43 protein-coding genes, 4 tRNA genes and 3 rRNA genes (2 of these 50 running past the window's edge) are annotated in these 57,671 nt (G+C 44.9%); 16 read left to right on the forward strand and 34 right to left on the reverse strand.

Annotation, left to right across the window (positions count from 1 at the left end; translation table 11 throughout):
- Together AC5JPO_RS05170 and ybeY are read left to right on the forward strand one after the other, a co-directional pair.
- Positions 1-876, forward strand: partial view of a PhoH family protein gene (locus AC5JPO_RS05170; RefSeq protein ID WP_443524845.1) — the 3' portion only. 213 nt of this gene lie to the left of the window's left edge; only the last 876 of its 1,089 coding nucleotides appear in the window; its start codon lies beyond the left edge, outside the window; the stop codon is at positions 874-876.
- A 350-nt stretch (positions 877-1,226) separates the two neighbouring features.
- A complete protein-coding gene (gene ybeY, locus AC5JPO_RS05175; RefSeq protein ID WP_493853454.1) occupies positions 1,227-1,871 on the forward strand; it encodes an rRNA maturation RNase YbeY in 645 nt (214 codons plus the stop codon).
- A 34-nt stretch (positions 1,872-1,905) separates the two neighbouring features.
- Here the strand turns inward: ybeY and AC5JPO_RS05180 are convergent, their stop codons facing one another.
- The 3 genes from AC5JPO_RS05180 to AC5JPO_RS05190 all read right to left on the reverse strand — a co-directional run bounded on the left by AC5JPO_RS05180 (position 1,906) and on the right by AC5JPO_RS05190 (position 5,345).
- Positions 1,906-2,781, reverse strand: coding sequence for a mechanosensitive ion channel family protein (locus AC5JPO_RS05180; RefSeq protein ID WP_493853455.1), 876 nt, complete (start codon positions 2,779-2,781; stop codon positions 1,906-1,908).
- Positions 2,782-2,979: 198 nt separating this feature from the next.
- Positions 2,980-3,807: an energy transducer TonB gene (locus tag AC5JPO_RS05185; RefSeq protein ID WP_493853456.1), complete on the reverse strand. Its 828-nt coding sequence runs from the start codon at positions 3,805-3,807 to the stop codon at positions 2,980-2,982.
- Positions 3,808-4,037: 230 nt separating this feature from the next.
- Positions 4,038-5,345, reverse strand: coding sequence for an RNA-guided endonuclease InsQ/TnpB family protein (locus AC5JPO_RS05190; protein ID WP_493853457.1), 1,308 nt, complete (start codon positions 5,343-5,345; stop codon positions 4,038-4,040).
- Positions 5,346-5,880: 535 nt separating this feature from the next.
- On the opposite strand from AC5JPO_RS05190, the gene AC5JPO_RS05195 reads away from it, so the two are divergent.
- Complete coding sequence (locus tag AC5JPO_RS05195) at positions 5,881-6,660, forward strand: hypothetical protein (RefSeq protein ID WP_493853458.1); 780 nt, start codon at positions 5,881-5,883, stop codon at positions 6,658-6,660.
- A 90-nt stretch (positions 6,661-6,750) separates the two neighbouring features.
- On the opposite strand, the gene AC5JPO_RS05200 is transcribed toward AC5JPO_RS05195, so the two are convergent.
- The 14 genes from AC5JPO_RS05200 to ndhC form a co-directional block, all read right to left on the reverse strand.
- Entirely contained in the window at positions 6,751-7,578 is an 828-nt protein-coding gene (locus AC5JPO_RS05200) for a ferredoxin--NADP reductase (RefSeq protein ID WP_493853459.1), read from the reverse strand.
- Between the two features lie 176 nt (positions 7,579-7,754).
- Positions 7,755-9,233, reverse strand: a complete 1,479-nt coding sequence (locus AC5JPO_RS05205; RefSeq protein WP_493843582.1) for an NADH-quinone oxidoreductase subunit N — start codon at positions 9,231-9,233, stop codon at positions 7,755-7,757.
- A 3-nt stretch (positions 9,234-9,236) separates the two neighbouring features.
- Positions 9,237-10,862 carry an NADH-quinone oxidoreductase subunit M gene (nuoM, locus tag AC5JPO_RS05210; protein ID WP_319049918.1) on the reverse strand — a complete coding sequence of 542 codons (1,626 nt, stop codon included), beginning with the start codon at positions 10,860-10,862 and terminating at the stop codon, positions 9,237-9,239.
- A gap of 3 nt (positions 10,863-10,865) precedes the next feature.
- Positions 10,866-12,740, reverse strand: a complete 1,875-nt coding sequence (gene nuoL / locus AC5JPO_RS05215) for an NADH-quinone oxidoreductase subunit L (protein ID WP_493853460.1) — start codon at positions 12,738-12,740, stop codon at positions 10,866-10,868.
- Between the two features lie 4 nt (positions 12,741-12,744).
- Positions 12,745-13,053: an NADH-quinone oxidoreductase subunit NuoK gene (gene nuoK, locus AC5JPO_RS05220; RefSeq protein WP_025653102.1), complete on the reverse strand. Its 309-nt coding sequence runs from the start codon at positions 13,051-13,053 to the stop codon at positions 12,745-12,747.
- 98 nt (positions 13,054-13,151) lie between these two features.
- Positions 13,152-13,907, reverse strand: a complete 756-nt coding sequence (gene nuoJ / locus AC5JPO_RS05225) for an NADH-quinone oxidoreductase subunit J (RefSeq protein ID WP_493853461.1) — start codon at positions 13,905-13,907, stop codon at positions 13,152-13,154.
- On the reverse strand, positions 13,904-14,452 hold the full coding sequence (gene nuoI, locus AC5JPO_RS05230) for an NADH-quinone oxidoreductase subunit NuoI (RefSeq protein ID WP_021813437.1): 549 nt from the start codon (positions 14,450-14,452) through the stop codon (positions 13,904-13,906). The genes nuoJ and nuoI overlap by 4 nt, the downstream gene beginning before the upstream one ends.
- A gap of 58 nt (positions 14,453-14,510) precedes the next feature.
- On the reverse strand, positions 14,511-15,554 hold the full coding sequence (nuoH, locus tag AC5JPO_RS05235; protein ID WP_493853462.1) for an NADH-quinone oxidoreductase subunit NuoH: 1,044 nt from the start codon (positions 15,552-15,554) through the stop codon (positions 14,511-14,513).
- A 1-nt stretch (position 15,555) separates the two neighbouring features.
- Positions 15,556-18,612, reverse strand: coding sequence for an NADH-quinone oxidoreductase subunit NuoG (nuoG, locus tag AC5JPO_RS05240; protein WP_493853463.1), 3,057 nt, complete (start codon positions 18,610-18,612; stop codon positions 15,556-15,558).
- 10 nt (positions 18,613-18,622) lie between these two features.
- Positions 18,623-20,047, reverse strand: coding sequence for an NADH-quinone oxidoreductase subunit NuoF (gene nuoF / locus AC5JPO_RS05245; RefSeq protein WP_493853464.1), 1,425 nt, complete (start codon positions 20,045-20,047; stop codon positions 18,623-18,625).
- Positions 20,044-20,553 (reverse strand): NADH-quinone oxidoreductase subunit NuoE, encoded by a 510-nt coding sequence (gene nuoE, locus AC5JPO_RS05250; protein ID WP_201555956.1) that lies wholly within the window; start codon positions 20,551-20,553, stop codon positions 20,044-20,046. Before nuoE ends, nuoF begins: the two co-directional genes overlap by 4 nt.
- Positions 20,554-20,705: 152 nt before the next feature.
- Positions 20,706-22,481 carry an NADH-quinone oxidoreductase subunit C/D gene (gene nuoC, locus AC5JPO_RS05255; protein ID WP_493853465.1) on the reverse strand — a complete coding sequence of 592 codons (1,776 nt, stop codon included), beginning with the start codon at positions 22,479-22,481 and terminating at the stop codon, positions 20,706-20,708.
- Between the two features lie 132 nt (positions 22,482-22,613).
- Positions 22,614-23,282, reverse strand: coding sequence for a NuoB/complex I 20 kDa subunit family protein (locus AC5JPO_RS05260; protein WP_443524778.1), 669 nt, complete (start codon positions 23,280-23,282; stop codon positions 22,614-22,616).
- A gap of 186 nt (positions 23,283-23,468) precedes the next feature.
- Positions 23,469-24,092 (reverse strand): NADH-quinone oxidoreductase subunit A, encoded by a 624-nt coding sequence (ndhC, locus tag AC5JPO_RS05265; protein WP_493853466.1) that lies wholly within the window; start codon positions 24,090-24,092, stop codon positions 23,469-23,471.
- 830 nt (positions 24,093-24,922) lie between these two features.
- Here ndhC and AC5JPO_RS05270 point away from each other — a divergent pair.
- The 5 genes from AC5JPO_RS05270 (at position 24,923) to argB (ending at position 32,224) form a co-directional block, all read left to right on the forward strand.
- Complete coding sequence (locus tag AC5JPO_RS05270) at positions 24,923-26,956, forward strand: UvrD-helicase domain-containing protein (RefSeq protein ID WP_493852479.1); 2,034 nt, start codon at positions 24,923-24,925, stop codon at positions 26,954-26,956.
- A gap of 126 nt (positions 26,957-27,082) precedes the next feature.
- The gene (mgtE, locus tag AC5JPO_RS05275; protein ID WP_493853467.1) at positions 27,083-28,486 is read left to right on the forward strand and encodes a magnesium transporter; all 1,404 of its coding nucleotides are present in this window, start codon (positions 27,083-27,085) and stop codon (positions 28,484-28,486) included.
- A 189-nt stretch (positions 28,487-28,675) separates the two neighbouring features.
- Positions 28,676-29,140 (forward strand): dUTP diphosphatase, encoded by a 465-nt coding sequence (dut, locus tag AC5JPO_RS05280; RefSeq protein WP_493853468.1) that lies wholly within the window; start codon positions 28,676-28,678, stop codon positions 29,138-29,140.
- Positions 29,141-29,266: 126 nt separating this feature from the next.
- Complete coding sequence (locus AC5JPO_RS05285; protein WP_493853469.1) at positions 29,267-31,237, forward strand: phosphohexomutase domain-containing protein; 1,971 nt, start codon at positions 29,267-29,269, stop codon at positions 31,235-31,237.
- Positions 31,238-31,321: 84 nt separating this feature from the next.
- Positions 31,322-32,224: an acetylglutamate kinase gene (argB, locus tag AC5JPO_RS05290; protein ID WP_493853470.1), complete on the forward strand. Its 903-nt coding sequence runs from the start codon at positions 31,322-31,324 to the stop codon at positions 32,222-32,224.
- 154 nt (positions 32,225-32,378) lie between these two features.
- Here the strand turns inward: argB and AC5JPO_RS05295 are convergent, their stop codons facing one another.
- Positions 32,379-32,750, reverse strand: a complete 372-nt coding sequence (locus AC5JPO_RS05295) for an arsenate reductase (RefSeq protein ID WP_443524788.1) — start codon at positions 32,748-32,750, stop codon at positions 32,379-32,381.
- Between the two features lie 222 nt (positions 32,751-32,972).
- Between AC5JPO_RS05295 and leuS the strand changes: the two genes are divergently transcribed.
- The 7 genes from leuS to AC5JPO_RS05330 all read left to right on the forward strand — a co-directional run bounded on the left by leuS (position 32,973) and on the right by AC5JPO_RS05330 (position 42,175).
- Positions 32,973-35,672, forward strand: coding sequence for a leucine--tRNA ligase (gene leuS, locus AC5JPO_RS05300; RefSeq protein ID WP_493853471.1), 2,700 nt, complete (start codon positions 32,973-32,975; stop codon positions 35,670-35,672).
- A gap of 50 nt (positions 35,673-35,722) precedes the next feature.
- Positions 35,723-36,433 (forward strand): LPS-assembly lipoprotein LptE, encoded by a 711-nt coding sequence (locus AC5JPO_RS05305; protein ID WP_493853472.1) that lies wholly within the window; start codon positions 35,723-35,725, stop codon positions 36,431-36,433.
- A 186-nt stretch (positions 36,434-36,619) separates the two neighbouring features.
- Positions 36,620-37,693 carry a DNA polymerase III subunit delta gene (locus AC5JPO_RS05310; RefSeq protein WP_493853473.1) on the forward strand — a complete coding sequence of 358 codons (1,074 nt, stop codon included), beginning with the start codon at positions 36,620-36,622 and terminating at the stop codon, positions 37,691-37,693.
- A 378-nt stretch (positions 37,694-38,071) separates the two neighbouring features.
- A complete protein-coding gene (locus AC5JPO_RS05315) occupies positions 38,072-39,394 on the forward strand; it encodes an efflux RND transporter periplasmic adaptor subunit (protein WP_493853474.1) in 1,323 nt (440 codons plus the stop codon).
- A gap of 287 nt (positions 39,395-39,681) precedes the next feature.
- Positions 39,682-41,631 (forward strand): MacB family efflux pump subunit, encoded by a 1,950-nt coding sequence (locus AC5JPO_RS05320; protein ID WP_493854011.1) that lies wholly within the window; start codon positions 39,682-39,684, stop codon positions 41,629-41,631.
- Between the two features lie 195 nt (positions 41,632-41,826).
- Positions 41,827-41,902, forward strand: a tRNA-Lys gene (locus AC5JPO_RS05325).
- Positions 41,903-42,099: 197 nt separating this feature from the next.
- A tRNA-Lys gene (locus AC5JPO_RS05330) sits at positions 42,100-42,175 on the forward strand.
- 69 nt (positions 42,176-42,244) lie between these two features.
- Here the strand turns inward: AC5JPO_RS05330 and AC5JPO_RS05335 are convergent.
- Positions 42,245-43,033: an MBL fold metallo-hydrolase gene (locus tag AC5JPO_RS05335; protein WP_319049899.1), complete on the reverse strand. Its 789-nt coding sequence runs from the start codon at positions 43,031-43,033 to the stop codon at positions 42,245-42,247.
- 302 nt (positions 43,034-43,335) lie between these two features.
- Positions 43,336-45,423: a catalase gene (locus tag AC5JPO_RS05340; RefSeq protein ID WP_493853475.1), complete on the reverse strand. Its 2,088-nt coding sequence runs from the start codon at positions 45,421-45,423 to the stop codon at positions 43,336-43,338.
- 425 nt (positions 45,424-45,848) lie between these two features.
- Here AC5JPO_RS05340 and AC5JPO_RS05345 point away from each other — a divergent pair, with 425 nt between their 5' ends.
- Complete coding sequence (locus AC5JPO_RS05345) at positions 45,849-46,640, forward strand: dienelactone hydrolase family protein (RefSeq protein WP_493853476.1); 792 nt, start codon at positions 45,849-45,851, stop codon at positions 46,638-46,640.
- Between the two features lie 95 nt (positions 46,641-46,735).
- Here the strand turns inward: AC5JPO_RS05345 and AC5JPO_RS05350 are convergent, their stop codons facing one another.
- The 14 genes from AC5JPO_RS05350 to pssA all read right to left on the reverse strand — a co-directional run.
- Complete coding sequence (locus AC5JPO_RS05350) at positions 46,736-47,395, reverse strand: DUF938 domain-containing protein (protein ID WP_493853477.1); 660 nt, start codon at positions 47,393-47,395, stop codon at positions 46,736-46,738.
- 110 nt (positions 47,396-47,505) lie between these two features.
- The gene (locus AC5JPO_RS05355) at positions 47,506-47,970 is read right to left on the reverse strand and encodes a flavodoxin family protein (RefSeq protein WP_493853478.1); all 465 of its coding nucleotides are present in this window, start codon (positions 47,968-47,970) and stop codon (positions 47,506-47,508) included.
- A gap of 1 nt (position 47,971) precedes the next feature.
- Entirely contained in the window at positions 47,972-48,385 is a 414-nt protein-coding gene (locus AC5JPO_RS05360; RefSeq protein WP_493853479.1) for an OsmC family protein, read from the reverse strand.
- A 97-nt stretch (positions 48,386-48,482) separates the two neighbouring features.
- Complete coding sequence (locus AC5JPO_RS05365) at positions 48,483-49,322, reverse strand: HEPN domain-containing protein (RefSeq protein ID WP_493853480.1); 840 nt, start codon at positions 49,320-49,322, stop codon at positions 48,483-48,485.
- Between the two features lie 51 nt (positions 49,323-49,373).
- Positions 49,374-49,763 (reverse strand): hypothetical protein, encoded by a 390-nt coding sequence (locus AC5JPO_RS05370; RefSeq protein WP_493853481.1) that lies wholly within the window; start codon positions 49,761-49,763, stop codon positions 49,374-49,376.
- A 95-nt stretch (positions 49,764-49,858) separates the two neighbouring features.
- Positions 49,859-50,338 (reverse strand): hypothetical protein, encoded by a 480-nt coding sequence (locus AC5JPO_RS05375; RefSeq protein WP_493853482.1) that lies wholly within the window; start codon positions 50,336-50,338, stop codon positions 49,859-49,861.
- 125 nt (positions 50,339-50,463) lie between these two features.
- Entirely contained in the window at positions 50,464-50,844 is a 381-nt protein-coding gene (locus AC5JPO_RS05380; protein WP_493853483.1) for a DoxX-like family protein, read from the reverse strand.
- Positions 50,831-51,271: a thiol-disulfide oxidoreductase DCC family protein gene (locus AC5JPO_RS05385; protein WP_493853484.1), complete on the reverse strand. Its 441-nt coding sequence runs from the start codon at positions 51,269-51,271 to the stop codon at positions 50,831-50,833. The genes AC5JPO_RS05380 and AC5JPO_RS05385 overlap by 14 nt, the downstream gene beginning before the upstream one ends.
- Positions 51,272-51,560: 289 nt before the next feature.
- Positions 51,561-51,674 (reverse strand): 5S ribosomal RNA (gene rrf / locus AC5JPO_RS05390).
- Between the two features lie 163 nt (positions 51,675-51,837).
- Positions 51,838-54,693 (reverse strand): 23S ribosomal RNA (locus AC5JPO_RS05395).
- A 351-nt stretch (positions 54,694-55,044) separates the two neighbouring features.
- A tRNA-Ala gene (locus tag AC5JPO_RS05400) sits at positions 55,045-55,120 on the reverse strand.
- 10 nt (positions 55,121-55,130) lie between these two features.
- Positions 55,131-55,207: transfer RNA gene (locus AC5JPO_RS05405), tRNA-Ile, on the reverse strand.
- A gap of 73 nt (positions 55,208-55,280) precedes the next feature.
- Positions 55,281-56,819: ribosomal RNA gene (locus AC5JPO_RS05410) — 16S ribosomal RNA — on the reverse strand.
- Together the 16S, 23S and 5S rRNA genes with 2 tRNA genes alongside form the textbook arrangement of a ribosomal RNA operon.
- 784 nt (positions 56,820-57,603) lie before the next feature.
- Positions 57,604-57,671: the final stretch of a CDP-diacylglycerol--serine O-phosphatidyltransferase gene (gene pssA / locus AC5JPO_RS05415; RefSeq protein ID WP_493853485.1), read on the reverse strand. The gene runs 835 nt beyond the window's last position; the window shows 68 of its 903 coding nt (coding positions 836-903); its start codon lies off the right edge, out of view; the stop codon is at positions 57,604-57,606.

Here is a 57,671-nt window from a genome sequence, read left to right on the forward strand (position 1 = left end):
GATATCAGCGCAGAAGAGCTGCACCTGATGATCCAATCGAGCATCTCACGCGATGAAGATATGGATAATGAGGACGATGATAATGATATCGAAGATGGAGACGATTTAGATGAGGCAAGCGAGTTTACGCCCATCAGCTTACGCACACGTAAAGGCCGTATCATTCCGCGCGGTGGCAACCAGCAGCGCTATGTAAAAAACGTCTTGAGCTCTGATGTGTCGTTCGGTATCGGGCCTGCTGGTACTGGTAAGACCTATCTTGCGGTCGCTTGTGCGGTGGATATGATTGAGCGCAACGAGATCGAGCGTATCTTGCTCGTACGCCCAGCCGTAGAAGCCGGTGAAAAATTGGGTTTCTTGCCAGGTGATTTGACGCAAAAGATTGATCCGTATTTGCGCCCGTTATATGACGCGCTTTATGAGATGATAGGTTTTGAGAAAGTCGGTAAAATGATCGAGCGTCAAATTATCGAGATCGCGCCGCTCGCCTATATGCGTGGTCGTACGCTCAATAACTCATTTGTCATTTTGGATGAAGCACAGAACACAACGCCTGAACAGATGAAAATGTTTTTGACGCGTCTCGGCTTTGGCTCACGTGCGGTGATTACTGGTGACATCACTCAGGTCGATTTGCCACGCGGTCATAAATCAGGTTTGGCACAAGCGATGGATATCTTAAAAGACATCGAAGAGATTCATATCACCAAGTTTGACTCAAAAGATGTAGTACGCCATCAGTTGGTACAACAGATCGTTGAAGCTTATGACGTGTTCGATGAAGAGCAAATGGCTCTAGAAGAAAAGCGTAAGTTTGAACGTATCAAGGAGCAAGAGCGTAGACAAGCTGTGGCTAACGTGGCTGCCAAACTATAAAGATATTTTTCAAAAGCTTGTTTTGAACAAAGACCGGATTACTCAGGGTAGTCCGGTTTTTTCTTACCATGCATTACTTAATTTTGTATAGGTTTAGCCTGCTCTAAATGTAGTCTCACTTTTTAACCATTGCCTGCTCACAACTTAGCGGTAGTCGCCTTCATGGTGTGGTCAATAATAAGCCAATTAGATGAGTAAAGCACTAACTAACGCGTCTCTCTAGCAATATTGCTATTTCAGATGCCACTATCTTGAATAGCACTATCTTGAATAGCACTATATTTAAAATATCGTCTAAAATATAGTGCAGCTGTTTACATGCGACCATATACAATAAAAAGGATAATGATATGAGCCAATCTGACAATACTAATATTGATGGTGCCAATGTTGATAACATCTATATCGATGATACTGATATTGCTAGTAATGCTATGAGTCATGATGCGGAACTCGCAGCACTTGATATCAATGCAGCCGATAGCATCAGTGATGAGGTATTGGATACGTTTTATGATCGTACTCATTTACTGTCTGTGATGAAAGCAGCTTTGGATTATATCGATGAGCGTGTCGGTAAAGGTCTGACGTTACCTTATTTTTCGGATATAGATACCGAGCTGTGGCAAGAAAAATCTAAAGCATTGGACTTATATATTACTGATGATATTGAGGGACGCGCTCTAAATTTAGAAGCACGTGGTAAAGACTACGCGACCAATATTTTGTCTTATCCAAGTGAGTTGCCTGCTGCTATTATACAATTAATGCCAACGTTGCCTCTTGGTGAGCTTATTATCTGTCATGAAGTAATGGTGCGTGAGGCGCAAGAGCAAGACAAAACCCTAGCACAGCATATTAGCCATTTATTGGTGCACGGTATACTGCATTTGCTAGGGTTTGATCATGAGCTTGGACAGGCTGAGCAAGATGAGATGGAATACTTTGAAATTGAGATTTTGGCAGGTCTAAACCTACCAAATCCGTATATCTAACACAGCTGTTTTTATCAATTAGTCTTTAGCCCAGTTAGTCTTTAGATAGTGGTAGCTTTTGTGCTTGACCCATTTGATTGATCATATGGTCCAAACCTTTGACATGGACGCTACGCTGCGGGAATGGAATTTCAATCTTTTCATCATCTAGTGCGTGCTTGAATTGTTCAAGCAATTGGCACTGCATCGACCACCAGTCATCGTTGGTGGTCCAGACGTTCAGTGTCAAATCAACTGAGTTGTCACCCAAGTTGGTCACTCGTACAATGGGCTCAGGGTCGGTAAAAGACAGCGGGTTGTTTCTGGCTAGGCTTAGCATCAGATCTTTGGCTGTTTTGATATCAGCATCATAGCCAATACCAACTGTGATATCGACACGGCGATTGGGCAATGCAGTATAGTTCACTACTGGTGATGTTGTGATGTCACTATTTGGGATAATGATATCGTGATTATTGATCGTCGTTAGATGAGTATTGACCAAGCTAATCTCTGTCACTGTACCCGTATAGCTACTGATCTGCACATAATCACCGCGCACAAACGGTCGAAACGTCACAATCATAATCCCAGCAGCGAAGTTTGACAGCTGATCCTTTAATGACAGACCAACGGCAACCGCAGCACCACCCAAAATAGCAACGACCGATGTGGTTTGCACGCCAACTTTGCTGAGGGCAGCTAAGACCACCACGACTAGTAGCAAACCGTATAGAAGACGACTCAAAAAGCTGGCGACCGTCGCGTCCAGATGGCTGCGCGCCATTAGACGATCAGAAAACGCGACTGCCTTTTTGGCAAGCCAACGTCCCACAATGAATATAATTATTGCTAAAGCAACCTTAATGACAATTTCTAAGGCATGGCTGGTGAGTTCGGCAATATCTATGGTAAAACCTAAAAATTCCATACTGACTCTTTATTTTATAGCGGTGTGTTATAAATTTGGGTATTTGTTACTGGCAATAATCTTATTTGCAATGATCATCGTTAAACGGCGATTTTGGTCAAACAATGATTTTCGCCAAGCAGTGATTTCTACCAAAATAGTATGACGCATTCATTGCTACTCTATGTTCGCTTAACGTTTTACTTACTTTCTCTAGCGTTAGTACGTGACGTCCACTGTGTCACTATAGCGATAAGTACGTATCAGACGCAGCTCAACGATATCACGCATATCTTTGGTAAATGGTCCAAAGGGTGCTGCCTGCCTGACTGATTGCTTGGCTGCTTCATCTAGTATCGTCGAGTTTGAGCTTTCAAGCAGGCGAATAGCCTTAATATTGCCATTACTACTGATGATAACCATCAGCCGTACTTCACCTGTGATACCTTGCGCCCGCGCTTGCACAGGATAGTGCAAGTTACCGACGCGCTCGACGTGTTCACGAAAAGTATTGATATAATCTGCTGCCGCTCCGCGCTTGGTCGAGTTACTATCCATCGTTACCACTTTGGACTTGGTCGCATAAACTTGCTGACGCTGAGACAACTGTGCCTCCAAGGTAGCAATTTGTTTACGCAGACGCTCCTCTTGTGCTATTAGGTCGTCTTGTGCTTGTTTACTGTCATTATCCGACTCTACACTCGCTTGCCGCCAACTCAACGTGGTGCGCAGATAGCTCTCTTGATAGCGCTGCTGTCGTACTTGACGCTGTAAATTGATGACGTCTTTCGTCTCGCTCATTTGCGCAGCAGACAGTGGACTTATTTGGTCATTCTCTTGTCTGAGCTGCTCCTCTACGGTGCCGCCCCCTACTTGTGAGGCATTGGCAATAAATTGAGCATCCTCATTTGGTTGCATATTATCGGTCAAGGCCTTTGCGACATCTTGCATCATCGCTGCAGGGTCTTTACCCATTGAAAAGCTGATACCAAAAATAATCAATACGTGTATAGCGACCGCAATAACGACTGCAATAGGTAAGCTCATATCACGCTTTAGAGGTTGCGCTGAAAAATGGTAGCTTTGTGAGTCTTTGATGTAGGCCACAGTAGGTCTCAGCTTATGGACGCCGTGTATCAGCAACCGCACTTCGCAATGAGTACGATACGAGCACTATAACGACAGGCACGATATATGTTGGCGCTATCATAACATGACTTGACATACTCCCACCACTTTCGCGAAGCTCAAGTGGGGGATTCTAAAAGCAAACGCTCTTAGGCGACCTTCTCACGACCGTCACTTGTTTTCTGTTTCAACGGGCGACCTTTACTGCATCCTCCCTCCGCAGACAAAACGGCATGTCCTGCCGATAAAATATTTTTAGCTGCATTAATATCAGCGTTGGCTTTATGATCACATTTGACGCACTCGAATTTGGACTGAGTTTGTCTGTTTTCCTTAGCGATATGCTTGCATTCAAAGCAGGTCTGACTGGTATATCGTGGATTTACTTTAATCAGTAACCCACCGCGCCATTGCTGCTTGTACTCAAGCATATTGACCATCATGCCCCAGCCTTGATCTAGAATTGATTTATTCAATCCTGACTTGGCTTTAACCTGACGACCTTTATTCTCCACCGTACCGCTGGCTGATTTCGACATATTGGCTACTTTTAAATCTTCACAAGCAATCATGGCGTGGCTTTTGCTGATGCGGGTGGTGATTTTATGCAAGTAGTCGTGTCTGATACTAGCAATGTGGCTGTGGAGCTTTTGAATCTTGTGGTTTTGCTTTTTCCAGTTTTGGCTAAACAGAACCTTTCTGCTTAATTGACGCTGTAATTTGGCCAGTTTGAGTTGATTGGCTTTAAAGCTGTTTTTCGGTTTGATGACATCACCGTTTGAGGTGGTCAGTAGTTTGCTGATACCCATATCCAAGCCAATGGCGCTTTTAGAGGGGTGACGAGGGTTCTCAGTCAGTTCGCGCTCTGTGCCAAACGACACGTACCAATGCCCTGACTTCTTGCTGATGGTGACATTTTTAATCTTGCCAATAATGTCTTGCGATTTCCTAAACGTCACTAGGCCCACACCATTAGGCAGTTTTACTCGATTGCCCTTAATACGGCAGTATTTATCAAACTGAACCAAGCGAATTGAGTCGCAGCCAGCGGATTTGCGCTTAAATTGTGGCATCGATGGTCGTCGTTGAATCTCTGTGCCATCCGCCAGTTTAAAAAACTTGGGTTTTCTTGGTTTCTTTTTATTTTCTTTCAATCTGGCATGTGCTTTAGGATCAAAGAAACGCGACCAAGCCGATGCCAGATCACGTACTTTTTGTTGTAAAGAGACGGCATTAGAATGGGTTTTTAAGAACTCGTAATCAGGGTTATTCTTTAGATCTATAATTTTATTAACAAGGTTGGTGGCATTGATAAACTCATCTTTAGCAAACATCTCAAATGAGATCGCTAGCATTTGATTCCAAACAAAACGTGCAGAGCCGACAAGATTATTTAAAATAATCTCCTGCTCTGCATTAGGCTCAAGCCTAAATTTATACGCTTTGTTGATTTTCATAATACCAATTCATTTTATTTATTTTAATGTCAGTTGTGCAATTTATTATAGCTTATTTCAGTATATAATTTTTATGCATATATAATAAACACTAAGCGAAACTCACCTACACCCTAATGTCGGGTGGAGTCCTTTTTCGCTTTTTTTATAGAATTATGTCGCTAGCTTAACCATCACTGGTATTACTTTGACCTTATCATTTGATACTGTTGTCACTGAATACTGTTCTCAATGAACACTGTCAGTTCAAGCAATAAACCATATTAATTTCAATAATAATCACATTCTCAAAATCATGACAAAACAGATATAAGGCTTGTGATATCAAATGAATTGTCATAAAACGCATGTGTCCATTTTGAAGCCACTGTATTTGTTATATACTGTTTTAGCACTGTGACACTAAGCACCCTATTATTCGGTGCAAAATCACTGTCTACTGTTATCTGATACAAGGTTTTCGTTTATACCTGATACCAGTACGCTGTGTACCACCTATCGAATGATAAGCCCTATAATTGTAAGGATAATAAGTTTGAGTGACTTTGATAACGTAAACAATTCAGACAATTTTGACGAGTTCTTTGAGAATATCGGCTATCGTTTTGACGAGTCACTCGGCAACGGTTGGGATCGCATTGCCCAATCGGTTAGAGACATCTATAACCGAACCACAGAAAAGCTTGAAGACGAGATATCCTTACCCATCGCACAAACCTACGTCAATGATGCGCTACAAAATTTTGTGACGGACAATGTAAAAGCAATACTAGAGCTACGTGTTGAGCTGCACGATGACTGGTTTCGTCTTTACTGTACGGTTGATGCTGGCGGCATATATGCTGAGATCGCCAGTAATTTTAGCTTGATCCATGTACAGCTTGATCGCAACGTCCAGCGCTTTGTGTTTGGTCAACAAACCTATACCGACATACTAAACCTACGCTGTGAGTCTTTTATCAAACGCCAAGGCGTTAAGCTTGCTATCTGGTTTTATCATAGTGTCCTCAAAAAAGACCCGCTGGGCTTTATCCTCTCTTATGTCAATATCGCGCGGCCAAAAGACGAGGTCATTTACCTCGATATCAATCGCTGGCTAAAAAACAACAAAAAGATCATGGGTGCTTTGTACAAGGTGCAAGTAAATTACGGTAAGCTAGAAGAAGATCAGATGGTTTTAAAAGCTCAAGTCAATTATCGTGACCTACTAGCCTCAACAAACAACGAAGATATTATCGGTGATGATGACGAGCCTCAAATCATGCAAGGCCCGATCAATCCTATCGACGATGCGACGGAACCTAGCCAAGAATAGTAGGCTAAAGATAAAATCTAAATTCATAAAAAAAACGCTGTATCTAAGGGCTAACAACCTTGAAGATACAGCGTTTTTTTGTGGGAAGGACTACCAGTAGTTTTCGACAGCGATATTGCCTTCTCCGCGCCGATTCATCACCAGCCCTAATGTCTTTAATGCCTCTTTGGTATCTTCTACCATATCTGGGTTGCCGCATAGCATGACATGAGTCGTATCAATATCTAAAGCGATCCCTGCGCGCTCTTGCAGCCTACCCTCTAACAACAGCTTAGGCAAACGCTCTGACAGTGCGCCTTCGACAGGCTCTCTTGTGACAATGGGAATAAAAATCAGTTTTGCTGGATTATCAACTAGCGTGCCAAAGTCTTCTTGCAAGCGCTCGATCTGCTCAACGTAAGCAAGCTCTTCTATCGAACGTGCGCTATAAGCCAGTACGATATGCTCGTAGTCTTCCCATGTCTTTAGATCTTGTAACATCGATAAAAATGGTGCAAGACCCGTACCTGTCGCAAGCAACCACAAATCCTTTGGTAATGGTTTTTGATAACGTGCTAATGTCAAAAATCCAAATGGCATGGTGTTGAGCAGTAACTCATCGCCCACTTGCAAATGCTGCAACTGCGACGTAAAGGCACCATCAGGTATCACAATAGAGAAAAACTCTAGTACCTCATCAAACGGAGAAGACACAATCGAATATGCACGAAAAATATCTTCATTCAATGCTGCATCGGTAGCGGCATCATTTACGTCATTCTGCTGGTAATATTTTAGCTGACTAGGATTGACCCCTAAACGTACAAACTGCCCTGCTGTGAACTTAAAACTCTCAGGACGGCTGACGGTAAAACTAAATAGATTGGGTGTCCAAGTGGTTTTGCTCAGTACCGTTACCGTTTGAATATTATCACTCATAGTTATTCGTCACTCATACTTTGTTAAGCTGTATTTTTATAAGAGACCCTCGCGAGGTAAGTAACAGCAAGCGAAGGCAGGCAAAAAAAGATGCGCCAAGCTTATCATAAAGCGGGCGCATCTTGGTTTTTTAACCGTAACAGTAGATAAGGCTTATCTACTGTTCAATCTTGATACTACCAAATACGAGCCAAGCTTGCCCACTCAATCATACTATTTGGCAAGATACCAAAGAACAGAATAATCGCTGTGACCGCAATGACCATGATACCACCGGTACGAATACCCCATTGTCCAGAGACATCAAACTCAATGAACTGCTTAGGACGTTTGAATAGCGTAAGTAAAACGCGCAAGTAGTAGAATAGACCAATCGCACTACCCAAAATAATCATCGCAGCCAAGAACCAATTGGTTCCTTGTACAGCAGCCAAGATAGCAAATAGCTTTGTGATAAAGCCTGCCGTCAGTGGAATACCAGCCAGTGACAACATCATGATAGTCATCACAGCGGTCAGTACTGGACGACGCCAGAATAACCCCTGATAGTGAGTCAGCTCGTCAGCTTCACCAGATAAGCGGTATGGACTCGACATCAACGTCACAACACCAAAGGCACCAATAGAGGTAAAGGCATAAACTGCCATATACATACTAGAGATACTATCAGCAGCTGAGCCAATACTGACGATAACGATCATCACGTAACCCATATGGGCAATAGAAGAGTAACCGAGTAGACGCTTGAGACTGGTCTGACGTACTGCCAGTAGGTTACCCACTAAAATAGACAAGGTTGCCATTACCATTAGTAGCATCTGTACTGATGGTAGTGCTAATAACGCCGTATCGATCAAGAAGCGAACCGCTAGCGCCATCATCGCAACTTTTGATACAGAGGCTAAGAAAGTAGCGATAGGTGCTGGTGCCCCTTCATAGACATCGGGTGTCCACATGTGAAAGGGAGCTGCAGAGAGCTTGAACGCGATACCAAACATCATCATCGCCGCGCCCAATATCAATAGTGGCGATTCAAACAAATTACCCAGTACCATGTTGATTGGCTTAAATGCCAGCGAGCCTACTTCTGCATAGATAAAAGCCATACCCATCAGCAGCGTCGCTGATGCGGTCGCCGATAGTACCAAATATTTCAGTCCTGACTCAAGCGACTGGTTACGCATATACGTGTAAGCTAGCATCCCATACAGCGGTACTGATAGCATCTCTAGACTCATAAAGAACGATGCCATGTGCTGCGCGCTTACCATTAGTAGTGCACCAGTGGTCGCTAGCAACATGAGCAAGTACAGCTCTTCTTTATTGTCTTTGAGGTTGGCGAGGTATGCATACGATAACGTACAGCAAGCCAAGGCACAGACAAAAATTACTACCATATTAAACTGAGCAAAGTTATCAATGACAAATAACTGCTCAGCATTTGGCGCAATAGCACCGCTCTCGATCAGACCAGCCATTTGCCCTAATAAGGTAAATAGACCGATGTTTAAACCGACCACCGTAATCGTACCAGTGACCATATGAGAGCGTTTAACAGTGAGGGCAATCATCACCACGAGTACCGTAATGACCACGGCAATGATCGGCGCATAAGGCAACAATCCTATCAAATCATTCATCTTAATCTCATTCATGACTTAACGTGCCTCCATTACATCAAGCAGTTGCGATGCATCTACCTGCGTCACTTGACTGTATATATATGCGTTGTTGATCCACTGCATCGCATGACTTGACGTATCAAGGAATGGCTGTGGATATAGTCCAAGCCATACCAGACCGGCCGCCAGCATTAGTAGTAGTGACAACTCACGTTTGCCAAGATCTTTTAGTTTACGAACAGGTAGACCATGTGACTTGGTTTCTCGCTCTGCCAATGCGGCGATGTTGTTTTCACCAAATAAAGCGCGATGAATCAAAATAAGTGAGTACAGACCCGCTAATACCAAGCTGAATGTTGCAAACACCACAAACACAGGGTACTGAGCAAATGAGCCAAATAAAATCATGAACTCGCCAATGAAATTACCTGTCCCTGGAATACCCAATAACGCAGCGCAGAAGAACATCAGGATCGGTGCGTAGTAACGGAACTGACCCCACATACCACCCATCAACGTCAAATCACGAGTATGCAGACGCTCATACAACTGCCCTGCCATAATGAATAATGCCGCTGAGCTAAGCCCGTGCGCGAGCATCTGAATCATCAGACCTTGTAAGCTGAGCAATGTCCCTGCATAGATTGCTAGTACCACAAAACCCATGTGCGAGATACTGGTATACGCCAGCAAACGCTTCATATCGGTCTGCATAAACGCGAGCCACGCGCCATAGAAGATACCAATCGTACCCAAGGTGATCGCTATCGGCGCAAACTCTTGTGACGCTACTGGGAATAATGGCAAGACAAAACGAATCAAACCATATGCAGCAGTCTTAATAAGTACACCTGCCAAATCTACCGAACCAGCTGTTGGTGCCTGTGCATGCGCATCTGGCAACCAACCGTGGAAAGGAATAATTGGCAATTTCACCGCAAAGCCAATAAAGAAGCACAGCATGATTGGATATTCCCAGCCGCCAAGAGACGTACCGAGCAAATCATTATAGTTAAAGCTCACTACCCCTTTTTGCGCGTAACTGATAATAACCAATACCAAGATACCAATGAGCATGATAAGCCCAGACGCTTGGGTATAAATAAAGAACTTGGTTGCGGCATATTCTTTGGTTTTACCAACCACATCATGACCCCAAATGGCGATCAAGAAGTAGATCGGAACCAGCATCATCTCCCAAAAGAAGAAGAATAAGAACAAATCAATTGCTAAGAAAACCCCGATGACACCGCCCAAACTCCATAGCAAGTTTAGGTGGAAAAAACCAACACGGCGCTGAATCTCATTCCACGAACAGGCAACAGCTGCCACACCTAGCAAACCAGTTAATGCCACCATCATCAGTGACAGACCATCTAATGCTAAATGGAAACTAATGCCAAAGCTCGGTATCCATGGCACACTGAACTCAGCGACCCATGGCACTGCCGCATCTGGCGCAATGACTTGCTTACTCATACCGCTAAAATCGCCCTGCTGCCAAAGTACCAATGACAACGCAAAGGTCAACGTCATACCGATCAAAGCAATCCAGCGCGGCAGACGTTTATTAAATCGCTCTACCAACCAGCATAGCAACCCTGCAATAAAGGGAATTGCGATTAATGCTGGTAGCATCCACGTTTGTTGTAACTCAATCATCTTTTACACCACCGTCATCATTACCAGCACCAGCAATACAGCCATACCCAAGCCAAAGCTTGTAGCATAACCTCGAAGAGACCCTGTTTGCGTCGCAGACAATACTTTATTACCTGCTGAAGCCAGCTTAGGTAATAACAGCCACGTTTTATCGATAGGGTCGGCTTTTAATAAGCGGCCGATGAATAAAAAGGGTTTCACAAAAATTACATCATACAGCGCATCGAAACCTAGGCCATGGTAGCACCAGTGATATAATGCCCCACCAATACGTGAGCGCTTAAAGCTGGTCAGCATACGACCTTTGTTGACGACGTATAATAGTGCCGCCAATATCAAACCTGCCGCCATCGCACCCATCGCAATATACTCTGCGGTGTGCTTGGCATGTGCGTCACCCGCGACTTCTAATAGATGACCAACGCTCTCTGGCAATACGCCATCTAATGGCGGTGTAATCCATGCGCCAACAGCGGTAGATAGCACGAGTAACACCGTCAAAGGCAACCAGTACGATACGCCTGATAGCTTATGGGCATGGGTTTTTTCTTCACCAAAGAATATAATCCAAATCATACGGAACGTATAAATCGCCGTTAAGAACGCGCCGAATACACCCATATAGAATAAGACTGAGTGACCCGTGGCATACGTCTCCCAAAGAATCGCTTCTTTAGAATAAAAGCCAACGGTAACCCAAGGTATCGCAGCGAGTGCACCGCCACCGACGATATAACACCAAAATACCAATGGAATCTTTTTGCGCAGGCCACCCATCCTAAAGATGTCTTGCTCATGATGTACGGCAAGGATGACCGCACCTGACGATAAGAACAGTAATGCTTTGAAAAAAGCATGGGTCATTAGATGGAAGATTGCCCCTTGCCATGCCCCCACGCCAAGCGCCAAAAACATATAGCCAATCTGACTCATGGTCGAATACGCAAGGATACGTTTGATGTCTGTTTGTGCCAGCGCACAGAATCCAGCAACGACAAGCGTCAATGCACCCACGCCGCCAACCCAATACAACAAGATGCCCGGCGTCAGTTCAAACAATGGATGTAAACGGGCAATCAGATAAACACCTGCCGTTACCATCGTCGCAGCGTGAATCAATGCTGACACAGGTGTTGGACCTGCCATCGCATCAGCAAGCCATGTATGTAGTGGCAACTGCGCTGATTTACCCATCGCGCCGCCAACCAACATCATGGTCGTTAGCATCATCGTTGGATTGTTGATGTCAAACACTTCCGGCGCACGCGTAATAATTTCTTGGATATTGAGCGTACCGAACTCGCGGAATAATAAGAACAAACCAAAAGCCAAGAACACATCACCGACACGTGTGACGGTAAAGGCTTTCATTGCTGCAAGACCATTGGCTCTATCGTGGTAATAATAACCAATCAATAGATACGAACAGATGCCCACGCCTTCCCAGCCAAGATATAGCAGGAACAAATCGTCTGCTAGCACCAGTAACAACATACTGGCTACGAATAAATTCATATAGCTAAAGAAGCGCGCAAAGCCAGTGTCGCCTTTCATATACCAAGCGGCAAACATATGAATCAAAAAGCCAATCCCAGTGATCACGCCCGTCATAGTCAGTGCTAAGCCATCAAAGCTCAACCCAAAGTTTGGCGCAAAGTCGCCCACTTGGAACCATGTCCACAGCGGAACCTGTACGACCGTTCCTGCTGGATTGGTGGTTAAAAAGGTATAGCTAACCACCAGCGTACATAATGCTGATAGCAACATGCTACCTACGCCAACAATCGCTGCGACCGTCTCTGATAATTTGTCGCGCATAAAGGCTAAAATCAAAAAGCCAATGAGCGGGAATATAAAGGTTAATGGTAATAAACTCATGACATCATCCTTTCATCTCATTGGCGCTATCGACATCGAGATGCCCACGCTGATGATAAAAACGCAATAATATTGCCAGACCAATTGACGCCTCAGCCGCAGCCAAGGTCAAAATAAAGATAAACATAATCTGCCCGTCTGGATCGACCCAGCGACTCCCCGCCACTACAAATGCCAATGCTGCCGCATTCATCATGATCTCAAGGCTCATAAGCATAAATAGGAAGTTACGTCGTACCATGACACCGCACAGACCAATGGCAAATAAAATTCCTGCCAAAATCAGTCCATGGCTCATGGGTATCATACCCAATACGTTCTGCGCCTCGGAAACTGGCTGTACTAAGCCTGCCACCTCGTGGGCAAACGGCACGTTTGACACATCTTGTGCCACGCTTGCTGCTAGTACCATTAGTCTGACTCCTTGCGCGTGACTTTGTTCGCACCTACTTGGCTACCTGCTTTCATGCCTACCTTCGTATCAACCTTCATGCCTACGTAATCATGCGGGTCAACATCTTTATATTCGTAGGGCTTAGCCATTTGTACGGCGTCATGCTCTGTGTGGGTGCTGTCATTATCGTACAGCTCAATACTACCCACGCTCGGCTGAAACTCTTGGCTATCGTTACCAATGATCTCTTCATCGATCGATTCTTTACCCAAATGATAGGCCGCAACCAGGGCCGCCAAGAGTAGCAATGCAGCCACTTCAACCAACATAATGTATTTGGTAAATAACACTGTACCCACTGCTTTGGCAGAGATTGTAGTGCCGCCCATCATGACTGCATCATCGTGATTAAGACCGATCATTGCATATAGCACGACTGCGATAATCAGCGTCAATCCTGTTGGTATCGCCCAAGTGCCCGCATCGAGCCAACGCTCTTCGCGCTCGTCATTACTCATACCCAAATTGAGCATCATGATAACGAAGACGAATAGCACCATAATGGCACCAGCATAGACGACAATCTCTAACGCACCAGCAAATGGCGCACCTAACACAAAGAATATCCCTGCGATAGCCAATAACGACACAATCATCGATAAGATAGCGTGTACTGGATTGGCCTGAGTCACGACGCGCAAACTGGCAAATATAGCCACTGCCGCCAGTGAATAAAACCCAGCCAGTTCAGGATGGTTCAAAATATTCATCATGGTAGCAAGCTCCTTAGATCAATCGGTGCCGCTTCATTTTGCGCGGCGCCTTTTGGTTTGTCCGCTACCGCCATACCTGTCACACGATAATAGTTATAATCAGGATATTTACCTGGTCCTGAAATAAGCAAATGCTCTTTTTCATAGACCAAATCTTGGCGCTTATATTCACCCAATTCAAAATCTGGGGTCATTTGGATGGCTGTCGTTGGACAAGCCTCTTCACATAGTCCACAAAAAATACAGCGCGAAAAGTTAATACGGAAAAACTCTGGATACCAGCGTCCATCGTCGCGCTCGGCTTTTTGTAATGAGATACAGCCTACCGGACAGGCCACAGCACATAAGTTACAAGCCACACAGCGCTCGTCTCCGTCGGGATCACGCGTCAGGACAATACGTCCACGGAAACGTGGCGGCACAGGTACCGGTTCTTCAGGATAAAGAATGGTGTCACGCGGTCTAAGCGCATGACTGTTGACCATCCACATGCTGCGGACAATGGTAAATATACCAATGACGGTCTTTTTTATGGTAGTAAACATGGGATTATTATCCTTATCAGCTTTACCCTAGTTCATCAGTGATGGCTACTAGTAATGACTATAACGTTGGGGAAAAGATCAAAATGACTGCAGCCGTAATCAATAGATTGATCAAGGTTACTGGCAGGCACACTTTCCAGCCAAAGTTCATCACCTGATCATAACGCGGACGCATGAGTGAGCCTCGAGCCAAAACAAACAATGTCATAAAGAACAGCGTTTTAATCATGAACCAAAAAGCTGGTGGAATAAATGAAATATCTAAATTAAAAGGTGCCAGCCAACCGCCAAAGAATAAACAAGTCATCAAGGCAGAAATCAAGACCACGTTGACATACTCGCCAATGAAGAACATACCGAACTTCATACCCGAATATTCGACATGGTAGCCTTCGGCAAGCTCCTGCTCTGCTTCTGGTTGATCAAACGGATGTCTATGCGTTACCGCCACACCAGCGACCACAAAGGTCAAAAAGCCAAAAAACTGCGGAATAATGTACCAGCCGTCCGCTTGTGACTCAACAATGGCGCGCAGGTTAAATGAACCTGTCAGCGCCACCACACCCATCAATGACAAGCCCAAAAACACTTCGTAACTGATGGTCTGTGCCGCTGAGCGCAAACCGCCAAGCAATGAGAACTTGTTGGCAGATGCCCATCCACCGAACATCACGGCATAGACCGCAATACCAGCCATAGCAAAGAAAAACAAAATACCAATATCCCAATCAACCACGCCCAATGTCGGCGAGATAGGAATAATGGCAAATGAGGCCAATGCCGTAAACATGGCAACCGCAGGCGCCAACGTGAACATAAACTTATCGGTAAATTTTGGTGTCCAATCTTCTTTAAAGAAGATTTTGAGCATATCTGCAATGAGCTGCAATGAACCAAAAGGACCAACGCGGTTGGGACCGTAGCGATCTTGCCATAAGGCTAGCATGCGGCGCTCATAGACAATCATCATTGCAGCAACCAGTACCACAACCAAAAAAATGACTAGCGATTGACCTACCAAAAACAAAATAGACCAAGCATCAAAGCTTATGCTACCCGCCAAAAAGCTTGGCACATCAGGGATAATACGAGTCACTTGCATATTACACCTCCTGTGTCGTGGTCGGTGCTGCGCTCATATGCTCAGCCATATTGTTATTCATATCGTTAGCCATGCTACCCATCATCGTTACTGGCGCATCTACTTTGCGTACCGACGCTGGCATTGATGGATGGATAATACTCACCTGCCCGACTGGATAGCCGATGCAGCCTTCTGCTAGATAAACGACCAACTGTACTGGTAAAGTAATCTGCTGTTTATCAATCTCAATCGCCAAGTAATCACCAGCAGCGATATTCCAGTCTTTGGCATCATCAATACCGATGCGCCATGCGGCAATAGGTAGTTGCTCTGCGACAAGTGGGCTACGTGATGCCATCATTGAGCTGGCATAGATGTTATGAATCGGTACCAGCTTGGCTTGACCTTGTTGTAAATCAGTGGTGTTTACAGACATAGCTTCTGGCGCAACATATTGACGAGTGGCTAGACGTTCTAAATGATCAAACAAGCGCACCCCTGGATCGCCATTTTTTAGATGGCCACCAACTTTATCTTGGTATTTGTTCCACGCTTGTGGTGAATTCCACCCTGCGGCACTGGCAAAAGGAATCATCGAGCTTGGTGTTTCTTTGCCGCTATAACCTTCCATTGAGAAGGTTAAACCTGTGTCCAAATCTTTTGGCTGCATCGGCTCATGTACTGAGATCGGTGCACGCATGGCGGTACGACCTGAGTAGCGACGCGGCTGACGCGCAATCTTAAGACCGGTAATACGGTAGTCCGCTTCAGGCGCAGCACCTTTGATACCCGCAAGTTTAGGGTGCGTTGCGATCAGAGCGTTAATCACGTCATCTAATTGCGTCCAGTCAACATCACGACCTTCAATGCTGCTGTGGACAGCATGTATCCAGCGCCAGCCTTCTTTGATACTACTCATTGGATGGTAGTATTCATTATCATAAACTTGGAAGAAGCGCTGGGCACGACCTTCAGCAGATATTAGGGTACCATCCGCCTCTGCAAAGCTAGCCGCTGGCAATACGATATCGACGTCTTTATGCCAATCAAGCAACTGATGATCTAACGCAATGACTGTTTTGTCCGTCAATAGCTGCGTCAACTTAGTAGCATCAATAGCGTCCGTTAGCTGGTTTTCTGCTACCACAACCACGTCATAATCGGTGGCTAATAGCTCTTCAACTGAGTGACCACCAAGCATACAGACACCCATACTATTGGCATCAGGAACCGTTAAGTAAATACCTGCTTGCGCTTGGTATTTAGTATTAACTTCTTTCAGCTCAAGGTTTTCAGCAGGTTCGCGCTCTATATCGTCCTGTACTTCTGTATCTACACCCGTTTCAGGCTTGTTCGGTTTGGCTGATAGCTCTTTATCTTCTTCAGGCTGATCATTAGCAGACTGCGCTTGGGCTTTGACTTTGGCATTGTGAGCGTCAACTTGCTGTTGCTCAGTGGCTTTGATCGTCTCGCGTTTTTGGGTCAATGCTTGGGTGATCTGTGCCGCTGCTTCTATCAATGCGGTAGAAGACAGGCTACTACCTGACACAACTAATGGCTTATCGGCTTGGATCAAGTCATAAGCGATTTGCTGCGCCAAAACTTGCATACCATCAGTGTCTTGCTCAGCTGTTTGAGGATCTGCTATTTCTGCTAAGTCGTCAGCAAGGTTTGCAATCTCGTCAGCAACCTTAAAGCCAAGTTTAATAATATCTTCAGGCGTTGCCACCACACTCACCTTACTGATGTCTTCTAGCTTGGTCTGTGTCACATCGATGACATAGACTGGGCTTAGCGCATCTTGAGCGATACGTTTGACTGGTTCAGCAAGCCATGGCTGCGTTTGCAATGCCGCTGCCATTTTCAGGCCTTCATTTTTTGCGGCTTGACGTACTGACAATGCGACACGTGATGACGTTTGAGTGATATCCTCGCCTAATACGAGCACTGCATCATGCGTTTCGATATCGGTCATGCTAGGGTTATAAATGCCTTCAGTACTAAGCACTTCGATACATTTATTGACCAGTGCTTGCTGCTGATGGTTCAGACCTGTTGAGAAGTTATCAAAGCCAACGAGATTTTTTAGCGCAAAGTTAGTCTCTAGACTGGCGCGCGGTGAGCCAATACCGATGACTTTTTTGTCTTTGAGTCGTTTGATGGTTTCATCAAGGGCATAGTCGATATTGATTTTGACATGCTTATCGTTGATACGTTCAAGCGCTTGGGTTGGACGATCCGCGCGGTTGACATAACCATAACCAAAGCGGCCTCGGTCACATAAGAAGTAACGGTTTACTTCGCCGTTATAGCGGTTTTCGATACGGCGCAATTCACCATAACGTTCGCCCGGTGAGATATTACAACCAGCCGAGCAACCATGACAGATGCTAGGCGCATACTGCATGTCCCACTTACGATTGTAGCGATCAGAGTGGGTTTTATCAGTAAACACACCGGTTGGGCAGACTTCAGTCAAGTTACCTGAAAACTCACTTTCAAACTGCCCATCTTTATCACGGCCAAAGTAAACGCGGTTGTTTGAGCCATAAACACCCAAATCTTCACCGCCCGCATAGTCTTTATAAAAACGTACACAGCGATAGCAAGCGATACAACGGTTCATCTCATGCGCGATGAATGGACCAAGCTCTTGATTATGATGTGTGCGCTTGGTAAAGCGATAGCGACGACGGCTATGACCTGACATATACGTCATGTCTTGCAAGTGACAATGTCCGCCCTCTTCACAAGTTGGACAGTCATGCGGATGGTTGGTCATGAGTAGCTCAACCATCGACTTACGGAATGCTTTGGCTTCATCGTCAGTCACAGAGATATACATATCATCGCCAGGAGCGACCATACAGGACATGACGAGGCGACCTTTGCCCGCTTCCATGTCATCTTTATTTTGGAATTGCTTGACCGCGCACTGACGGCACGAGCCTACTGAGCCAAGGGCTGGGTGATAACAAAAATACGGCACATCAATGCCGAGTGATAAGCAGGCTTGTAGTAAGTTGTCGCTGCTATCTACTTCGACAGTGGTCCCATCAATATGTATGACTGCCATGCCGCTCTCCTTATTTCGCTACTGGCTGTTGGTTGGCTGCCGCATCAATAACATCGACACCAACCGCCTGCGCGATTTTTTGATCAAACTCTGGACGGAAATATTTAATCGCACTCATTAGTGGCTCCATCGCCCCTGGGGCATGCGCACAGAATGTCTTACCAATCCATAAGTCACGCGTCAGGCCTTCTAGTTTTTCGACATCGCCCACTTGCCCTTCACCATCATTGATGGCAGTGAGCAGTTTGACGCCCCAAGGCAGACCATCACGGCATGGTGTACACCAACCGCAAGATTCGCGTTGAAAGAAAATTTCAAGATTACGCAGTAGCGGCACCATGTCTTGTGCTTCATCAACAACCATAATCAGACCTGTACCCATACGGCTACCCGCATTTTGAATGGTGTCAAAATCTACCACAACATCTAAGTGTTCTGCGGTCAAAAAGTCAGTCGAGGCACCGCCCGGTAGCCAAGCCTTCAGCGTTTTACCATCTTTCATACCGCCCGCCAACTCTTCAATGATTTCGCGAGCTGTATAACCAAACGGTAATTCCCATAGGCCTGGATCATTAACTAAACCTGAGCAGCCAAATAGTTTGGTGCCTGGCGTTTTACTTTTGCCTTTGATTTCAGATAACGACTGATACCACTCGACGCCGTGGTTCAAAATCGCTGGCATATTGCAAAGCGTTTCAACGTTATTGACGACGGTTGGTCGACCCCATGCACCAGATATTTGTGGAAATGGTGGTTTGGTACGTGGATTGGCACGGCGGCCTTCTAGACAGTTAATCAGTGCGGTTTCTTCACCGCAGATATAACGTCCAGCGCCCGTATGCACATGCAAGTTAAAGCTAAAATCTGAACCTAGAATGTTAGCGCCCATGAGATTATTGGCTAAGCACTCTTCGATAGCAGCGACCAAACGCTCAGCCGCTAAGATGTACTCACCGCGAATAAAGATATAACCGTCAGTCGCACCGATAGCATGGGCAGTAATGAGCATACCTTCGATAAGCTGAAACGGTAAGCGCTCCATTAATAGACGATCTTTAAATGTACCTGGCTCCATCTCATCAGCATTACAGATGAGGTAGCGAGGTAAACCGTCTGGCGGCGACATAAACGACCATTTAAGACCAGCGTTAAAGCCCGCACCACCGCGGCCTCTGACATTGGCAGCCTTGATCATATTGCCGACGTCTTTGGGCGATTTAGATAGCGCTTCTTTTAGACCCGAAAAGCCTTTTAGAGATTCATAAGTGGACAAATCAAGCACAGCGTCATGGTGCGCTAGACGCCACGTCAATGGCTTAGTTTCGCTAGTCGCTGTGGCTTTATCGCCATAGATTGGAACACGCTGTGCATTTAGCTGACTTGGTGCTTGACCTTGACCGCGACGAGCAATCTGCTCTGAAATCGTTAAACTCATGCGTATATCTCCAATAGTTGCGCGACCTCGGAGGGTTGGACAGGGCCGTAAGTATCTTCGTCAATCAGTACTGCAGGACCTTTGTCGCAGTTTCCTAAGCAGCAAATTGGTAGTAACGTAAATCGACCATCAGCAGTTGTCTGTCCGTACTCGATACCCAGCTGCGATCTAATTTCAGCTGATAGCGCCTCATAACCTGTCAAGTAACAAGCTACAGAGTCACAGATCAGAATCACATGACGACCGACCGGCTGACGGTAGATACGGTTAAAGAAAGTCGCAACCCCATCCATATCTGACATCGGAATGTCTAGGATATTGGCAATGGCATTCGCTTGCGCATCATCAACCCAGCCGTTGCGCTTTTGCACGATTTTGAGTGCATCTAGTGAGGCGGCACGCGCTTGCGGATAATGATGCATAAACTCATGAATGGCAGCAATTTCCTCAGTGGTGAGGATGCTCTCTACATCTACTTTTGGCATTTTGTCGGAAACAATTTTCATAATCTTCTGTCTTTCCTCACTCATCCTGCTCTATCACTAGACAATATCAGTCTCATTGCAACTGGGTTATATCGAAAAGTGACAGCATTTTGGTGTGCCATCAGGCAATAATATATTGATAAACAACTATTCTTTAAGACTTACTGACACCTTTAACGATCACAATCTGCCATCACAATATCTATCGATGCCAAATACATAATGGCGTCAGAAACAAGCGATCCATTAATGACCGATGGCATCTGTTGTATATGCGCAAACGTTGGCGTGCGAATACGCGTACGATAGCTCATCGTGGCTTTGTCTGAGGTGATGTAATAACTGTTCAGACCTTTGGTCGCCTCGACGATTGTCGTACACTCACCCGCTGGCATCACAGGACCCCAAGATACTGAGATGAAGTGGTTAATCAATGTCTCAATATCATTCAGCGTACGGTCTTTTGGCGGTGGTACTGCAAGTGGATGATCTGCTTTGTAAGGGCCTTGTGGCATGTTGTCCATACATTGACGAATGATACGTAATGACTGGCGCATCTCTTCAACTTTTACCATACAGCGATCATACGCATCACCGTTGTAACCAACGGGGACTTCAAAATCGTAATTTTCATAGCCCATATACGGACGTGCTTTACGCAAATCAAAGTCCACACCAGTCGCACGCAGTCCTGCACCTGTCACACCCCAAGCCAATGCTTGCTTGGCATTGTATTGAGCAACGCCTTGAGTACGACCTTTGAGTACGCTGTTCTGTAATGCTGCTTTGACATACTCATCCAAGCGTTTCGGCATCCAATCTAAGAATTCACGAACCAGACGCTGCCAACCACGTGGCAAGTCAGCCGCCGTACCACCGATACGGAACCAAGCAGGATGCATACGGTAGCCAGTCACCGCCTCGATAACGTCATAGGCTTTTTGGCGATCGGTAAACATATAGAATACAGGCGTCATGCCGCCCGCATCCTGAATGAACGTACCAACGTATAGCAAATTGTTGGTGATTCGGAAAAACTCACTCATCATCACACGGATAGTTTCGGCGCGAGGTGGAATGGTAATCCCAGCAAGCTTTTCGACCGACATGATGTACGGCAGCTCATTCATCACACCGCCAAGATAATCAATACGGTCGGTATAAGGAATGAATGAGTGCCACGTTTGGCGCTCAGCCATCTTTTCGGCGCCGCGATGGTGATAGCCGATATCAGGGATACAGTCGACGACTTCTTCGCCATCAAGCTGTAGCACCAAACGAAACGCACCATGAGCAGAGGGATGGTTAGGGCCGATGTTCAAGAACATAAAGTCCTCATCGCGACCTGAACGCTTCATACCCCACTCTTCTGGGACAAAACGCAGGTTTTCTTGTTCGTATTGCTGCTTGGCCGTGTTCAAGAAATACGGAGTAAACTCAGTCGCACGTGCATGATACTCTTTACGCAGTGGATGCCCTTCCCAGTATTTTGGCAATAAAATACGGGTCAAATGCGGATGGCCGCTAAAGACAATACCGAACATATCCCATACTTCGCGCTCATACCAGTTGGCGTTTGGCCAAATATTGGTAGCGCTTGGCACGTTGAGATCGTCTTCGCTCAGTGCGACTTTGACACGTATATCACTATTGCGCTCAAGCGACATTAAATGGTAAAAAACGGTAAAATCACTGTCAGGCAAACCCTGTCGATGCTGACGCAAGCGCTCATCTATCGCTGACAAATCAAATAGCATGACATAGGGCTTGGGCAATTTGCGTAGGAACAAGAGAACGTCTAATAAGTCTGCACGAGCCACCCAAACCGTTGGAATCTCATCCACAGTGTGCTGCACAACGAATTTACCAGCGTACTTCTGCTCCAGCTCTGTGATGACTGCTGGGATGGGCTTGATCTTAGAATCTGTGTTTTCGACTACCGTGACCATGAATGATGTATTCCTTCATTAATCATAACTGAACCATGTCAACCATAACTGAGCTATGTTAATCATAACCGAACTATGATAAGTGCATAAAATATTGAAACTATTGCTACAAGTATAAATGCCGTTTAAAACTTAGATACTATCTGGGCTACGTAAGTTTTTGACAGCGATACGGTCTGCCTGCTTACGGTCACGTTCAGGCGTCATTTGCGGCTGATAGATACCCTGCTCATTGACATAAGCACCCAACGGACGACGCTCTTTAGTGATGGATTCTTGCAGTAACATCAAACCTTGAATCAACGCTTCTGGACGCGGCGGACAACCTGGCACATAGACATCAACAGGGATAATCTTATCCACGCCTTGTACGACCGAGTAGATATCATACATACCGCCCGAGTTGGCACAGGCGCCCATAGAGATGACCCATTTTGGCTCGAGCATTTGCTCATAAAGACGCTGGATAACAGGGGCCATTTTGACGAAGCAAGTACCGGCGACGATCATCACGTCTGCCTGACGAGGTGACGCACGGATAACCTCTGCCCCAAAGCGTGACAAGTCATGAACAGCAGTTAAGGTAGTGGCATATTCGACATAACAACAAGACGTACCAAAGTTAAATGGCCACAGTGAGTGCTTGCGCCCCCAATTTGCTGTTGAATGAACAAGATCTTCTAGGCGACCCATAAAGACGTTTTTATTGACTTCGTCTTCGATAGGATCATTGACCGTTTGGCTGGTCTGTGCAGGATAGGTATCTGCATCAGGGTTGGCTTTTGTTAATGTGTATTTCATAACATACAACCTTCATATTAAGTTTGGCGTAGCAATCGTCTTACTTGTGCTATTGCCATAACTTTTATTATTGAGTATCTGATCATAAATGTCTGATCATCGGCGATCGTTGATAAAACCGACTACCGTCTTTACATCTTGCTGCCCATTGTGACAAATGCTACGAGCCAAAATCATCAGCTAGTGCTAACGCTCAGTATTGTCTTGTTGAGCAGACGTCGCAAAATCTACAGTAGTCACATTACCTGTCGTATTGATATGATCAATGTTTTGTAGATGACGGCGATTGGCCTCAATATTGTTTGAGACATTGATTTGTCCTGATGACTGTGCTGGCACCTTACCGGTAGGATCGACCATCAATTCATGAGCGCCATCAAACTTAGTAATGTCTGCCAAGTTAAAGCCAGCAGGAGCGGCATGTAAGCGTACTTTTTTGCGTAGCTTATCTGCAGGTGCCCAGTTCATCGCACCCAAGCTGAGCTCATAGATCAGACCAATAATTAGGATAGTGATAAAGGTAGCAGCGGCGGCAAAACCAAGCCAGCCAGCTTCTCGTACTGAAACAGCGTAAGCGTAGAGATATAGCGCTTCTAAATCAAAAATAACAAAGAAAATCGCTACAAGATAGAATTTAGCAGACAAACGAATACGGGCGTTGCCAGATCCGACAACACCCGCTTCAAATATTTCTTCTTTTTGTGAGCCTTGAGAGCGGCCACCAAGCAAACGCGGTACAACCAGCATAAAGACAACTAGCCCAATGGCGGCTAAGATAAAAGCAATGGCTGACCAATTAAAAGCAGACATGATAATACGTGCTCCTCACCCAATCGAGTGTCATACACAGCGCAAGTACTGACCTACGAAGGTCGCCTCACGACAGGTATAACGTAGACGAAAACACAAAGCGACTGTCATTGCATTTAAGCATTTGTCACTGAGTTTAAGTAACTGTCATTGAGTCACATGTTAGGTATTTTGCTGGTAATAACCAATTATCAAGCGTATTGACGACGATGTCAGACATGACCAACTGTAGAGATTCCGGAATGCACGCGGACAAAGGCTGGTCGCCCAACGCATCTTCTAACAACGTAAGATCAACGTATTAAATCAATATCATATCTGGCTGCGTATTTAATTGATTTAATAGCTCATTACACGTGGTCAATAATGGCGTGACAACTGGCATAAATTATTTACGTACTATACGCATATCAGTGCCTAAAAGCTAGTTTTTAACTGTATTGAACGGTCACTTTCTGTGCAAAAAAAATGTGTTTTTTTTACTATGAATTATGATATGGACTTTACCTTATATTAACCCCAAATCCATACTTTTGACTATGCTCGTATCTTGTTACGGTATTTATCAAAACTTAGTTGATCAAGCACTCTTATTTCACTAACCAACTCCTCCCCCAAAGGAGCTATTTTTGCTTTATAATAACCCACCTGATTTTGGTGATATTTTACTATCAGACCGTAAACTCAATTATTCTTATAATACATAGTATCCAACAATAAATAGTATTCAACTGTCGCTACGATATTGATTTTGGTGAGACGCGTCGTGTTCATCTACTTGTGCGATATCAGTGCTACCCTCTTTTTGCTCTTGTCTTACAGGTCACGTTATGAGTCAACTCAATCCCAAACAATCCGAGGCCATGCTCTACGTATCTGGTCCCCTACTCGTCCTTGCAGGTGCAGGCTCCGGTAAGACCTCGGTGATCACGCGTAAGATCGCTTACTTGATCCAAGAGTGTGATATGCCAGCTGAGCGTATCACGGCGGTGACCTTTACCAATAAAGCAGCACGTGAAATGAAAGCGCGTGTCAGTAAACTACTACCAAGTGAGAAAATGCGCGGTCTAACGGTATCGACCTTTCACCAATTTGGTCTCCAGTTTTTGCGCTATGAGCTGATTCATACCCCGCTAAAGGGCAATTTTTCTATCATGGACAGTGACGACAGTAAGCGTTTGCTCATGGAGCTCATGATGCGCGATAACTTGAGTGGCGCTGAAAGTCGCGAGCTCGTTGGCAAAGCAATCAAGATGATCTCTGACTGGAAAAACGATTTGGTCGAGCCTGATCAGGCGATGGAAACGCTAGACGATCCAGAAGAGATGATTTTTGCGACGTTATATGCGCTTTATGAGCGTAACTTGCGCGCGTATAATGCCGTTGATTTTGATGACCTGATTGTATTGCCTACCAAGATTTTACGTGAAAATAGAGAGCTACGTGACAAGTGGCAAAACCGCATTCGTTATTTATTAGTCGATGAGTATCAAGATACCAATACCGCTCAGTACGAAATGATTAAAAATCTGGTTGGGCCGCAAGGGCGATTTACCGTGGTGGGTGATGACGATCAGTCTATCTACGCATGGCGCGGGGCAAAACCTGAAAACATGGCGCTGCTAAAAGAAGACTTTCCAAAACTAAAAATCGTCATGCTGGAACAAAACTACCGCTCGACTACGCGTATTTTGACCTCGGCCAACGCGGTTATTACCAACAACGAGCATTTATTTGAAAAGAAACTGTGGTCAGATAAGGGCCAAGGCGAAAAGATTCGGATCATCAACTGCCGTAATGACGACGACGAATCGGAGCGCGTCGCTAAAGAAATCGTTACCCATAAACTGCGCTTTGGCAATGAGTGGGAACAATATGCAGTGCTATACCGCAGTAACTTTCAGGCACGCATGCTAGAGGCGCAACTGCGACAACTGCAAATTCCTTATAAATTATCGGGTGGGCAGTCTTTCTTTGCCCGTAGTGAAATCAAAGACATCATGGGCTATCTGCGTCTGATATTGAATCCTGAAGATGACAGCGCGTTTTTGCGTATTATCAATACCCCTAAGCGCGGTATGGGACCGGCCACGCTCGAAAAGCTCGGCTTGTTTGCACAAGAACACAGTATATCGCTACTGGCCTCCTGTACTCATGCGGGCCTGACCCACGTGTTACCTTCCAAGGCTTATGGCACAATAAAAGAGTTTGGTGAGTTCATTGAGCACTATACGCGTGAGCTGGATCAGCACCCTGATCCTGTGCCAATCGTGCGTCAAATGATTGATGAAACGGGCTATATTGATTTTGTCCGTAGCGACGCCAAAACACCGCAGCAAGAAAAAAACCGCATTGATAATATCGATATGCTGTATACCAGTATTCAGTCATTGATTAATCGCGCGGAAGAGGACGAAGACCGGACGATTGATACCATCATTCGTAAACTGGTTTTGCTCGATATGCTCGAACAACAGCAAGAAGAAGAAAACACCAACAAAGTCAACTTGATGACCTTGCATGCGGCAAAAGGTTTGGAGTTTGATTTTGTCTATATCATGGGGCTTGAGGAAGAGATGCTACCGCATCGCAACTCTATCATGAGTGAGACAGTCGAAGAAGAACGTCGTCTGATGTATGTAGGGATTACTCGTGCGCGTCGCGAGCTGACATTGACGCTTGCAACCCAGCGCCGTGCTGGTGGGCAAATGCGTGTCACCTCTGAGTCTCGGTTTTTGGACGAGCTGCCTGAAGATCATATTGATTGGCCCGCCAAAGCGAAAAAGAAAAAAGCGACCAAAGACCCAGAGGCTGTCGCTGATGAATACTTGGCCAATATTCGAGCGCTACTCGGTAAACGCTAACATCAGCACTAGTAGTATTGACAGCGCATATTGTTGACTGAGTACATTTGGCAAGCGTCACGCTGCAATCGTTGACACATGATTGGGCTATAGTTATTTCACCTTTCTAAAAATATGGGATCCCTTATGCCTACCCCGACGCCCGAGCAGGAACGACCATCAACACTACCAGGCGATTACAATCCAGCTGAATACAGCGCCGAATATAAACTGCTGTATTTGCAGGACTTGGTGGCCGATAAAGCATATGAGGCGATCACTGAGTTTTTAGAAAAGCAGTCTGAGTATGAGATTGCAAGCCTACTAGAATCGTTCCCTACCCAGAACCGTTTACTCATCTGGGAACAAGTACCAGAGAGCATTAAGGGTGAAGTGCTTGCTGAGCTCGAGTACGATACTCGCCAGCCGTTGATGGAAAACATCTCTTCTCAAGAGATCTCATTATTTACTCAAGACCTCGATGCTCAGGATATCTCTGAGATTCTGGATACCGTGACTGAGAGCGTCCGTACCTCAGTGATGGCAACGCTGGACGAAGAGACACGTGTCCAAGTCAATAAACTTGATACGTACAACGACTGGGAAGTTGGCAGCTATATGGATCCTGATATTATCCAAATAAGAGATGATATCTATCTGTCTGATGTACAAGACTGGCTGCGCCAGAACGACGATTTACTTGATGACGAAAGCCAAGAGCTGCTAGTGGTTGATCAAAGCCAGCAATTACTCGGTCTATTGAGCCTAGTAGATTTGATCAAGCATAAGCAGAGCACTCTAGTCTCGGAGCTGATTGATACTGCTATTACGATTAACGATCGCTTAGACATCCAAGATGCCGCTGCGATTTTTCGTTCAGAAGACATCCGTTTTGCCCCAGTGATTAATAGCCATGGCGAACTGGTTGGACAGCTAAATGGCGAGGACATTATGGAAATTATCCAAGATGATGTTGATAGCACCATGAAAAACCTCGCTGGTGTTAGTCAAGATGAAGAGCTGTTCGCGCCTATCTTAACCAGTGCCAAAAGCCGTAGCGTCTGGCTAGGCATTAACTTATGTACCGCGCTTCTGGCCGCAGCAGTGATTGGACAGTTCGAGGAAGTATTGGCACAAGTGGTGGCGCTAGCAATACTCATGCCTGTAGTTGCCAGTATGGGCGGTATTGCAGGCTCACAGACATTGACCGTCGTCATCCGCGGTATGGCAATGGGTCAAATCGGTGGTTCTAACCGAGTCTGGCTACTCAACAAAGAGCTGTGGGTGGGTGCGATAAACGGTATCATTTGGGCGATAATCATGGCGTTTATTGCTCAATTATGGTTTGATGATATCAAGATTAGTGCCGTCATTGGCTTTGCCATTGCGATTAATATGACTGCGGCTAATGTCTCAGGGATTAGTATACCGCTGATGCTAAAACGCATGAATATTGATCCTGCTTTGTCCGCCTCAGTAATTCTAACGACCGTGACGGATATTGTCGGTTTTATGTCATTCTTAGGATTAGCGAGTGTACTGATACTTTAGTTAAACTATCGAATAGTCAGTTGTCTGTCTAAAATATGACACTATAATTTATCTAAAAACGTTGAATAACTTTTTAACATCGTAATCTATAAACTGAAATCTAAGAGTTAAACTCTAAAAACTAAGATCTAGAAACTAAAATATAGAAACTAAAATATAGAAACTATCAAACCATTAAGCGAGTGTGTTATGCAGGCTGTACAAGTTAAAGTCGTAAACCCTAAAATTACTGAAGATGAAGCGTTCCCTCTACCGACTCGCGCCACCGATGGCAGTGCTGGTATCGATCTGCGTGCTTGTATCGATGAACCCTTGACCATCAAAGCAGGCGAAACCCATTTGATCGGTACAGGCCTTGCCGTCTATATCCAAGATCCTAATTATGCGGGCATGATCCTACCGCGCTCAGGTCTCGGTCATAAGCATGGTATCGTCTTGGGTAACTTGGTTGGGCTCATTGATGCTGACTATCAAGGTGAGCTCATGGTCAGTATTTGGAACCGTAGCGAGAATGACTTTGTACTTAATCCAGCAGAACGTATGGCACAGTACATCGTAGTACCCGTTGCCCGTCCTGCCTTTGAATTCGTCGCAGACTTTAGTGATAAAAGCGTACGCGGTGCTGGTGGGTTCGGACATTCAGGTCGTCAGTAGCTCAAATAGGCAGTTTTTTGGGTAGCGACTAGCGTTTACTTGGATAGCATTGATTAACTCTTAGGCTATCTCGTTTTTATCTTACTTATCATCTCACCATAATTACGGAAATAAGGAGTGTAAGCAATGCCATCTTTTGCGGCTCAGCATTTCTTATTTCGTGCTTATGATATCCGTGGGTCGCATCAGTATTTTACAAACGAGTTTGTACAAGCATTAGGGTATGCTTTTGCGCATCTCTATAACTCTCAAGACCACCAACTGACCCAGCATAATGATGCGGTCATGGTTGCTGATATGGATGACTGTAAAAACAGCACTGTAATTACTAAGCAAGGTGCTCGGAGTGAGAGCAATGGCATTAAAAGCACTGATGTTAAAAGCCAGAGTGTTAAGAACACTGGCATTAAAAATAACATTATTACAAATATTGTCGTTATCGGTTACGACATGCGTGTTGGCAGTGAGACGATTGCTCGCGCACTATCTACCACCCTGATAGAGAGAGGCTTACGTGTTATCCAACTGGGGCTCATTACCACGCCAATGATGGCATTTTGGTCAGAGCAGTATCAGGGTCATGGTATCATGGTGACTGCCAGCCATTCTGCCAAAGACATATTAGGCATCAAGTGGCTAGTCAATCATAAATCCCCAAGCAGCTCAGAGATACAAACACTGTATCAACAGCTGATTGCCCATCACAATCATTACTCACCTAAAAATCAATCTAACAAAGCCATCTTAGACTCAAGCTTTACAGACACTGTCCTCGATACCGAGTCATCGAACGATTTGCTAACAGAGCTACCTGACGGGCAGGTTGCAGATACTTATATCACGGCTATTGAACAAGTACTTAAGGAGCTTTCTCGGCACACACAGACAACTCACAATCGGACAAGCCACGGTCAAATAGCATCTACAAAAACACCAGAAAATCCTCTCAACCTTGATTTAATCATAGTCATTGACTGTATGCATGGTGCTACAGGCAACATCGCTCAGCGCTTGTTTGAGCGTTTTTGTCAGCAGGTCATTGTTCTCAATGGTACGCCAGATGGCAGCTTTCCATTGGGCAACCCTGACCCCTCCGAGCCTAACCGTCTAACCGAGTTGCACCAAGCTGTCATTTCTCACAATGCAGATATGGGTCTGGCTTTTGATGGTGATGGTGATCGTTTGGTAATCGTCGACAATGAAGGTAAAGTGGTCACTCCTGATTATTTGCTCTACTTTTTGGCACGTATTGCGCTCACTGAGCATCCCAAACCTCTACTTGACTCCTTACTAGCACCTGAAGTGCTGTTCGATGTCAAATGTACCCATCATTTACCCAAGCTACTGGTCGACCTCAATGCCACGCCTGTGATCAGCAAGACAGGCAGCAGCTTTATGCGCCAACAGATACAACACCCTGACAGTCAAATTGTTTTCGCTGGTGAATTATCGGGACATTTTATTTTCAATGACAGTCGTTTTATTGCTTATGATGATGCGATGTACGCTGCATTACGGCTGCTGCATCGGTTTGACCAGTCTCGTAATGCACTTAACAATAAAAAATCTCTGACAGATATTATGCAACGCCTGCCTGCGATGGTCAGTACCGCTGACCATTATCTACCAATACCGCAGGCGACTATGACAGATTGTACAATTATGGAGCAATTGACGAGTTTCTGTACCTACTTGCAGCATCTGGTTGGTATATCTGTCGATACTGATTCTACGAGCGACTCTGTTAGCAACTCTATCAATAAGCCTGAACAACCCTTAAAAGCTACCCATCTACCAACTGCCTTATGCAAGTCGTCAATATGTGCTTGCGCCACAGTCAGATCATACATAACAGTTGGGCAAGCCAAGTGTTTATTCCCCATAGGAACTAAGCTGAATTGCATCGATGGTATACGCTTGGACTTTGCACATGGGTTTGGGGTATTACGCCAATCAAACACCAGTAACAACCTAACTGCACGCTTTGCAGGCAATAGTATGGACGACTTAAGAGATATTCAGGCAACGTTTGCGTCTCTGTGCCGACCATTTAGCGCAGCGCTAGCACAACAGATCGTTGCTATGCCTGCTGAGTAGCTATGCGCAATCAAATAATTATCTTGTTAGAGACAATAGATACAACAAAAACAACCCACTCAACACTGCCCTTAGGAGTTCATAATGACGCTTAATTTAGATGATGCCAAAAACACTGCTGAGGTATTGACCACAGCGTTACCCTATATTCAGCGTTTTGTTGATAAGCTCATCGTGGTGAAATATGGTGGCAATGCGATGACCGACCCTGAGCTTGAGAGCTCATTTGCTCGCGATATCGTCTTACTAAAAACTGTGGGTATGCATCCAGTAGTCGTTCATGGTGGCGGTCCACAAGTCGATAACCTGCTCAAAGAGTTGGGTCGTCAATCAGACCGTATCGATGGGATGCGTGTCACCGACAAAAGCACTATGGATGTTGTAGAGATGGTGTTAGGCGGTAGTGTCAACAAATCCATTGTTAGCTTAATCAATAAGCATGGCGGGCGCGCGATCGGTCTGACCGGTAAAGATGCCAATTTAATTCAAGCAAAAAAACTGATGATGGAAAAAATTGGCGCAGACGGTAACGCTGTTCCTGTTGATTTAGGGTTTGTCGGTGATGTGGTGAGTGTCAATAAAGATGTGATCAACATGCTGATTGCCTCTGACTTTATCCCTGTTATCGCACCACTTGGCGTTGATAAAGAAGGCAATACCTACAACATCAACGCGGATCTGGTCGCAGGAAAAGTCGCAGAGTTTTTGCAAGCAGAAAAGCTGATGCTGCTAACCAATATAAAAGGCGTACTGGGCCGTGATGGTGAAGTGGTCACTGGACTGACGCCAAAGAAAGTCGATGGCCTCATCGAAGACGGTACGATCTCAGGTGGTATGATTCCTAAAATTCAGTGCGCGCTTGATGCGGTACGTAGCGGCGTCAAAAGTGCCGTTATCGTCGATGGTCGTGTACCCCACGCAACCTTGTTGGAGATTTTCACTAATGAAGGCGTTGGTACCCTCATTAGCCGTGAGATAGATGCATAATTAGACTCACAAAATGTGCCTATTATTAGCTATCAATAAAAAAGAGCCCGAGCTTTGCACTAGCTCGGGCTCTTTTAGGTTTTTTAAACTTTTAAGCTTCTAGAGTGGCAATTCTTGAAAGCTGGTCATGTAGAATAATCAGGAAGTCACCTCTCTACGAAAAAGCCTTATCAAACTCCGCTTCATTAAAACCGCACAGCAATACTTCTTGATTTTTATCTGCCAGCTGACCTTCTACAATCGGGCGTTTAATCATACTGGTATTTTCCACGAGTAAATCTATCGCGTTGTCTACACCAGCATCAGCCGCTTGCTTTTGACTGTCGTCTAGCTTTCGCCATGTCGTGCCGCGTTTATTCAGCACCTTATCAATACCCAACTCATTTACCCAGCGCTGTACTGCTTCTTTATTGATACCTTGTTTTTTATAGTCGTGAAACTCATAGCTAACGCCTAATTCATCTAGCTTATTGAACGCCTTTTTCATCGTGCTGCATGATTTGATTCCGTAAATAGTGATAGTCATTGCGAGTCCTTATTATTTGCCCATAAATGCCTGTGAATGTTCCTATTATACCGAAGGCTGACTGGATATAGAAAATACCTCACGGTCAATCCACAAACCTTGTTAGTGAATGCATCATATCGTCGCAATTTTTGCCAAATTACGCTATGCTATGGCATTGTCAAATCCCACCTATTTTGATCAGTATTAAATAAATCAGTATCAACCAATTTCGAGCCGACTATGAGCAATGCCGTGACAGCAGACCAAACCGATAACCATTATTACAACCCGCAAGCGATAGAAGCCGCACAGCAAACCAAATGGGCCACTGATAAGCGCTTTGAAGTCAGCAATGAGCCAAGCGACAAACCAAGCCGTTACATGCTGTCGATGTTCCCTTACCCAAGCGGCAAGCTGCATATGGGTCATGTACGTAACTATACGATTTCTGACGTATTAAGCCGCTATTATCGTCTCAAAGGGTATGAGGTCATGCAACCAATGGGTTGGGATGGTTTTGGCTTGCCTGCTGAAAACGCCGCGATTGCCAATCAAACTCCGCCTGCTGCGTGGACGTTTGCCAATATTGACAACATGCGCGCACAGCTTAAACTACTTGGCTTGTCTATTGACTGGTCACGCGAGTTTGCCACTTGCAGCCCTGAATATTATCAGTGGGAGCAGTGGTTGTTCTTGCAGTTGTACAAAAAAGGCTTGGTATATAAAAAACTCTCAACGGTCAACTGGGATCCAGTGGATAACACCGTCTTGGCAAACGAGCAAGTCATCGACGGTAAAGGCTGGCGTAGTGGCGCGGCAGTGGAAAAACGCGACATCCCAATGTATTACTTCAACATCACTGACTATGCTGATGAGCTATTGGATGATTTGGATCAGCTAGAGGGTCACTGGCCGTCTGAAGTATTGACCATGCAGCGCAACTGGATTGGTCGTAGTGCGGGTATGGAAGTGCATTTCCCTTATGAGCTGGCTGGTGAAGAAAACACCTTAGATGTGTTCACTACTCGTCCTGATACCTTAATGGGCGTGACTTATGTCGCCGTTGCAGCAGAGCATCCACTCGCACAATACGCTGCTGAAAATGATGAAATAATCGCTCAGTTCTGTGCGCTTTGTAAAAAAGGCTCAGTGGCTGAGGCTGATCTCGCCAAAGCTGAGAAAATCGGTATGGATACGGGTCTGACTGTGACGCATCCACTGACTGGTGAAGAAGTGCCAGTTTGGGTCGCTAACTACGTGTTGATGAGCTATGGCTCAGGTGCGGTCATGGCAGTACCAGCGCATGATGAGCGCGATTATGAGTTTGCGGTGAAGTACAACCTACCGATCAAGCAAGTTATCCATACGCCTGATGGCTATTTTGACGATGCTAAAGCGGATGCCAAAGCAAACGAGACTGATGTTAATACTGAGGTCAATCTTGCCTATACCGAGCGCAATACCTTGGTCAACTCAGGTGAGTTTGACGGTTTAGACTTTGAGCAAGCGTTTGAGGCGATGCTGAGCAAGCTTGAACCAAAAGAGCTTGCCAAGAAAAAAATCCAATATCGCTTGCGTGATTGGGGCGTGTCTCGCCAGCGCTATTGGGGCTGCCCTATCCCAATGATCAACTGCGAGCATTGCGGTACGGTGCCTGTCGAAGAGCAAGACTTGCCGGTTGTGTTGCCAACTGATGTCGTACCTGATGGTCGCGGTAACCCACTTAAAAACATCCCAGAGTTTGTGAACACCACGTGTCCTAAATGTGGCAACCCTGCTGAGCGTGAGACGGATACCTTTGACACTTTTGTAGAATCAAGCTGGTATTATGCGCGCTTTGCTAGCCCAACGGATGCGCAAAACATGGTCAACAAGTCTGCTGCCAATAAATGGCTGCCTGTCGATCAATACGTGGGCGGTGTCGAACATGCGGTGATGCATCTGTTGTATGCGCGTTTCTTCCACAAGCTCATGCGTGATGAAAACTTGGTCACAGGCGACGAGCCTTTTGCCAATCTAATGACCCAAGGCATGGTACTCGCTGGCACGTTCTATCGCGTCAACGCTGATGGCAGTACGACCTACTACTTTGCAGAAGATATCGATATCGACTTCAACGAACGCGGTCAACCAATCAAAGCCATCTTAAAGTCAGACGGCCAGCCAGTCACGATCGGCAAAATCGAAAAAATGTCCAAATCAAAAAACAATGGCGTCGACCCGCAAATCACCATTGATAAATACGGTGCAGATACGGTTCGTTTATATACGCTATTTACCGCGCCTGCTGATCAAACACTTGAGTGGTCAGATGATGCGCTAAAAGGCCCTTATAACTTTGTGAAAAAAGTATGGCGCATTGCCAATGATCACATGCAAGCGCTAACGGCAGCTGGCATCAGTATTGATACACTGAACAGTGCTACCTTGAGCACAGAGGGACTGAGTAAAGAAGCTAAAAACTTACGTCGTAAAACGCACGAAACTATCGCCAAGATCGATAGTGATTTGGGTGATCGTTTGGCACTCAATACCCCAGTATCGAGCCTAATGGAACTTGCCAACGAGTTGACTGCATTTAACGCTACTGGCGAGCAAGAGCTACAAGTTAAGCATGAAGCGTTGACCAACCTCCTTATCATGCTGTCTGTCTACGCACCGCACGTCGGTGAGCATTTACTTGAGCAGCTAGGTCTTGACACCTTAACCCTAGACTACCCAACCGTTGACGACAGTGCACTGGTACAGGATACGATCACGATGGTCGTACAGGTCAATGGTAAAATGCGCGGTAAGATGGATGTCGCACCAAACAGCGATCCTGAGCAATTAAAAGCACAAGCTCGAACGATGGATAGCGTGGCAAAATTCATTACAGGCGAGATCAAAAAAGAAATCGTCGTTCCTAACAAGCTGGTTAATATCGTGGTTGTAGGCTAGTCGTCTAGGCTTAGTGCTCTAAGCCTTTTTATTATCTGAGGATAGCGTTTATGTCATATAAGCATCGATCTGGGCAGTCACAAATACCAAGCACGCGGTACGCTGGTGCAAAGCAATCTGGTGGGCGTAAGCTTGTAACCGCAATGCTCGCAGTATTACCCATGTTTGCAATCATAGGGGCGACCGCAGGCCTGAGTGGCTGCGGTTTTCAGCTGCGCGGTTATGACACACCGATGCTACTCAACGCCAGCAAAACAGCCGTCATTATCGAAGATAATCGCACCTCCTTTCCTCTAAAATTACCATTGACCCGTCGCCTAACGACGTTGGGTGTCGACGTCATTGATAATATGAGCGTCGACGATGTGATTCGTAGTAATCAGCAAGCAGGTGCTAAAGCGATTGCAGCGATCGATATCCGAAACATACGTTTTAAACGTTATGAATTGGTTGGTGTATTGACAGAGATTCGCTTGGTACTCTCAGCAGACGTCAGCTACCAAACGATTGAGAACGGCAAGCCAGTCACCCTTACCAATCCGATTCAAGTCGAGCGCAGCTACCAGTACAATGAAGCCTCTGTCAGTACCGATGACCAGCAAGGCGATCAGATTCGTGATTGGCTCTATGATAGCTTAGCGCGCCGTATTACCGATCAATACGTGGCGATCTCTTTACCAAAAGTCGGATCTACTACCAAGCAATCTGTATTAACAAGTAAAAGCGTAACTCCGACGGTTGTTGTCGTACCCGAGAAGTAGCCTTTAATCAATACTATTATTAAGCCATACCATTTGCAGTCGTTTAAGTATGAATCATAACGAGCGTACGTACTATATTTAGTTAATGAGCCAGTTAGTCAGCTAAGCAGGTTCGAAAGCGCTCGTTATATTACTGCATTATTGCAAATGCTATCACCTGCTTACCAACCTGTGTCCTATCACTCTATGCAAGATACCTTTATACAAGCCTATCCAAAACTACTGCAACCTTCAGTTGCGGTAGCGGGCTTGTGGCTGGCGCATGGTGATGAGCCATTACTCAGTCAATGGCTGATTGATGCGCTTCGTTCGCATTGGCGCGCGCAAAACTACGCCATAAAACGTATCGAGCTGATATCCGTCAAAAGCTGGCAAGAGGTGCTGTCAGAGCTTGGTAGCCAATCTCTATTCGATGATGCTAGCGCTTTGATCGTGACAGGCAATCATAAGCCTGACAAAGCCGTCCTTGCTGAGCTAGAACGCTTTGCCGTAGAAGCGCAGACAAACGCAGGCAGTCATAGTTTGTTGTGGCTGACACCCAAGCAAGACAAACGTAGCCAGAGCAGTAAATGGTTTGCTCCTTTTGCAAAATATGGCACTGTCATTGACTGCAATTTATACAATGAGCAGCAGCGTCAGCAGTTACTACAAATACAGGCGCAAAATTTTGGGTTACGACTGTCACAAGAAGCGTGGCAACTCCTGATGTCTCATACTGAGCACCATCTACTCAGTGCCTACCAAACGCTATGGCGACTGTCATATCTGTTTGCACCGCAATTAGCTACGAATAATGAAGATAGCGAACTGCCGAGTAATGCTCCACAATCGATGAATAATGTGGCATTAGATATTAAAGATCTACAAGCCGCTCTAGTGAGTGATGCTCAATTTAGTGTGTTTGACTTGTCTGATGCCATGCTTGCGGGTAATAGCACGCAAGTTGCCAAAATCATGTTCCAATTAAAGGCGACTGACGAGCCGACTACCTTGGTACTGTGGGCGATCAGCAAAGACATGCGCCAGATTATACAGCTAATGGATGGACAAGATCCTCAGGCGCTTGGTATCTGGCGTAGTAAGCAGGGGCTGTATCAGCAGGCTTGTCGTCGCCAGTCGCAATCTCAAACTGCTGAATGGCCAGCCCTGCTCTATCGCTGTGACCAAGCCATTAAAGGCCTTGTTCGCCAGCCAGCATGGGAACTGCTGTTGCAAGCAGCATTAGAATTAGCAGGTAAGCGCTTATTTGCGATGCGCTGACCTCCTATGACAGTATTTAGTCGTTAAAAAACCAACCATCAAGCCTGTATCTGTACTTCTACCCCTATTCGTAGTCGTATTCGTAGTCGTATTCGTAGTCGTATTCGTAGTCGTATTCGTAGTCGTAGTCATAGTCATCAAATATCACTTTCTATTGCCTTCTTTATAGAGATAGTCCTACTAACCCCCTCCATCTACAGCACGCTATCCTCCTCAAGTGTTACCCATCTAATATCTACCTTTTCCTAGTCGCTCACTTACTGTCATGTCGTTTCTGCTAAAACGACCTTAACCTTTCGTAAACTAATTACCATTCCCTTTTGTACATGAAGTCTCTACTATATCTACACTTGATTTAATTGTGATTGGATTGTTGTCATGCGCAAAATGAGCAAAAAGTCTGCTATCAAATGGGGCGTTATCGCCTTAGTCGTCATAGCCCTAGGGGCTTTAGCCTATACCTTCTTAAAACCAGAAGAAACCACCCCCAACTATCTGACTGCGACGGCTGAGATTGGCGATATTGAAAATAACGTCATGGCCTCAGGTAAGGTCAAAGCCTTAAATACTGTCGATGTAGGGGCGCAGGTATCTGGTGAAGTAAAACGCCTGTACGTTGAAGTGGGTGATGAGGTAAAGCAAGGCGATTTGATCGCCCAAATTGACCAGGTCACCCAAAAAAACAGCCTGAGCAATGAGCAAGCGAGCCTCGAGCAGAGCGAAGCCGCTCTACAAAGTGCACAAGCAGAAGCGCTCAGCAAACAAGCAGCACTAAAAAGCGCGTATGCTGATCTCGCCAGCCGTCAGTCTGAACTCAAACAAACACAGTCTGATTTTGCGCGCTTGCAAGACTTAGTCGCTATCGATGCTATCTCGCAGCAAGAATACGATACGCAAGCGACCAGTGTCGAGACGGCTAAAGCAGCTGTTGCCAATGCTCGTGCTGCTATCGATACCGCAAAGGCAGCCATTGCGACCACTGAAGCCAATATCAACAGTCAACAAGCAGCCCTACGCAAATCACGTACCAATGTCAGTACAGCAGAAGAAGATCTCAGCTACACCACCATCCGCGCCCCTATATCAGGTACGGTAGTCTCTATCACGACAGAACAAGGCACCACCGTTAATGCCAATCAGACGGCGCCAACCTTGGTAACGCTTGCTGATCTATCAACAGTACGTATCAATGCTCAAATCTCTGAAGCTGACGTGATCAATGTCAGTGCTGGGATGCCCGCTTATTTCAATATCATTGGTAATCCAGATCAGCAGTATGATGCGACGTTGACTGCGATTGAACCTGCCCCAGAACAAATCAGTGACACCAGCTCAACGGATGCTGCTATTTACTATGTTGGCTATGTAGAGGTTCCAAACCCTGACCGTTTATTTCGTATTGATATGACCGCGCAGATTTATATCATTGTCAATGAAGCCAAAAACGCGCTTTTAGTACCGTCAACAGTGATACAAGAAAAGCGTTCTAAAGGCAAGGAAAAAGGTAGTGCAGCCACCGGTAAATTTGTACGGGTACTAAAAGATGACGGCACTGTAGAAGAGCGTACTGTAGAAGTCGGTATTGATAACCGAGTAAATGCACAAATCCTAAGTGGTCTAAAAGAAGGCGAAGAAGTCATCATCAGTGAAGAAAGTGCTAATAACTCAGGCGGCCGCGTACCTGGTGGACCGCGAATGTAACTTGTGCTTTATACCTGTTGATTGATATAGGGCTCAAGCAAAAGAGCCCTGTACTGCGACACTGACTACCCTCTATTGAAGACATTGCTATGACTATACCTCACTCTTCCAAACCGTCGCCTGACGGTCACCCGCATAAAGACTCAGAGTCGTATGAGTCGTATGAGTCGTATGAGTCGTATGAATCGGTCGATGGGTCACCCAGCCCATCAGAAGCAGACTCGGTAGGATCAAGCCCAGCAGAAGTAGGACCAGACAACAATGACACACATGCTGATAAGCCAATTATGCAGCTGTCTGGTATCATCCGAGAGTTTCCTGCTGGCGAGCAGACCATTAGAGTCTTGCACGATATCAATCTGACGATCAATCAAGGCGAGATGGTCGCTATCATTGGGCAGTCCGGCTCCGGTAAGTCCACCTTGATGAACATATTGGGCTGTTTGGATCAAGCGACAGCAGGGGATTATAAAATATATGGTCAGTCAGCAAGCAAGCTGGACGCTGATCAGTTAGCAGAACTACGCCGCGAGCATTTTGGCTTTATTTTCCAGCGTTATCATCTGCTTGGTGATATCAGCGCCAAGGACAACGTTGCCGTTCCCGCTGTTTATGCAGGTATGGATACTGAGGCGCGTACCAACCGCGCCGAAAAGCTACTCACAGACTTAGGACTTGGTAGCAAGGTCAATAACCGTCCCAATCAACTCTCAGGTGGACAGCAGCAGCGTGTTTCTGTTGCTCGCGCGTTGATGAACGGTGGTGATGTTATTCTGGCAGATGAGCCAACTGGTGCTTTGGATAGCAAGTCCGGCGAAGATGTGATGGCGATATTGCATGATCTGAGCGCACAGGGTCATACCATCATCATGGTGACCCATGACCCCAAGCTTGCAGCTCAAGCTGAGCGCGTGATTGAGCTTAAAGACGGTTATGTTATTGCTGATTATAAGACAGAGCATTATAAGCACACACAGAAACAACCAGAGTCTATTTTGGGTGGTCATCGCAAAAGCGCGTTTGGCAGTTTTGTCGATCGTTTGCTTGAAGCCTTCAAAATGTCTTTGCTGGCTATGCGCGCGCACAAAATGCGTACCCTATTGACCATGCTGGGTATCATTATCGGTATCGCAGCAGTAGTCTCTATCGTTGGTCTCGGGCAAGGCTCTCAGCAGCAAATACTGGCTAATATCAGCTCTCTTGGTACTAACACTATCACTGTCAATGACGGCTACCCTAGAGGCGATCCTAGACGACGTTATAATGATGATAATCTTACGCCAGAGGACGCCCAAGCTGTGGGCAATCAGCCTTATATCATCAGCGTCAGTCCACAAGTCAATGCAAGCTCTAGTGTGCGCTATCGTAGTGTACAAGAGGACGCTACCGTCAACGGCGTTGGTAAAGACTATCTAGAGGTCACTGGTGAGACATTGGCATTGGGTCAAGGGTTTGATGCAAAGAGCATCAACTTACGTAGCCAAGATATCATTATTGATGACAATGCCAAGCAAACCTTTTTCACTGATGCTGACAACCCTATCGGTGAAGTGATTTTGATTGGTAGTGTGCCAGGTCGCGTGATTGGAGTACTTGAAGAAAGTGATGGTGGTTTTGGTCCAGATGTCACCACACCTACCATATACATGCCCTATACCACCGTCATGTCTCGTATTACTGGTAGTACCAATATCGACCGCTTTGTGGCTTTGTTAGACGATAGCATTTCTTCGAGCGCCGCCGAGACTGCCATCTCTGATCTCATAGAGAGTCGCCATGGCAAAGATGACTTTCAAATACGAAATTCTGACTCTATTCGTCAGACTATTGAGTCGACGACAGGAACGATGACTTTATTGATTTCGTCCGTGGCGGTTATTTCGTTGATAGTTGGCGGTATCGGGGTGATGAATATCATGTTGGTTTCTGTCACTGAGCGTACCAATGAGATTGGCGTACGTATGGCGGTCGGTGCACGCCAAAGCGATATCATGCAGCAATTTTTGATTGAAGCGGTGTTGGTCTGCATCTTGGGCGGTCTCATTGGTATCGGACTGGCCTTTGCCATTGGTGAGTTGATCAATAGTGTCGGCGGTGACAACTTTAAAGTCATTTACTCACCGACCTCGATTATTGCCGCTTTCGTTTGCTCTACCCTGATTGGTGTTGTTTTTGGCTTCTTACCAGCTCGCAATGCAGCCAAACTGGACCCAGTAGAAGCACTATCTCGAGACTAATTATCACTTGTTGATACGTTTTAGCCAAATCTAAAGCGTATCAATACCGACATAACCCCTAAAATCCAAAGAAACTTAAATAAATAAGCAATTTTATAAGAGATTTACACTTTTTTTATGGTTCGGGGTTGTAATTGTCATAATTATATATATAATGTGCTCTCACGTTTAGGGATACAAACACTTTAAACGTTAGGGCTGTTAGCTCAGTTGGTAGAGCAGTTGACTTTTAATCAATTGGTCCCGCGTTCGAGTCGCGGACAGCCCACCATATTTAGTTTAATCTTTATTGATCGTTCTGCCCTATCCGGCAGTAGATTAATAAAGGTAAGTTTTAAAAAATTCTTTAACTAGAATTTTTACTTGCAGTAAAATGCAAACCTAGTTTGGATATAGTGTTTTTAGAATTTACGAAATATAGATTCTCTTGCACTCAGATGAAGCAATACTTCATTTAATCCTTACTCAGGGCTGTTAGCTCAGTTGGTAGAGCAGTTGACTTTTAATCAATTGGTCCCGCGTTCGAGTCGCGGACAGCCCACCATATTTAGGAAGCCCAGTTACTATAATAGTAACTGGGCTTTTTTTTGTCTGCGCTTTTATCTATCTACAATCACTTGTCTGATTTACGCTTAAAAAGTCGAGACTTATCCTTTCTGCGCCACAGTAGTTTGTGCTTGATCGTGTCTTTGATGGTACGTGGATGTTTAGGCGCTTGAGCAATAAAGGCATCAAACTCTGCTGTACTCATTGCCAACTCTCGACCATGCGCCATAAGCACCATTGACGGCTTCAATGCTTTTATTTTCTTTAGTGACTGCACATAGTCTACAGGGCTGTAGACAGGAAAAGGTGCTACGAACTTATGGCGCAATTTGATTATTAAGTCAGCCGTATATACTTGGCGACTGGGCAGATGAAACAACGACAAATCACGATCGGTATGCCCCGGCGTCTCCAATACCTGCCACTCATCAAACTCCGGGACCAGATCGCCATCTGTAACCGTTATATCTGGTTTGAGACTTGCAGAGTAGTATAGGTTTTTGAATTGGCGTCCTTGACGTCTGGCCACGTAGTATCCCAGATGTATATCTACGAAGTGCATCGCGCGTCCCCCAATACCGCCGTACCATTGACCTTTTTTGTCAGATGAGACGATGAGGCAACCGGTCTTTTGCCGAAACTTACGTGCACCGCCAGCATGATCAGGATGCATGTGCGTGACCACCACTACCTTTAGATCAGTTATGGGTCGCTTCAAGATCGTTTTGATGTAATCAAGCACCATCGGTACGTCCGCACGGCAGCCACCATCTAGTAGCATGATTTTATCTGGATACACCGCAAGATAAGTACTTTGGATGTACCCCTCTAAACGTATAATTTTGCATAAACTCATTGGCATTCCCTAGCGCATTCATTATTCTTATAAGTTTGTATATCGTAAACCTTATTTAGTATAGCGCCCACCACTCCAAATAAAATGCCTTTGAGTGAACGCTTGTGACTATAAAAACGCCTATAAATAGCTAAGCAAAAATGGCCTTGTCAATCATAATCCTAAATGCAAAAAGCAAAAACCCAGCACTTTGGCTGGGTTTGAGACAACATTCGATATGACTGTTCTATAGCGCTTTAGGTATGGTTCAACTGACAGCTGCCCCTACCTCTACTGAGACATGCCCAGTGCACTATATATAATTACGCGAGGTCACGTACCTTTGGCTCCCGCTCCCATAGACGAGTTTTAGCGTTTTCGATAAAACCATCTACATTATCAAGCGGCGTCACAAATGCATCTTTTTCGATAGGTAATTTGCTCAAAATATGCTCTTCGGTCGCAGGGCAATAAGCAATCGCTTTACAATGTGCATAAGCATCATTGAACCAGTCTAACGCCGCGCTATCCATTGCCAATTTCTTAGCTGGTGGATGCATAATAATACTGACAATGGCATCAAAGAGTACAGAAGGAGCACCAGCCAAACGCTCGTCAGTTTGGATCTTCGTGCCATCGTCTAACGTCACTTCTTTGTTAGGAGCGACGATCTTGACACTAGCGCCAGCGTCGACAGCCGCCTTTTCAAACTTCGCAACTTCGCTATGACTAGAACCTTCAGCAACTAAAATACCAACCAAACGTCCTTTTAGACTCTTAGGCGTGATACCGATGGTCTGCACAGCTTCAGAAGTACCTAAGTCTTGCACAGGTGTCGCAGCATCTGCAGGCTCTGGTAGGTCCATACCGAGCGCTGTGGCCACACGATTGGCTAAATCTTCATCGATGTGACGCAGATGGCTAAGGGTACGAGTACGTACATGCGCAGTATCTACTTTACCCAGCTCAAACGCATACGCAGAGGCAATATGTGCTTGTCCTGTCGCTGTCTGGCTGCGATAGAACATACGTGGTTGACTATAATGATCTGCAAAACTCTCTGCTCTTACGCGACCTTTTACACCATCGTCCAACCGTTCATGGAACGATTCAAATCCGCGTTTAACGCTTTCACGTGGACGTGTTGGATCCAGGCTTTGTGGCTCATACATAACACGCGTTTTAGGCACTTGCATTTGCATATGACCATCTTGCTGATTATTAGCAAACGGACATTTTGGTGCATTGATTGGAATCTGTGCAAAGTTCGGTGAGCCCAAGCGTGACAGCTGCGTATCTAAGTAACTGAACAGACGTCCTTGCAATAGTGGATCGTTACTATAATCGATACCTGGCACGACATGTGATGGGCAGAATGCGACTTGTTCTGTCTCTGCAAAGAAATTATCTACATTGCGATTCAAGACCATTTTACCGATGATCTTTACAGGTACGGTTTCTTCAGGGATAAGCTTGGTCGCATCTAGGTGATCAAACGGGAAGTTGTTTGCTTCCTCTTCCGTAAACAACTGCACCCCAAACTCCCATTCAGGATACATCTCATTGTCGATAGACTCGAACAAATCACGGCGATGATAATCAGGATCTGCACCAGAGATTTTTACAGCTTCGTCCCATGTGGTCGACTGCACGCCCAGTACTGGCTTCCAATGGAAACGTACAAACGTGCTCTTACCTTCTTTATTGATTAAGCGATAGCTATGAATACCAAAACCTTCCATCATGCGTAGGCTACGTGGTAGTCCGCGATCACTCATAAGCCAAATCAGATTGTGCATGGTTTCAGGGCTCAGCGAGACAAAATCCCAAAACGTATCATGAGCAGATGCCGCTTGCGGGAAACCGCGATCTGGTTCAGGTTTTACGGCGTGAATCAAATCTGGAAACTTGATAGCATCTTGGATAAAGAAGATCGGCATGTTGTTACCAACGATATCCCAGTTACCTTCTTCTGTGTATACTTTTACAGAGAACCCGCGTACATCACGTGGCGTATCTTTTGAACCTTTATTACCAGCAACCGTCGAAAAACGAGTAAACAATGGGGTTTGCTTACCAGTTTCTGTCAAGATTTTGGCAGTGGTATACTCTTCTAACGATTCAGTCAGCTCAAAGTAACCATGGGCGGCACTACCGCGTGCGTGAACGATACGCTCAGGGATACGCTCATGGTCAAAATGGTTGATTTTTTCACGCAATACAAAGTCTTCTAACAAAGTAGGACCGCGTTCGCCTGCTTTTAGTGAGTTCTGATTGTCACCAATAGCCACGCCTTGTTGGGTGGTCAAAACCTTGGTGTCGTCGCCTGCACGTTGATGGGTTTCCCCTCCATTACCGCGCTCAGTGTTCATGTCCTTTGCTGGGTCGGTATGATCGATATTCTTATTCATAAAAAATCCTAGCTAATAAGTAAAATGGTCTCTTATAGGACCATTAGAAATAGGTTTACACAGGGTGCTGATTCCTTTGAGATAATAGTGACTTCATATGTCGGTTATTTCTCTGTGTTTTGCATGACCAATTATTAAAAAACATAAAAGAATAAAAGGCATACGGCTTATAGTACTCAAAAATTAAGTTGCATAGGTGGTAAACCTTGTTGATGTTTGGTTAAGGTTTGCAGTCATCATAAATTCCTATTTTTAAGCTCTCTTAGCGGTGCATCAACGTTAACAATAGAATCTTGTAATATAGTTATTGTTTCAGGTATGCTTTTGGAGAGTATTAGAGACAATCGATAAATACATTGGCATAGTTTTAGCCTTATATTTATCTTTTCACATGACTAATTTATATAACTATAAGGCCATCTACCATGTTACAAACTTTAAACTCCCCGACCAAAAAACCTTATCGCTCATTATTAGTGGGTGCATCAATGGGTTTGATGGCATTAACAGTCAGTCAAACGGCTGCTGCTATCACCACCAAAAATGTTACTTATACAGTGGAGAACCAAACTTACGAAGGTTATTACGCCAAAGCAGATAAGGCTAACGCGCCTTTTATCTTACTGATTCATGATTGGGATGGTTTAACTGACTATGAGCGCAAACGCGCTGACATGTTGGCAGCTGAAGGTTATAACGTACTGGCAGCAGATATGTTTGGGCAAGGCATTCGTCCTACCTCTGTTGAAGAAAACAAGCGGTTAACAGGAGAGCTATACGATGACCGCAACAAGATGCGCCGCATATTGGCAGGGGCATTAACAGCAGGACAGCTACAAGGTAATGATGTGCGTAAAGGCACAACTATGGGGTATTGTTTTGGTGGTACGGTAGCGTTAGAGCTAGCACGCTCAGGCTTTGAGCAAAAAGCCTTTGTACCCTTCCACGGTGCCTTTGAGGTGCCAACAGGTCAGAGCTATGACAACACCACTGGAGAGATTTTAGTATTTCATGGATCTGCTGATGAGTCTGTCTCGCTGGAGAGCTTCGCTACTTTGGGTAAAACCTTAGAAGCGGCTAATATACCGCATGAAATGGTAACATACAGCGGCGCGCCACATGCCTTTAGCGTCTTTGGTAGCGACAGATACGATGCTCGTGCCGATGAGCGCTCTTGGAAGCGCTACTTGGACTTTTTGGCAGAAGAATATAAATAATATAGCTGCGCAAATAAATATGTAGACGTAAAAAAAACACCTCAATTAAGATCTGATAACGATCGATTGAGGTTTTTTTTTGCAGCATCAGTTATTTAGTATTTTCGGAATACCAACAGCTGATTGTTAGCGGGCATCGTATAAGTATTTATAAGTTTTAAGTGATGCGAATTTGCTAAATGGACTACGTCTTCCTTATTCCGAATACCGCTATTAGCGTTACCTGCTCTTAGCATCGTATCAAATCGTTGGTTGCCTTCACTAGTATATGTACCATGCTCGTTAAATGGACCATATACAATCAGCTTGCCATTAACAGATAGCGCATCACTAGCCAATGCAAACAAGCGCTTGACCAAATTCCAACTGATAATATGCAAGGTGTTGGCAGTGAATATCGCATCGTAGTGCTTATCTGCGCGACTGCTGAAAGGTATTGCATCTGTATTCAAATCAAATGCCAATGGCGCATATAAGTTAGGTGCTGGGTAAGCGTTGTGCCAAGCTGCTATGTGACGATGATTACTAGTGACATCACTCGTTTGCCACTGTATCTCAGGCAAGTTAGGTGCAAAGTACACACTATGCTGACCTGTCCCAGAACCAATTTCTAGCACATGGTTGAAACATTGTAGCTCTGTTTGCAGCACTTGCATAATAGGCTGTTTATTATTTTCACACGCTTGAGAAAACGGCAAGGCAGCAATATCTTCTTTGTTATTGAGATGATCACTTTCCATATTATCGTCATGCATCACTATCCTCCCAGACCGTTATTATACTCTCAGTATTGATAGCTGATAGCAGTAGATTAACAAGTACTATCCAAGACTGCCTTAGTTTAATAATGACAAAGCAACTTCTACTAGTAAATTCCTGCCTCTACCCCAGCAGCAAGCGTCATAGCAAGCTCTTCTAGTTGCTCAGCAAAGCTGTCTTGCCAATCGCCTTGTAGTATCAACGCCTCTTGAACCCATGACCAACGTAGCCCCGTTGTAATCGTTTTGAGCGCAAGCTTGGTACCTGTACCGTCATGCCCTGCCCGTATATATACCGCAAATGGCATACCTTGCTTCTCTTCTAGCACTGGATAGTAGCAACGATCAAAGAAGTCTTTGGTCAGCCCTGCCATATACGCTAGATTTTCAGTTGTGCCTAGCAGTAACGCATCAGCAGCCAATACATCTTCTGGCTGCGTGTCCTGCGGTGATTTCAAAATGACAGTGATATCTATATCAGGATGATTAGCACCATCAAAAGCCGCCTGCGCCAATTTCTGAGTATTGGGCGATGGTGCATGAGCAACGATAAGTAGAGTCTTAGTAGGCATATTAAGTGTCCGTGCCATTATTAAACACTAAGTTTTGAGTAATGGCAGGATCCAAGCTATTGCTTACCGGACAGGTCAATGCAGTTTTATAAAAACGTTTTAAGGTACTTTCATCTAATGCTTTTGAAAAATTAACTATCACATGTATTTCACTCACACGTCTTGGTTTGGCGGCCATGACTTTGGTAACTTCTGCGGTCGTACCTGAGATATCGATATCCATTGCTTCGGCTTTGATACCAATAATCGTTAAGATGCAACTGCCCAAACTGGTCGCTAGCAAGTCAGTCGGAGAAAAAGCCTCGCCCTTACCGTGGTTGTCCATCGGCGCATCGGTAATGATTTGATTATTCGACTGCAAATGGATAGCTTGGGTGCGTAAATTGCCTTGATAAGTTACTTTTGATGTGGTCATGGGGTTCTCTTTTTTATTTGTAGAAAATCAAATATCAGACTAAAAGCAAGTACCTATTTTTGTATGTTTTAACTGAGCCAAACATTAGACTACTTTGTTATTCGACAATATGCCAGTCTTCCACCAATATATCTTGAATTGAGAATATATAAGGGCAAATACCATCTTCATTTTCCAAAAACATTGATGGTAGTTTATATTTTTTAGCTATCAAAAGCGTAGTAAATTGAGGTATAAGTGCAAACAAGGCTTCTGCTGTTTGAATTGTCTTTATATTATTATTGGGTCGAAAATTAGCATCGTGAATCACTTTATGTCTGGTAGTAAAAACCTCATTAAATATACTTTTCCAATTCGGAATCATATTGTTAATACATAGGTTCTGAAACACCTTACCATTAAAACCACAAGGGTTTATCGAAGAGTTGCAAATAGTATCTAAGAAGCCATTATCCCATAGTTGGCCAAATGCAACCTCAACATCATTCACATTTTGAAAATTAAAACTCTTACTAAGTATTTCAATTAACGAAAAATCTTCTAACGTGTAGCAATCATTAGTATTCTTAAAATTCTTTAGAAGTTCATTCATCATTTCATCGTCTATTGAATGTATGTAAACAAATAGATCTCTAAAAAATGTTTCCAATGAACTAACCAAGAAAACAAAATACTGTCTATGAGCGACAGACTTTATTGGGAAACTGCTATTTAATAAAAAATGAGTTAATTTAGCATTTTCGCTGAAATTATTTAAGTAATTTAAAAACAGCTGATCGATAGCTCCTCTACTATTTTTTAATTCTATAAGCTCATCTCTTAATTTACTTGTGATTCTTCGAGGTCTCATAAATTCACCTCTTAGTATAATTATTGATAGATTTTGATATTTATCATAAACACACACCTGAATAATATATACAGCAGTAATACTCATGTTCTGTGCAGATCTCAAGTTCGGTACTGGAGACGTATCAACTCTTAATTACTACCTGTGGGCAAACCAGCTTTCCAATGACGCATTGCTAGAATCTACTCGATCAGAGAAGTAGCATTCTTTTATCGCTTCAAATACTGCTTGAGTATCTTTAAATTCCTCATTAAACCACTCTGGTCCAGGACCTGGTGCAGCAGACATACTGATATTAACCAAATATTTAGCCTTTCTACCTTTTCCTCTCATAGTAACTTTCGCTGAAGGCGCATTAATTGTTAATAAAGTAGTACCAATCGCTGACAACTCATCTTCAGTCCAACCTCGAAACAAGGAACCTTGCAGTGATGCAGGTCTTGCAATCTGAATTTCTTGCTCATCATAATTTTCATATACGACCAGACCTAGCTCAGCTACTCTTACCGCTATATCAAAAAGCTCCATTAATACCTCTGTAAAATATAATTATTAGCTAACGAGTTTGACTTTGATTATGTCAGTCAATAGAGCACTCTAATAACCTCTACCCTCGTATACTTTTACCCTTGTTCCCACTTACCCTCTACAAGGTTATACACCTCATCATTGTCATGAGGCGCGATGCTTGCTTTTAATGGAAAGGATTTTCCGCCTACCTCTCTCCAGCACTCCGAAAACCACTGAATAAGCTCATCAATGGCGATACTCCATGGGTCAAAATCTTCATCCTGATTAGTATATTTCTCTTCAAGCTTATAAGGGTAGACATGCTCTATCTCCAACAACTCTGGATCAACAGGAGAAGGATATTGAGCCTCATCGTTGATATAAACGAAGTGCTCAGAATCATCTGAATCCATAAAGAAAGCCCTGACTGGGAACCCTTGTGTGAATCCATCCGCAAATATTTCAAACTCTAGACTGGTCACTTCTTTTGGATAATCATATTCGATTAGTTCTTTTAAAATTGGTTTTATACTCGCGGTGAGTCCATGTAGATATTCTTGAACTTTCTCTGAAAATTCTTGCTCGATGTCCATTTCACTCTCTTTTTATAGTATTACTTCAATTAGACTAAATTATAGGATACAACGTGTGCTGTATATTGACATGTCTTTTCAACATATGAAATCTCGGATGAATTTGCACCTATTTTGGTTAGTGTTTATGTCTTATCTATAAATAAAATCAGATAGCAAAAACCCAGACCTAGAATATTGGTCGTAACGGGATTAAATGCACCTATCAAATACATTGGACTTGCTACAGCTACAAAGAGTAATAGCAAGAGTAGAATAGCCGCGCCTATATACACAGGAGTGTTGGACTTATTGAGAAATATGATTGCACAACCCAAGACTATCTCACCAATACCCGCTAATGGTGAGGCTATCTTGGCAGGTACACCAAGACCACTAATCGAGACTAAATGCACTTCGACTGCACTCAACCATAATATCTTGGGCACCAAGCCGTGATAGATAAATAAAAACCCTAATAGAACTCTGCTAATGAACGAGACATAAGCAAGCTTATCTTTTTGCATCTAAAAAACGTGCCTTATTCTCTGGCAATGGTAGAGCACAGTAGTCATATTTACCAAACAGACGATAACGATTCAATGCGATACGGTCATACATCCAATCTAGTATAGGTGTTGGAATAATCTTAAAAATACAAACCCCTTTCCATGGATAACCTAATTTTGACATTACTTGAAAAAAAGCATTACTCTTTTGGAAGGACTGGTTACCTTCTACATAGAGCATGGTTTCATAAGAGTCGGTAGGTAGCCCGAAATAAAGCAGTATTGCTTGGCCCTCTTCTGATTGCACACTACACAACTTGAAGATCTTCTTACTATCATACTTAAGGATAAAATTACTCCATACGTTACATAGCTTACAAACGCCATCGAAGAGAATGACTTTATCTGAGACACCAACATTAGGAGGGAGTTTATCAGTATTCATTTTTTGCTCTTTCAAATAACCACTTATTGTTGAGTAAATTTAACACTAATATGGATAAGCAACAATCTAAATGTAAAAGTAGATTGTGGTCTGATGAGTCTTAATAATAGATAGCCAAAATTAGGCAAAAAACAAGTATAAGAATAAAAACATGCAATAACATGGGACATGGATAGAGAAAGTAACTAGGTAGAGATAACTAATGAGGTTGACTAGAGTAGAAACAAAACTATAGACAAAGAAAAGCCCCCAACGCGTTAGCGTTGGGGGCTTTTACTTTAGAATAGAGAGCTGACGATGACCTACTCTCACATGGGCGAACCACACTACCATTGGCGCAACGATGTTTCACTTCTGAGTTCGGGAAGGGATCAGGTGGGGCCATCGCGCTATTGTCGTCAGCAAAGGGGGTTAGATATGAGTCTGTTGTTTTTATTGTTTGACTATAAATGTTTAGTTTATGGTCGATCAACTTGTAACCTAACTGAATCAAGGTCAAAGGTGATATCGAAATGTTCTGTCTACGACAGATAATTAGACTTGCATACAAACCACTTGGGTGTTGTATGGTCAAGCCAAACGAGCAATTAGTACAGGTTAGCTACACACATCGCTGTGCTTCCACACCCTGCCTATCAACGTCCTAGTCTTGAACGGCTCTTTAGGGAAATCTAATCTTGAGGTGGGCTTCCCGCTTAGATGCTTTCAGCGGTTATCCCATCCGAACGTAGCTACCGGGCAATGCCATTGGCATGACAACCCGAACACCAGTGGTTCGTCCACTCTGGTCCTCTCGTACTAGGAGCAGATCCTCTCAAATTTCCAACGCCCACGGTAGATAGGGACCGAACTGTCTCACGACGTTCTAAACCCAGCTCGCGTACCTCTTTAAATGGCGAACAGCCATACCCTTAGGACCTGCTTCAGCCCTAGGATGAGATGAGCCGACATCGAGGTGCCAAACACCGCCGTCGATATGAACTCTTGGGCGGTATCAGCCTGTTATCCCCAGAGTACCTTTTATCCGTTGAGCGATGGCCCTTCCATACAGAACCACCGGATCACTAAGACCTACTTTCGTACCTGCTCGACTTGTGGGTCTCGCAGTTAAGCGCGCTTTTGCCTTTATACTCTACGACCGATTTCCGACCGGTCTGAGCGCACCTTCGTACTCCTCCGTTACTCTTTAGGAGGAGACCGCCCCAGTCAAACTACCCACCATACATTGTCCTCGGTATTGTTATACCTGAGTTAGAACCCCAACATGACCAGGGTGGTATTTCAAGATTGGCTCCACCAAGACTAGCGTCTCGGCTTCAAAGCCTCCCACCTATCCTGCACAAGTCAGGTCAAAGTTCAATGTAAAGCTGTAGTAAAGGTTCACGGGGTCTTTCCGTCTAGCCGCGGGTACACAGCATCTTCACTGCGATTTCGATTTCACTGAGTCTCTGCTGGAGACAGCGCTGCCATCATTATGTCATTCGTGCAGGTCGGAACTTACCCGACAAGGAATTTCGCTACCTTAGGACCGTTATAGTTACGGCCGCCGTTTACTGGGGCTTCGATCAAGAGCTTCGCTTACGCTAACCCCATCAATTAACCTTCCAGCACCGGGCAGACATCACACCCTATACGTCCACTTTCGTGTTTGCAGAGTGCTGTGTTTTTAATAAACAGTTGCAGCAGCCTGGTATCTGCGACTGCCAGCAGCTCAAGGAGCAAGTCCTATCACCACCAACAGCGTACCTTCTCCCGAAGTTACGGTACCATTTTGCCTAGTTCCTTCAGCAGAGTTCTCTCAAGCGCCTTGGTATTCTCTACCTGATCACCTGTGTCGGTTTAGGGTACGATTCGTTTATAACTATTGCTTAGAAGCTTTTCCTGGAAGCATGGTATTTGCCACTTCGTCCTACAAGTAGGACTTGCTATCAGATCTCGGTATAGAATAGCCCGGATTTACCTAAGCTATAAACCTACATCCTTTCACCTGGACAACCAACGCCAGGCTGACATAACCTTCTCCGTCCCTCCATCGCATTATAAACAAGTATCGGAATATTAACCGATTTCCCATCGACTACGCCTTTCGGCCTCGCCTTAGGGGTCGACTCACCCAGCCCCGATTAACGTTGGACTGGAACCCTTGATCTTCCGGCGTGCGAGCTTTTCACTCGCATTATCGTTACTCACGTCAGCATTCGCTCTTGTGATACCTCCAGCATGCTTTACAACACACCTTCACAGGCTTACACAACGCTCCCCTACCACTTGAAAACAAATTCAAATCCGCAGCTTCGGCTCCTAGTTTGAGCCCCGTTACATCTTCCGCGCGGGCCGACTCGACTAGTGAGCTATTACGCTTTCTTTAAAGGATGGCTGCTTCTAAGCCAACCTCCTAGCTGTCTATGCCTTCCCACCTCGTTTCCCACTTAACTAGGAATTTGGGGCCTTAGCTGGCGGTCTGGGTTGTTTCCCTCTCCACAATGGACGTTAGCACCCACTGTGTGTCTCCCGGATATCACTCATCGGTATTCGGAGTTTGCATCGGTTTGGTAAGTCGGTATGACCCCCTAGCCGAAACAGTGCTCTACCCCCAATGGTGTTCGTCCGAGGCGCTACCTAAATAGCTTTCGGGGAGAACCAGCTATCACCGAGTTTGATTAGCCTTTCACCCCTATCCACAAGTCATCCCCTGGCTTTTCAACGACAGTGGGTTCGGTCCTCCGGTGCCTGTTACGGCACTTTCAACCTGCTCATGGATAGATCACTCGGTTTCGGGTCTATGCCCTGCAACTATTCGCCCTATTAAGACTCGGTTTCCCTACGGCTCCCCTAAACGGTTAACCTTGCTACAGAACATAAGTCGCTGACCCATTATACAAAAGGTACGCGGTCACCTAACAAGTAGGCTCCCACTGCTTGTACGCACACGGTTTCAGGTTCTATTTCACTCCCCTCACAGGGGTTCTTTTCGCCTTTCCCTCACGGTACTGGTTCACTATCGGTCAGTCAGGAGTATTTAGCCTTGGAGGATGGTCCCCCCATCTTCAAACAGGATTTCTCGTGCCCCGCTCTACTTAATATGTTAATGCTAATGTTTCGAATACAGGACTATCACCTACTACGGTCAGCTTTCCCACGCTGTTCTTCTACATTAGTACTAATCGGCTTCTCCCCGTTCGCTCGCCGCTACTAGGGGAATCTCAATTGATGTCTATTCCTAAGGGTACTGAGATGTTTCACTTCCCCTCGTTCGCTTCCTAATAAATTAGGATAACTAGCTTATGCTAGCTGGGTTTCCCCATTCAGAAATCTCCGGATCACAGGATATTGCCGCCTCCCCGAAGCTTATCGCAGGCTGTCACGTCTTTCATCGCCTCTGACTGCCAAGGCATCCACCATGTGCGCTTCATTACTTGACCATACAACCCCAAGTAGTCTTTCGACTCCAAAGTGTCATACAATCTAATTATGATAACGATATCACCTATGTTTATACGCTTGATTCAGTTCTCTTTACTTTTTTAATAACTCACCCCTGGGATAACAACTGATGTCGTTAAGAGGTGAGTTATTAAGGTTAAGAAGTACGCGTGAACACGCTCTTCCTAACCCAGACTCATATCTATGTTTTTAAATAGTCTCTATGCTCTCGTCGAGTCACAGATTCTGTATAAAACAGAAAGAAGTAATCGTGTCTTTATTCAAAGATGAATCACTTGTTTCTATTTGATACCTATTTTTATTTAGCACTCTAAGCTTAACTAAAGTAGTGGTGGAGCCAAACGGAGTCGAACCGTTGACCTCCTGCGTGCAAGGCAGGCGCTCTACCAACTGAGCTATGGCCCCATTATATAAATGGTGGGTCTAAGTGGACTCGAACCACTGACCCCCGCGTTATCAACACGGTGCTCTAACCAGCTGAGCTACAGACCCTAATACGTCCTAAAACGTAAGCTTAAACTAAAGAACAACTTGTTGTGAATTCTTGCTGACCGAATGCTGTCTATAAGGAGGTGATCCAGCCGCAGGTTCCCCTACGGCTACCTTGTTACGACTTCACCCCAGTCATCAACCACACCGTGGTGAACGCTCCCCCGAAGGTTAAGCTATCCACTTCTGGTGCAATCAACTCCCATGGTGTGACGGGCGGTGTGTACAAGGCCCGGGAACGTATTCACCGCGGCATTCTGATCCGCGATTACTAGCGATTCCTACTTCATGGAGTCGAGTTGCAGACTCCAATCTGGACTACGATAGGCTTTTTGAGATTCGCATCACATCGCTGTGTAGCTGCCCTCTGTACCTACCATTGTAGCACGTGTGTAGCCCTGGTCGTAAGGGCCATGATGACTTGACGTCGTCCCCGCCTTCCTCCAGTTTGTCACTGGCAGTATCCTTAGAGTTCCCGGCTTAACCCGCTGGTAACTAAGGACAAGGGTTGCGCTCGTTGCGGGACTTAACCCAACATCTCACGACACGAGCTGACGACAGCCATGCAGCACCTGTATTCTAATTCCCGAAGGCACTCCCGCATCTCTGCAGGATTCTAGATATGTCAAGACCAGGTAAGGTTCTTCGCGTTGCATCGAATTAAACCACATGCTCCACCGCTTGTGCGGGCCCCCGTCAATTCATTTGAGTTTTAACCTTGCGGCCGTACTCCCCAGGCGGTCTACTTATTGCGTTAGCTGCGTCACTAAGTCCTCAAGGGACCCAACGACTAGTAGACATCGTTTACGGCGTGGACTACCAGGGTATCTAATCCTGTTTGCTACCCACGCTTTCGAGCCTCAGTGTCAGTATGATGCCAGGAAGCTGCCTTCGCCATCGGTATTCCTTCAGATCTCTACGCATTTCACCGCTACACCTGAAATTCTACTTCCCTCTCACCTACTCTAGCCTAACAGTTTCAGATGCAGTTCCCAGGTTAAGCCCGGGGATTTCACATCTGACTTATCAAGCCACCTACGCTCGCTTTACGCCCAGTAATTCCGATTAACGCTTGCACCCTCTGTATTACCGCGGCTGCTGGCACAGAGTTAGCCGGTGCTTATTCTGCAGCTAATGTCATCGTCTCCGGGTATTAACCGAAGAGTCTTCTTCACTGCTTAAAGTGCTTTACAACCAAAAGGCCTTCTTCACACACGCGGCATGGCTGGATCAGGGTTTCCCCCATTGTCCAATATTCCCCACTGCTGCCTCCCGTAGGAGTCCGGGCCGTGTCTCAGTCCCGGTGTGGCTGATCATCCTCTCAGACCAGCTACAGATCGTCGCCATGGTAGGCCTTTACCCCACCATCTAGCTAATCCGACTTAGGCTCATCTAATAGCGAGAGCAACAAGTTGCCCCCTTTCTCCCGTAGGACGTATGCGGTATTAATACGAGTTTCCCCGTGCTATCCCCCACTACTAGGTAGATTCCTAAGTATTACTCACCCGTCCGCCGCTCGACGCCTGGTAGCAAGCTACCATCGTTTCCGCTCGACTTGCATGTGTTAAGCCTGCCGCCAGCGTTCAATCTGAGCCATGATCAAACTCTTCAGTTTAATCTTGCTATGAAGCTCTTTAAAGAAGCTTCTAAACTTGGCTCATCTAATCTGGCAAAATCGCTAAAAATTATGTTCGTAATGAATTAACTTTGAGTTTTTCTGCTGTCTTAAATGATAATTTTTATAGTTAATAATCTTCCCGAAAAGAAAAGATAGTCAACTTTATTTTTTAGCATTCTGAATCAGCAAAAATCCACACAAGTTGTTCTTTAGTTATGCTTTTAAATAGTCTCAATCACTGTCGTCCAGTCATCGATATATAGGGTATTTCTTTTGCCATCTAGCCAATCCGTCTCCGGTTAAGCTATCTAGCGAGCCGACTATCTTATCATAATGATTTGATTTGTCAAGACTTTTTATAATTTGTTTCACCAGGTTAACTGCGTTATTAATATGTAATTTACATATTAGTCACCGCTTGTCCGTCTGATGAGGGCGTATTATAGACGCTTTATTTGTTTAGTCAAGAAGTATTTTTAATTTAATTCAAACAATCTACATCGTTCAAATCAGTAAACCACTTCCCTTTCGACTGGGTGGCATTATACGCATATCTATTAAGAATGCAAGGGAAGTCTATAAACAATATTTGTCGCTTTCTATTAGCAGGACTTTACCCACCTAAATTGTTTCTATGACTATAGAACTCTCTAAGTAAGCTTTTATATCTACAGATTATGCCTTTTCATCACAATGAATTTTTTAGTCCATTATATAGAGCGCATAAAAAAGGCACTTACCTGATAGTAAGTGCCTTTCGATATATACATTAGAAATATTGTTAGCCTTTTACTTTTGTCTTAATCGTAGTAACGATGCCTGATAGCGCATATATGATACCAATAGCTA

The organism is Psychrobacter sp. H25 (assembly GCF_059076335.1).

What these genes read in the sequence shown, in the direction of transcription:
- ybeY (WP_493853454.1), top strand. Translation starts at nt 1,227, where the DNA reads ATGAGCCAATCTGACAATACTAATATTGATGGTGCCAATGTTGATAAC.
- AC5JPO_RS05180 (WP_493853455.1), bottom strand. Translation starts at nt 2,781, where the DNA reads ATGGAATTTTTAGGTTTTACCATAGATATTGCCGAACTCACCAGCCAT.
- AC5JPO_RS05185 (WP_493853456.1), bottom strand. Translation starts at nt 3,807, where the DNA reads ATGAGCTTACCTATTGCAGTCGTTATTGCGGTCGCTATACACGTATTG.
- AC5JPO_RS05190 (WP_493853457.1), bottom strand. Translation starts at nt 5,345, where the DNA reads ATGAAAATCAACAAAGCGTATAAATTTAGGCTTGAGCCTAATGCAGAG.
- AC5JPO_RS05200 (WP_493853459.1), bottom strand. Translation starts at nt 7,578, where the DNA reads ATGAGTGATAATATTCAAACGGTAACGGTACTGAGCAAAACCACTTGG.
- AC5JPO_RS05205 (WP_493843582.1), bottom strand. Translation starts at nt 9,233, where the DNA reads ATGAATGAGATTAAGATGAATGATTTGATAGGATTGTTGCCTTATGCG.
- nuoM (WP_319049918.1), bottom strand. Translation starts at nt 10,862, where the DNA reads ATGATTGAGTTACAACAAACGTGGATGCTACCAGCATTAATCGCAATT.
- nuoL (WP_493853460.1), bottom strand. Translation starts at nt 12,740, where the DNA reads ATGAGTTTATTACCATTAACCTTTATATTCCCGCTCATTGGCTTTTTG.
- nuoJ (WP_493853461.1), bottom strand. Translation starts at nt 13,907, where the DNA reads ATGATGAATATTTTGAACCATCCTGAACTGGCTGGGTTTTATTCACTG.
- nuoI (WP_021813437.1), bottom strand. Translation starts at nt 14,452, where the DNA reads ATGTTTACTACCATAAAAAAGACCGTCATTGGTATATTTACCATTGTC.
- nuoH (WP_493853462.1), bottom strand. Translation starts at nt 15,554, where the DNA reads ATGCAAGTGACTCGTATTATCCCTGATGTGCCAAGCTTTTTGGCGGGT.
- nuoG (WP_493853463.1), bottom strand. Translation starts at nt 18,612, where the DNA reads ATGGCAGTCATACATATTGATGGGACCACTGTCGAAGTAGATAGCAGC.
- nuoF (WP_493853464.1), bottom strand. Translation starts at nt 20,047, where the DNA reads ATGAGTTTAACGATTTCAGAGCAGATTGCTCGTCGCGGTCAAGGTCAA.
- nuoE (WP_201555956.1), bottom strand. Translation starts at nt 20,553, where the DNA reads ATGAAAATTGTTTCCGACAAAATGCCAAAAGTAGATGTAGAGAGCATC.
- nuoC (WP_493853465.1), bottom strand. Translation starts at nt 22,481, where the DNA reads ATGGTCACGGTAGTCGAAAACACAGATTCTAAGATCAAGCCCATCCCA.
- AC5JPO_RS05260 (WP_443524778.1), bottom strand. Translation starts at nt 23,282, where the DNA reads ATGAAATACACATTAACAAAAGCCAACCCTGATGCAGATACCTATCCT.
- ndhC (WP_493853466.1), bottom strand. Translation starts at nt 24,092, where the DNA reads ATGTCTGCTTTTAATTGGTCAGCCATTGCTTTTATCTTAGCCGCCATT.
- AC5JPO_RS05270 (WP_493852479.1), top strand. Translation starts at nt 24,923, where the DNA reads ATGAGTCAACTCAATCCCAAACAATCCGAGGCCATGCTCTACGTATCT.
- mgtE (WP_493853467.1), top strand. Translation starts at nt 27,083, where the DNA reads ATGCCTACCCCGACGCCCGAGCAGGAACGACCATCAACACTACCAGGC.
- dut (WP_493853468.1), top strand. Translation starts at nt 28,676, where the DNA reads ATGCAGGCTGTACAAGTTAAAGTCGTAAACCCTAAAATTACTGAAGAT.
- AC5JPO_RS05285 (WP_493853469.1), top strand. Translation starts at nt 29,267, where the DNA reads ATGCCATCTTTTGCGGCTCAGCATTTCTTATTTCGTGCTTATGATATC.
- argB (WP_493853470.1), top strand. Translation starts at nt 31,322, where the DNA reads ATGACGCTTAATTTAGATGATGCCAAAAACACTGCTGAGGTATTGACC.
- AC5JPO_RS05295 (WP_443524788.1), bottom strand. Translation starts at nt 32,750, where the DNA reads ATGACTATCACTATTTACGGAATCAAATCATGCAGCACGATGAAAAAG.
- leuS (WP_493853471.1), top strand. Translation starts at nt 32,973, where the DNA reads ATGAGCAATGCCGTGACAGCAGACCAAACCGATAACCATTATTACAAC.
- AC5JPO_RS05305 (WP_493853472.1), top strand. Translation starts at nt 35,723, where the DNA reads ATGTCATATAAGCATCGATCTGGGCAGTCACAAATACCAAGCACGCGG.
- AC5JPO_RS05310 (WP_493853473.1), top strand. Translation starts at nt 36,620, where the DNA reads ATGCAAGATACCTTTATACAAGCCTATCCAAAACTACTGCAACCTTCA.
- AC5JPO_RS05315 (WP_493853474.1), top strand. Translation starts at nt 38,072, where the DNA reads ATGCGCAAAATGAGCAAAAAGTCTGCTATCAAATGGGGCGTTATCGCC.
- AC5JPO_RS05320 (WP_493854011.1), top strand. Translation starts at nt 39,682, where the DNA reads ATGCAGCTGTCTGGTATCATCCGAGAGTTTCCTGCTGGCGAGCAGACC.
- AC5JPO_RS05335 (WP_319049899.1), bottom strand. Translation starts at nt 43,033, where the DNA reads ATGAGTTTATGCAAAATTATACGTTTAGAGGGGTACATCCAAAGTACT.
- AC5JPO_RS05340 (WP_493853475.1), bottom strand. Translation starts at nt 45,423, where the DNA reads ATGAATAAGAATATCGATCATACCGACCCAGCAAAGGACATGAACACT.
- AC5JPO_RS05345 (WP_493853476.1), top strand. Translation starts at nt 45,849, where the DNA reads ATGTTACAAACTTTAAACTCCCCGACCAAAAAACCTTATCGCTCATTA.
- AC5JPO_RS05350 (WP_493853477.1), bottom strand. Translation starts at nt 47,395, where the DNA reads ATGCATGACGATAATATGGAAAGTGATCATCTCAATAACAAAGAAGAT.
- AC5JPO_RS05355 (WP_493853478.1), bottom strand. Translation starts at nt 47,970, where the DNA reads ATGCCTACTAAGACTCTACTTATCGTTGCTCATGCACCATCGCCCAAT.
- AC5JPO_RS05360 (WP_493853479.1), bottom strand. Translation starts at nt 48,385, where the DNA reads ATGACCACATCAAAAGTAACTTATCAAGGCAATTTACGCACCCAAGCT.
- AC5JPO_RS05365 (WP_493853480.1), bottom strand. Translation starts at nt 49,322, where the DNA reads ATGAGTATTACTGCTGTATATATTATTCAGGTGTGTGTTTATGATAAA.
- AC5JPO_RS05370 (WP_493853481.1), bottom strand. Translation starts at nt 49,763, where the DNA reads ATGGAGCTTTTTGATATAGCGGTAAGAGTAGCTGAGCTAGGTCTGGTC.
- AC5JPO_RS05375 (WP_493853482.1), bottom strand. Translation starts at nt 50,338, where the DNA reads ATGGACATCGAGCAAGAATTTTCAGAGAAAGTTCAAGAATATCTACAT.
- AC5JPO_RS05380 (WP_493853483.1), bottom strand. Translation starts at nt 50,844, where the DNA reads ATGCAAAAAGATAAGCTTGCTTATGTCTCGTTCATTAGCAGAGTTCTA.
- AC5JPO_RS05385 (WP_493853484.1), bottom strand. Translation starts at nt 51,271, where the DNA reads ATGAATACTGATAAACTCCCTCCTAATGTTGGTGTCTCAGATAAAGTC.